Raw genomic sequence first — 57,671 nt, forward strand, 5'->3', positions numbered from 1 at the left:
GCTATCATCGATGTGTATAGTAGAAAGATCATGGGTTGGGGAGTTTCCAATACAATGAATGCAGAATGGTGCAGGGATATCATGCTTGAAACGATTGAAAAACACGGTAAACCAGATATTTTTAATACAGATCAAGGCTCTCAATTTACTTCCAGTATCTTTGTTCGTGCGCTGCAAGATGCAGAAGTTCAAATATCTATGGATGGCAAAGGTCGTGCGATCGATAACATTTACATAGAAAGATTTTGGGGTTCACTAAAGAGAGAGAAAATCTATTTGAATCCTCCTAACGCAGGGATGGATCTCTATCAGAAAGTTAACGCTTATGTTACCTTTTATAACACGATAAGACGGCACGATTCGCTTGATGATGAAACTCCAGACACTGTTTATTACGCAAAGAAAGCCTCATAATTGGTCGGTGCAATAAGGAAAGCTGGTGGTAGGTATAATATTTCCCTCTTTTTCAAACACCCTCAATCACTTTGGGGAGGGGATTTGAAAAAAGAAAAATATTAGCAAATACAGTCAAAAATTGAAGATTATATATTAAGTTTGAATTTAGTTGTCCAACAAACCGGCAGTATCATAGAGCTCCTGCCACAATGTGGTGATCAATATGCTCGGCTCTTCCCCCATACGCTTTTTTATATGCGTAAAAGAATTTTTCAAGCGGATTAATCTTGCATTGAGATTTCCGGAGCAAGGTTTCCATGTCCAAATAGTTTTTGACGGTTTGTCTGTGCATGCACAGATGCCGTGCCATGGCACGTATGGAATATCCTTTTTTCTGTAATTCCTTCAGTTGCTCAAACCGCTTTAAGCGGATCCCGCCATGAGCTGAATCCGGAGAGCTTCTGTTTTCAGATAGTGAGCTTTGATTTTCAGCTATTTGTTGATCGTCAACCCGCAACTGCTTATTGGCCAACAAAGCTGTGGCTTTGCTGTAATGCCTAATCAAAACTTTCTGTACAGCCTCACTTAAATTTTTCAACACCTTTTGCTGGTGAAAAATCGCTTTTTTCAATCAACCGTAGTATAGTCGTATCGCTAGTGGGTATAGACAATATGGTACAAATCCGCTGAGCAGGCCTTCCTCCGGCAAGAAGCCCAAGTTGTCTGATCTTACTTTCCAGACGCTCAGTCCTCCGTTTATATGGCCTGAAATGACTCTCGAGCCTCTCGGTGAATATTTTGAACGGACATTCGTCTTGATGACAATAAAATTTACGAGAGCGAAGAATAATTCTGGAAGTTTTACCAAAGACAGGAAGGTCTGCGATCTTGCGGGTGTAATAGCTGTGGATTCTTTTCGAAGTGATGCAGCAGTTTGGGCAGACAGCACTTTGGGTAGTACTCTGCACATAAACTACCAGTACATCTTGCTGGTTATCTACTGATATAATCCTGAAGTTATCACCATCGTCCGAAAAAACAAGTTTTGATGCATTCATTAAAATATGAACGCTAATTGAAGACAAATATAATGGTATTACCACCAAAAGTGGGGAAGAACCAACATCAGCCAGTATGGCAGTTGAATAACAGCTTTAAACGCACTACGCATCCCTAATTCTAATTCAATTTTGAGGGGTCAGCTTGTTCAAGTATATCCAGACTTCACATTTTTTATTTGCTCATGTTTGTTATTGCGATATTCGGAGATGTATACTTTGCAGAAATAAATTAAGCACGAAATTAAAGTAGCTCAAAATTTACCTTTTAACTGGATATGCTGCACCACAGTTTTCAACCGATTGTCTGTGATAGCTATCCTGTCAAATCCTGTTCCTGTCGATTTAAAAGTGTTGATACCGTTTTTAAATCCGCTTTTGATCTGGTTTCCGCTCACATTGATATCTGATGATCTGCGTACCGAAGAAGATTGAATATCGATACCGACCTCATTGGAATCATTCCCCTCAATAATATTTCCCTCTACGGAACAGTTGTCGACCGTATATAACGAGATGCCCGTTTTCCCAACACCCAAAACAACATTTCCGGCAGTTTGATCCAGGGCTAAAAATCCACTTTCAAAATATCTTGTTCAAAAAATTATCCTGTCTATCAGACTATCAACGAGATGTAATGCGATAGATATGCAATTCTATTTCTTATCCTATGCAAAGTCGATCGAAGAACAAATCTGTTAGATTTGTAAGACTGCAAATGATCAAAATCCAGATAGAATAGATAAATGTTCCTAATATGAAATCAATATTTGAGAAAAACATAAGAGAAGCGGTCATCGAAAGAATTAATTTATTACACGAGGACAGCGATGCTCTTTGGGGAAAAATGACAGTAACGCAATTATTAATCGAGCAATATGAAACATTTGAAAAAGCTACATTTGTACATTGGTTCTTTGGTAGAATGTCCAGAGCCCAATTAGGTCAGTTCATATACAAACATTGCAACCACCATTTAAAGCAGTTTGGAGCGTAACCCAAAAAGCCACGGAACCGCTACATGTGTCAGACGTTATAACGGGTTCGTTCGAGGGCAGGTATCTGAAAATGGAATAGGTCATTATTGGTGTAATGTTTCAACACGCAGGATTGTGTTTAATCTCGGATATGATCTATTATAAAAAAAGCGCCATTGAACAAACTCAAGTTATTTATTTATATTTGATCTGCTCAATTTCTTTAATTTGAATAGTATTCTACTAATATAAATGGGAAAACCTGTATTTTTATATCTGATTTTATTTTTTATAGCCACAATTTCCAAAACTAAAGCGATTGCTTTAAAAGACTCCTCAATTCTCAATCTTACTAATCTCATTCAAAATAAAGATACTTTTGTTGAGCAAAAAGAGCTTTATCTTTCCCTGATAAAAAAAAAGCTGGACAATAGCACCGAAAATCTGAATCTAAAATTTGAATTACAAAAACAGCTGAGTAGCTCATACGCATCCTATAAATCTGATTCCGCTATTTATTATGCTAAGAAAAATTTGGAACTGGCAAATAAACTCCAGAGTCCAAATTGGATACTAGAAACTGAATTAGACCTTTCTCTACATTATCTGGTCGCAGGTATGTACATTGATTCTAAAGATATTTTGGATAGAATACCCATCCAAAAATTAAACAATCACCTAAAAATAAAATATCTGGATGCTCAAAAGAACTTTTTCAAGTTTTATGCATACCATAATTATAACCAAAAAAATTATTTAGCAATTAGCCGTAATTATCGTGATTCTTTATTAACGCTGCTTGATGAATCTTCGAATCACTACAAAATGGTATATGCAGAAAAACTGATCGACCTGAACAAAATAAAAGAGGCTAAAGTAATCTTGAATTCAATATTCGCGACAATAAAGGAAGATAGCCATGAAAAAGCAATGCTTGCATTCTCACTTTCAGAAATATACCGAAAGGAAGGCAATGTAGGCAAACAGTGCGAACTGCTGATTATATCCGCAGCTTGCGATATTAAAAATGCGATAAAAGAAAATACTTCCATGCAAGCGTTAGCATTTTTACTGCACCAACAAGGTTACATCGATGAATCCTATATGTGTATAAAATCATCGCTTGAAGACGCAATCTTCTGCAATGCTAAATTTAGGACCTATGAAGTTTCTCAAATTTTCCCAATTATTGATACCTCTTATCAGGAACATCAAAAACAAAAAAAGGAGCAATTGTTTACGTTTTTAATTGTTGCTTCCGTCCTTTCCATATTATTGATACTAGCGATAATATATGTTTATAAACAGATGAGAAAAGTGAGTAGGTTCAGGCTCGAATTATTTAAAGCAAATCAGGATCTCAATAAACTAAATGACGAATTACAAACTAAAAATGAAGAGTATAAAATTGTAAACAACAAATTGTCCAAAACGAACAATTTGTTGTATGAATCCAATCACATCAAAGAGGTATACATCGGACATTTTCTTGATATCTGTTCAATGTACATCACGAAATTGGAGAAATTTCAGACCTTAATAAAGAAAATGATCATGGGAGACAAAATCTCGGAGCTCCTTAACTTGGTTAAATCTAACGAGAGAATAGACAAAGAAAAAAAGGAACTGTTTAATACCTTTGATCATATTTTTCTTCATCTCTTTCCCAGTTTTGTAGACGATATAAACTCGTTGCTGACCGAAGATGGAAAGATAATGCTTAAAACGAATGAGCTCTTGAATACCGAATTGCGCATCTTCGCCCTAATCAGACTCGGTGTAAATGATTCATCCAAAATTGCTGGATTTCTCCATTGTTCCTTAAACACAATTTATACTTATCGGGCAAAAATTAAAAGCAAAGCTATCATAGATAAGGATGAATTTGATAAAAACATCATGCAGATCGGAACGATTAAAAGTATTTAGAAACAAGACACCCGATACGTTTAAATACCCATCTATACAGCTCTGATTCGCTGTATTACATATCGTACTGCGTGTTAAATTTAGATTATTCGGTACGCTAAATGTTATTTCCCTACCTAATTTACTGCTGTTATATCTATATTTTTCNNGAAAAATATAGATATAACAGCTAATAATCAAATACTTAAACATTCACCAGACTTATATTTTGCGTTTACGATCTTTTTCCTGGGATTTGGTTTCTCTAGATTTGGAACTGTAACCAATGGCTGTTTTAGAAAATACCTAAGCAGCAAAAAAGGGATAATTTAAAAATTTTAAACAACCAATTTATGAGGGTAATCTATTTAAGACAGTGCTCGTCTTTAAAGTATCTATTAACTGTGTTTATGTGGATACTGATAATGACATGGGTACAAGCTCAAGAAAAAAACATTCAAGGGAAAATTCTTGATGTGACAGGTAAACCAATGGCCGGTGTTTCTATTACCGTATCCGGAAAACCAAAAGCTACTAAAACAGATGACGAAGGAAGATTTTCACTATCCGCAGTAAATGTCGGGGATAAATTACAGATAAGTTTTCTAGGCTATAAAAAATTGGAAAAGAATATTGATAACGCCACTGTCTATAATCTAACGCTTGAAACAAATGAAGAAAGATTAGCGGACGTTGTAGTAGTTGGCTACGGAACCCTAGATAAAAAAGAAGTAACCAGCGCCATTACACATCTAAACGGTAAGGATCTCAACGTATTTGGTGGAAATGGCGTACTTAATGCTCTTGCTGGCAAGGTAGCGGGACTCAGTGTAGTAAACACTGGCCAGTCAGATCCGAATTCCTCTCCCAGTCTGCAACTACGTGGTGTGTCTTCCCGCAACGCCGGACTTGGACCGCTTTATGTGGTTAATGGTGTTCCTGGGGGAAATGTTGACAACTTAAATCAAAACGATATTGAATCAATCGATATACTCAAAGGAGGTGCAGCTTCTGCTATCTATGGAACACGTGGGAGCAATGGCGTAATTATTATCACAACAAAAAAAGGCACATCTGAGCCTTACGCATTTTATGATGGATATGCGAGTTTTGACTTACCGAATAACCGTATCCAGGTTCTCAGTGCCGAAGATTTTTTAAAACACAACCGAGGAACGGATTTTGGAGGAAATACCAATTGGTTTAACGAAGTATCGCGCAAATTCGCCTTTAATCAAAAAAATACGCTTCAGTTAGCTGGTGGAAACAGACAAACCAATTATATCGTCTCATTTGACCTGCGCAATGCTCATGGATTGGACTTACGTTCAGACAAGAAAGAATACGGGGCGCGGTTGAATCTGTCCCATACCTCGGCCAATAACCTGTATACAGCCACTGTAACCATTGCGCCCAGGTTCCTTAAAGCAAATAATGCCAGTTATAATGCATTCAATCAAAGTTTGACACTAAATCCGACATTGCCGGTGATGGATGCAAAAAATCCAAACTTATTCAATTATATCAATACGGGTTTTTCTGGTGCTTATAATCCTGTTGAAGAACTTCGCACGGTATTGGATGGAACCGAGGGCAAGTACCTGGACTGGAATGCAGCTTTTAAACTTAACATTTTGGAAAACTTGTCTACACAGGTAACGTTGGCACAACAATCTTCTGATTTTTTTGATTTCAATTTTACACCGTCCTACAATACAGGCGCGATTAATGGAAATAGTGGTAGAAATTCAGCAGGAAGAAATTATAAAAAAAGTGACCAGTATGTATTTGAATGGACAGGAAACTACAAACAAAGTTTCGGAAGACATAATATTAACGTATTAGGAGGATATGCATATAATTATTTTCTGTATTCAGGAATGAATGCGGGTAACCAAAATTTCCCATCCGATGTACTGACGTATAACAATCTGGGCTCAGGTCAATATGACGTCCCTATTCCTACCAATCCACAGCCGGGTGATTACACATTCAGATCGGTTGGTTCATATAAAAATGATGCGAAACTGATCGCTTTTTTTGGAAGAGTAAATTATGATTTGGCAAATAAATATTATGCATCGGCAAGTTTGCGCTATGAAGGCTCTTCTAAATTTGGAAGACTGAACAAATGGGGTTATTTCCCCGCGCTCTCCTTAGGCTGGCGAATTATGGAAGAGGATTTCTTTCCGAAAGCTTCTTGGATCAATGACCTGAAACTTCGAGCAGATTACGGTGAGACGGGTAATCAGGACTTTGGCAGTTACCTTTCGTTAGATACTTATCAAGGTTATGGTTATTTTGCATTTAACGGGGCATCGTACCAAGTTTGGGGTCCCAGTCAGAATACCAACTATGACCTTCGTTGGGAAAAAGCACAGAACTTAAATTTCGGCGTCGATTTTGATCTTTTCCAACGAAAAATAAGTGGTAGTATCAATTATTATGTACGTACCAACAAAGATCTACTAGGCTCCTATAACGTTCCGGTTCCACCATTCGTGTTAACAACAACCTTTGCCAATGTAGGTACTATGAAAAATTCGGGCCTGGAAGTGCAATTGAATGCTAAAATCCTCACCCAGAAAGATTTTTCATATTCGGTAAGTTTCGCTGGAGCATCAAATAGCAATAAATTCGTTTCCTTTTCAAATGACATTTATAAGGGGCAAAACTTTCAATTCATGTCCTATATGCCTTCGCCGGGGTCTCCCGGACCAGCTCAACGTTTGGAAGAAGGACGGAGAATCGGCAGTTTCTATATGTACGAATCTGCCGGTATCGACGCCACTGGACGTTTGATGGTGTATGATAAGGACAACAATATTATACCCGGAAACACAGCAAAGGAAGAAGATAAACGTTTTGTAGGCAATGGATTACCATTGTTTACCGCCAGTTTGGGACAGAACTTTACCTACAAAAACTTCGATCTTTCGGTATTTTTACGAGGTTCATTTAAATACGACCTCTTTAACACGACCGCTTTTTATTTGGGAACCCCAGTTACGCAATCTGGTGCGAACGTGCTCAAATCGGCTTATGGAAATGGCAAATATGCTGCGTTGACCAATGCAGAGACCTATTCTACTCTTTCGGATTACTTCTTGGAGAAAGGTGATTTTGTAAAAATCGACAATATTACGATTGGTTATAATATCAAACCTCCTGTCAAGCAAATCAGTTCGATCCGGGTGTATGCCGTAGCACGCAATCTATATACTTTCACCAAGTTTACAACAGGTGATCCTGAAGCAATATCCGTTAATGGACTGACACCCGGTATAAATACTTCCTTGTCTTACTATCCATCGACGGCACAATTCCTAGCAGGCTTACAGGTTAAATTCTAACGATTAAACACAACAAAGAGATGAAATTTTCATTACGTTATATAATTCCCCTTTCCATTAGCACCCTAATTTTGGGAAGCGCAAGCTGTACCAAGCTTGACGAAACCTTATATGATAAAATTACTTCTGACAATTTCTTACAGAAAAGAGAAGATGTGATCCGTGATTTTTTGAGACCGTTTGAACATGCCTTTTGGTCGATTCAGGGTGGTGGTCTATTTTACGCGCAGGAACTCCCTGCCGACCAATTGATGACCCCAAATAGGGATGGCGACTGGTTTGATGGAGGCAAATACCAACGGGCTCATTACCATACCTGGACAGTTCAGGATGATTATACCAGTGATATGTGGAAAGCTCTTTTTCAGGGTATCAGTTTAGCTACAAACTCGCTTGAGGATATCGAAAAGGTGGATATCCAAAAAGTTCAGATCACTGAAGCGGAAAAGGCCGACTTTGTGGCTGAGCTGAAGACACTCCGGGCCTGGTTCAACCTACGGGCTTTTGATTTATACCGGAATATTCCACTGGTAACAAAAGTAAAGGGTGAAACTGCAACTCCGCCGCAAGCGACACCTGCTGAAACCTTCGCCTTTATTGAAAAAGAGCTGAAAGATGCTATTCCCGGATTGCCACTCCGTCAGGATCTCGGCACAACGGGTATTGGTAGATGGACAAAAGGCGGAGCCGCAGCCTTATTGGCCAGACTTTATCTGAATGCTGAAGTTTATACGGGTCAAAGCAAATATGCTGAATGTGCTGCGGTATGTCAGGATATCATAGACGGAAAATATGGCAATTACCAATTGGAAACGATATGGTCAAAACCTTTTGATTACGATAACGCAAATTCAAGTGAAGTTATCTACGGATTCCCTGCAACTTTGGCCCGCACACACTGGCATTATAGTTCGGATATGTATTGGTGGATGGCACCGCATCAGGCTCAAAATTTCTTCGGCTTTACCGATTTCGGAAATATGAATACCCGCTATGCCCTTCAGCCAGGACGGGATGTGGACAGTGTCGAGTATAATTTTGCCCTCGGTAAGCCCTTTATCAAATTTCAGCGCTATCCAGATGATCTTCGATTAAAGAAATATAAAAATCTTGGCAATAGTAAAAGAGAAGGTATGTTTTTGTTCGGTTACCTCCCCTATTATAGCGATCCGACAAAATTGGTCAAAAGCAACCGAGGATATACCATCTTTGCCCGTGATCAGGTGGGATGGTTTAAAGATACCCCTCCGGGAACAAAGATCGCAGATAAAGAATCCAATATGAACCATGCAGATGACAACTCTGGCTTATGGGTTGCGAAATATCCGATATATCCTTCTAAGGATCCAAATACCATTTCTTCGGCATTTGCAGAGATTAGACTTGCTGAAATTTATTATTCACTAGCTGAATGTAAATATAGAACCGGCGATAAAGGATCCGCCGCAAAATTGTTGAATGCGGTGCGTAAGCGTAACTATCCAACTGGCTCAAACAGCCTGTACCTGGAGTCGGGACAGCAATTGAGCGATCAGGAAATGATCGATGAATGGGGTCGTGAGTTCCTGGTCGAAGGAAGACGCCGAACCGATTTAATTCGTTGGGGTAAATTCAATTCTGGAAAATGGTGGGATAAAGAACCTGATAATAGTGATCATACTAAAATTTATCCTATTGGTCAGAGTGTTTTCACACTAACTCCGTCATTGCAACAGAATCCCGGATACTAATCAGTTTTAGTAAGTATAAAACCTTTTGAAAGTTATGAAATTTAATTGGAATATAAGATTGTCGGCTTCAAAGCAACTTGGAAATATCCTGCTATGGGGCGTATGTTTAATAATGGTGCAGTCCTGTTCGAAAGAACTGGATGCACCTACTCCACTGCCATTCGAAATTACGGATATTACAGCATCTGCTGATAAAGTGGTCATTAATCCGAGTAAGCCGTCTGAGGATGCGCTTACGGTTTCGTGGCCGGCATTTTCAAACTCAATGATCTCTTATAAAATAATCCTGGCTAACGGTGAGCAACGGGATAGTGTAGCAGTCGCCTCTGGAGCGATAAGCAAACGGTTTACCCAGGGTGAATTGAACGCTATACTAGTTGAAAAATTGAAGATGACGGTCAATATAGAGTCCAAACTGGATATTACGGTGCTCGGACTAATTCCGTCAAAAACGCTGTCAACTACATCGAAAACAATCAGCATACAGGTTGTTCCTGGTCCGGTCGGTGCGGCGTATGCATCCCTATGGGTGGTGGGCGATGCTACGCCAAATGGCTGGAATATTGAAAACCCAAATGCAATGAAGAAAGATCCGACCAACGCCTTTCAGTTTAAGTTTAATGAAGTATTGAATGCTGGTGACTTTAAAATCCCTGTAGCGACAGGAAATTGGGGGACAGATTTCTTTATGCCTTTAGCAAACCATCCAAAACTTTCCGAAACTGGTGTTCAGCTGGTTCCGGGTGGAAACCCTGATTATAAATGGAACATCGCAACTGCTGGCGCTTACAAGATTCTGCTTAATATCAGTGCAACCCCATTTATAACGATCAAACCTTTTACCCCGTACAAGCAGATATGGCTCGTAGGGGACGCTGTGCCTTCTGGCTGGACAATAGATAATCCAACACCAATGGTGCCTACAGCAGGAAACCCTTATGAGTTTACTTATACAGGCTCATTAAAAGTGGGCGAATTTAAGATCCCAACCGCAACCGGAAGCTGGGACGGAGATTTCTTCATGCCACCAACCAATGGAGAAGGAACAACAGGAAAAGATGCAATAATTATCGCTGAGGGTAAAATCGACAACAAATGGAAAATTACCGAAGCTGGAACGTATAAAATTACCTTCAACCAGCTTTACGAAACAATTTCAATTGTCAAAAATTAGGCCATATGAGACGATTTCATCAACTCGCTACACCACTTGTATTTTTGAACATGCTGTTTATGACAGCATGTTCAAAAACTCCTTCAAATGATATAACCACAAAGATAATTCATCCAGACAGTTTGCAAAATCCGTTCGTCGGCCCACTATATTGGAGCCCTTACGAATATAACTTCGAAACGGATGGTTATATTCCTGAAGATGAATGGGAAAAGAATATCAACTGGATTGACAACAACCTAAAATCTTTAGGTTACAAGATGGTCTGTATCGACGGCTGGGGCGACGACTTTAAATACAACGCCGATGGTTATCGTACAACCCACTCGTCCAAATGGAAGCACGACTACGCCTGGTGGTCCGATAACCTGAAAGGTAGAGGGATGACTTTGGGAATATACAACAACCCCCTATGGGTAATCAAATTGGCTGCTGATGCTGGTGTAAAAATTAAAGGAACGAATATTCCCCTTTCCAGCATCATGAAAGAAGATGAACAGGCCACCTGGTTTAAGTGGGTACAAGTTGACAAACCGGGAGCCGAAGAATATGTCAAAGGATATATTCAATACTATGCGGATATGGGTGTGCGCTATCTACGCGTAGATTTTCTTTCCTGGTTTGAAGATGGAAAAGATAGGAATATGGGGACAGTAGGTCCAGTACGTCCGGCGGCATACTACGAGAAAGCTCTTCGGTGGATGCGTGAAGCCTGCGATAAAAATGGAATTTTCTTAAGTCTGGTGATGCCACATCTCTATAATGATGCGCAGGTAGAGCAAAAATACGGACACATGATCCGCGTCAACGACGATGTTGGAGATGGCAAATGGTGGCGATGGAGCGACAATGAACGTGGAATCAAACGTGTTGGATGGTCACAATATGCAAATGGCATGGATGGTCTGACCTATTGGTCTAACATTTCAGGCAGAGGAAAGATGATACTGGATGCTGATTTTCTTCGGATTAATACTTTTTCCAATGATCATGAAAAGAAGAGTGTCATCTCAGCCTGCTTTATTTCTGGCGGCGCTGTCACAATTGGAGACCGTTATAATTCCATCGGTAAAAATCTTTGGCTTTACCAAAATAGGGAACTACTTGCTTTAAGAGAAGATGGATTTGTCGGAAAACCCTTAACCAACGATCCGAAAGATCCAAAAAGCCAGATCTGGAAAGGTCAGTTGACCAATGGTGATTGGGTCATAGCCCTTTTTAATAGAGAGAGTAACTATCAAACCAGAGGATTGAATTTTACAGATTTATCTGGCAGCCATTGGCGGGTAAGGGATTTATGGAAACATGAAGACCTGGGGACAATGAGTTCCTATCTTGAGAATATTCCACCACATGGTGTAACAGTTTTGCGATTAACGAAGTAATCCAAAGCTCATAACAATACTGAATTTTAATATATATGCTAAAATAGAAATGATGAAAAAATCAATTTTTCTTTTATTTGTCGTCTTTTGCTGTAACGGGATCGTAGCACGGGGGCAACAGATAAAATCGCCCAATGGAAGATTTGAACTGGCCTTTGGATTGACAAAAGAAGGTACGCCAACCTACGAATTAAAGTTTAAAAACAACGTGGTAATCAAGACCAGCAATCTGGGATTGGAACTCAAGCTCAAACCGGATGAAGAATTAAACTTAAAGGGACAAACGGATGGTGAAACCCAGATAAAAAAGAAGAGCTCGCTTTATAGCAATTTTGAAATCTCCGATTCAAAGACCAGCACTTTCGATGAAACATGGCAACCGGTATGGGGAGAAACTAAAAATGTAAGAAACCATTATAATGAACTCGCTGTCACATTAAACCAAAAACAAACAGAGCGCCAAATTATTATCCGTTTTCGTTTATTTGATGATGGTCTCGGTTTTCGGTATGAATTTCCACTGCAGAAAAACCTAAATTACTTCACTATTAAAGAGGAACGTAGCCAGTTTGCCATGACTGGTGACCATACCGCTTATTGGATTCCTGGCGATTATGACACCCAGGAATATAATTATACCACATCTAAACTATCTGAAATAAGGGGTTTGATGGGAAGCGCTTACGAAGGCGGCAACGTCTCTCAAACCTCCTTCTCGCCAACGGGGGTACAGACCTCGTTGATGCTAAAAACCAATGAAGGTGTTTACATCAATTTACATGAAGCAAGCTGTCTGAATTACTCGACGATGCACCTCAATTTGGATGACAAAAATTTTGTTTTTGAATCTTGGCTTACGCCAGATTCACATGGCGATAAGGGTAAAATGCAAGCACCCGCTACCTCACCTTGGAGAACAATTATCGTAAGTGATGATGCAAGAGATATATTGGCGTCTAAGATGACCTATAATTTGAATGAGCCAAGCAAAATACAAAATACTTCCTGGATAAAGCCTACAAAATATGTAGGCGTGTGGTGGGAAATGATTTCCGGTAAGAGTAGTTGGTCCTATACAAATGAATTTCCGTCTGTCCAGTTGGGAATAACAGATTTCAGTATGGCAAAACCAAATGGTACCCATGGCGCGACAACAGCAAACGTTAAAAAGTATATAGATTTTGCTGCGAAGCATGGTTTTGAGGGTGTTTTGGTTGAAGGATGGAATATCGGATGGGAAGATTGGTTTGGCAATGATAAAGATTATGTCTTTGATTTTGTCACGCCTTATCCTGATTTTGATCTCAAAGGATTAAACGATTATGCACACGCCAAAGGTGTGAAACTGATTATGCATCATGAGACATCCGGATCTATCCGCAACTATGAGCGACATATCGATACAGCCTATAGGCTGATGAACCAATTGGGTTATGATGCTGTAAAAAGTGGGTATGTAGGAAATATTCTTCCATTGGGTGAACACCACTATAGCCAATGGACAAATAACCATTTTCAGTATGCTGTAGAAAAAGCAGCTTCCTACCAAATTATGGTTAATCAGCACGAAGCTGTACGTCCGACGGGTGTAGCACGTACCTGGCCAAATTTGATAGGCAATGAATCTGCTAGAGGTACAGAATACCATGCATTTGGTGGCATAAAGCCCAATCATGTAACTATCTTGCCTTTCACAAGACTTATTGGCGGTCCAATGGATTATACCCCCGGTATTTTTGAAATGAACCTCGCCAATGGCGCCCATGTGAATAGTACGTTGGCCAACCAATTGGCGCTATATGTAACGATGTATAGCCCTTTGCAGATGGCAGCAGATTTTCCGGAAAATTATGATCGTTTTCCAGATGCTTTTCAATTTATTAAAGATGTCGGGCTGGATTGGGATGACAGTAAATATTTAGAGGCTGAACCTGGTCAATATATTACCGTTGCCCGTAAAGAAAAAAATACAGAAAAATGGTTTTTAGGAAGTGTAAATGGAAATTCCAGCAGAACATCGAAGATAAAATTTGATTTTCTGGATGAAGGAAAGACCTATTTGGCAACTATTTATGCTGATGCGTCAGACGCAAACTATAAGACAAAACCACAAGCGTATACAATAAAAACTACAAGAGTAACGAAAAAGGACACGATCGTTCAACATTGTGCCGCAGGCGGTGGTTATGCTGTTTCGATTGTCCCAATCAAAAAATAAAGGCAATTGATGAGATCATAGGGAGGATTTTTCGGATCCAAACGGAAATGAATCCCTAAATGTCTTATCCATTTCTATAATTAATAAGGCCTTCTTCCCAATCTCACTTATGATAGTTTAACGGATCGATATAACTAATGTTCATTAGCGAACTTTATATCGGACCACCAACGAGATGCAATGCGTGATATATGCGGTTCTATTTCTTACATCCTGTTTTGTAAATTCAAAAACCAGTAAAGCGATATCATGAAGCTAGTTGCGAAAATATTTTAATTAAAATAGCGCTGAATAAATATGGATCATTTAGAACCTATACCATTATCGACATTAGTAGCTAATATCAAACAGGAAATTAGTTATGGTGAAGGGAAAATGGAAACCCACAAAGGCTCTAAACAGTTTAGCCCGGGCACCAAAGTGTATATTATCGATTGGTATGCTGGGATGTGCCAAGCTATCACTGTAATCGGCTTGTCCAGAGACACAAAAAAAATTAATTACGATTGTTATACGGGCCGAATGGATCGAAAACTTCCGCGTCAAGTTATGCTACAACCCTAAAGTATGCTCAAAAATAAAGACCTACTTTGATAAGGAGGAAGCTGGAATGCAGCGGTATACAGAAAAATTTGTAAATGATATGTTTGTCGGTATACCTCAATGGAATGAACCTATTTAACTCTCACAACGATAATGTGAGTTACCTTTGCCACAATTGATTATGTATATGGTCAAATATTGTCCATTACAGTAAATTACTTTGTACTAAATTTTAGATAATGGTCTTTCATCGGTATCCCATCTGCAGTACGGAATGCATTTCCTGTAATGATAATTTCATAGGTTTTGTTTGGTTCTAACTCCCAATCAATGATAACAGATTTCTTATCTGAAGAATAACGATGTCCTTTTATCAGCGGAAAACCTTCTTTGGAAACTCCCCTAAATGACCGTCCCTGTCCCAATAAGGGCCTGTCGAAATTTATCTTCAGCTCCCTTAAGGTGTTGTTGACATTGGTTTGTCCATCCTGAATTCCCTCAAAAGAAATGATTTTTGGTCTTCTTTCTTCAAAAGCTGCATCTAAAGAAGAAATATCTGCAGCGTAAGATCGATAAGCTTTGGCAAGTACAGGCATATAGCTCTCTAAAGTAGGATATAAGTCTCGCTGACGATCAAAGTGTTCAAGTTCATCAACAAGTTTCTCAATCCAAAGAAATCCCCTATCTAGCTGTCCATTGGTTTCCTTTGAAATCTCTTCGAAGCTGAAATTATGATCTTTTTGATATTTGATAACCGCAGCTCGAACCAATGCCTCGTTCAACATCGTTTGCCAGCTACCGTATGCCTGCCGGTTCATTTTCTCCTTTACAAGGCTATATAATTTTTCGCCGCTGTCTCTAAAAATTGTCGTGTCTTTTTCCAATAAATAATTAACAAAGGAGTGGTTAAACTCGTGAAGTAATGTAGGGAAATAGCTCTGTAAAGGAAATTCAGCCATGCCAAGACTATCCATACTCCATGTCCCCATAATAGCGTAGACTTCCTTAAGACCCTGTGGATTTTTAATGGCTACCCCATAGTTACCGCCGCCATTTCCCAAACCATTCACAATCAAAAACTTTTCGGATGGTTTCTTACCATAGAATTTAGGGTACCAGTCCAATTCAATATGTTCATAAATTGGAAGAAAGCGCTTTTGTACCTCATTGTACAGTGCCTGGTTATCCTGAAAAAATCCTTTGCTATTACTGTCTTTGTAAAACTTCTTTAACAGTGTTGCGAATTGAAGAGCATTAGCTCTACTCCACCTTTTGTCCAGGGTTTCGTTGATATTTTTTTGCTTAAGATTGAACTTATCATCAAGATGTATGGCCATACTCATCACTGCATCGTAGCCTATGCCATTTTCATTTTTAATCTTATTGACAAAAGTGATCAATTCGTGTTCTTTAAAAGGACCATAGTGTTCATTGATTCGATCAACGTAGCGCTTAAAAATAGCTGAGCTATACTCTTGATTGCCAGCAAGTCTAAACACAATACTCAGAAGCTCGATACGCTCATCAACTTTTGGCTTATCCATAATTTCGTTACGCTGCCCATAGGTAAGCATAAATGATAAACTGAATAGGATAATCAATACATATTTAGAAGTTTTTTCGAACATATTGGAAATAGGCTTTACCATCTTTTATTTATTTTGTACTTGAATGGGGATTCCAAATAGTTTGCCAATAAATTTAACACGCTATTTGCCAATACACTACGAACGAATTTCTTTCTTAATACTGACCGTTATTGAACACTAGCCGTTCAATATTGAACAGGCTGCCAGCCATTTTCGATAATCTTATTCATTAATATTAAATTGATCACTTAAGTCTTATAACTGTTTGAAAGCATATTACATTTCTTGTGCAACGTTACCTAAGTTGACAGCTGTTAGAAAAGAATAAATTCTTAAATTAGTTCAAGAATTATTTAGATCTAATTAGTTGAATTTAAAACTGCTTTACACCAATAATATGACCACCCTAAGATTTATATTGCTTGCACTTATATCAGTTGTTTGGTCACTGCCCTCTGCTTCTGCTCAAAACTCCCTTCCTAGAAATCTGAAAGAAACAGCCTCATTCTTAAATCTTAACGTTTCGGATAGCCTAAAAAACGTAATCAAATATAGTGATGAGGTAGAGTTAAGTGAATTAACCGACAATGAACTTGAAAGTGAATTTGAATTGATTGACTCGCTCCTTTCGACTGGAAAATCTCCATTATTTACATATTTAAATAATAAAGGAATCCACAACTTTAAAAAAGATGTGATTTTGGAATACTATAAACAGCTACTCTCAGCAGGTTATGTAAAAGAAGATTCTCTCCTGAAGGCATTCAAACTGAAGGAAAACAAATTGAAAAAGGAAATCAGACAGCGGATGAATGCGGACACAATTGCCGGTATTTATATCCCGAAAAACCTTGACGATTGTTTTGTCCAAATAGACTCGTTCTGGGATGATAGCACCAAAAATAAAATAAGAGAAATGACAGAGTCAGAGTTTATGGCCGGCTCACATTTCGGATTTGGAATGTGGATGAGAAATAATTGGGGCCTCTGGGGAGGTTCAAGGCTCTCCGCATATTTGACTAAACGGGGAATAAGGCATCCTGACGACATGTCTGGCATCATATTAACAAGTTATTATAGGAAATTAAAGGGGAAAGATCCCGATGTAAAATCGCAGCTAGAGTATTATAAAAAGTACTGGACTCCATAAAACTTTTCAATAATACTAATCGTATTACCAATTTTATTTTTAACAGTTTTTGGGCTTTGTGTGAATTTTGATGGCCTAGTACCGTTTGTTTTTCCGGTTATTACAATTCTTTTTTTTCTCGCATTCGCTATCCTTATAATACTTCCAAAAAAAAGGATGATCATGCGGTCAGCTCCTTTATCATTTTATTCTATTCTTTTGGAATTTACCCAAAATTGATCGTCCGAAAAGAAATTTTTGAAACTTCATTAAGCTTGAATAGTATTACGTTATACCCCTTTGTTTCCGTCCAAAAATATTCTGTAAACATTCATCTGGAGCATCCTGTGCTATCGGACTTTATGTTTACTTCCTGTGGGCCATGCCTTAAAAATTAACATATTTACAGGCAATCATGATCCGCTTATCAGTAATAAAATACAAGACCATCTCTTTTCGCAGTGATTTCCTTTAATTGATCATAGTCCATATTCAAACATTGATATAGCGTAAAAATCACACCTGAGCGCATGGAATAAATTTCATCGGGAAGTCGACCCAAATTTGTACCGTTCAAAATAACGTTATTCACGGCCTTCAAAGCACAAATCTCTACAGGAAATTTCTTGAGCTTGCTATAATTGAAATCCAGTTTTAGCAGACCGTCCAATTGTCCAAAACTGCTTGGAAAATCAGTAATCGAAGATGCCCTTGCATTGATTTCCTTCAGGCTCTTAAGTTTTCCGAATGTTTCCGGTAGAGTTGTCAGTCTACTATTCTCCATATTCAGATAGGATAAACTACTTAATCCGCCGAACTCATCTGGAAGCTTCTCTACAGAAGGGGATAGCCAAAGATCTTCTAATTTTTTAAGGTTACCTATCGAAGCCGGTAAAGTTTTAAAATTACCGCCCACTAACCAGAATCTAAGATTAGACAAGTTCCCAATATTATCAGGAATAGATTGCAAGCTTTCTCCTTGAATCCAAAGTTGTTTTAAGCTCTTGAGGTTACCAAAAGATTGTGGCAGTTGCTGAAGCCTACTTTCTCCGTAAATTTCAAGCGTGTCCAACTTAGTCAAATTATCGATATCCGAAGGCAAGGTAACTGGTGATGATCCCGGATAAACAAAACTAAAACGTGCAAACCTCAAATTACGGCATTGACTCAAACTTGATGGGATATAAGCCTGTTGCGCGAGAACTTCCGTAGACACCAGTTTGGTCAAGTTTCCAAAATCTGAAGGAAGCTGGGTAACAAAGCAATCGAGGTGTTTTAAATTGACCAGTTTACCCAACGTGCCGTTGAAGTCTACATCGCCGACATACCGCATAATAAGGGTTTCGAGCGACTTTAAATTTCCAAAAGTTTTTGGCAATACCACGGTATATCCCAAATCGGGGGTTCGCATCGGTGTCAGGTGAAATGATTTCAGTTTGGTCAGATTGCCAAAATTATCAGGAATAGTAAGATAATAGCCAACTCTGTCTAGACTAAGTTCTTCAAGGGCAAGATAATGATCGCCAAAAATAGTCGGAACATCTTTCAATGAAGATCCACCTAAAATAAGCTTCCTTAGATATTTAAATGCCTTAAGCGCAGGAAAAGAGCCCGGGTCATTAAAACGATGTGCTATACCTGAAGCCTGCATATTCATTTCAATAATATGTCCATCCTTATCTTCAACAACACGCCCACCGCGCCCCATTTGCAATTCATTTAATGCCTCGTCTTCTTGATATTCGCCAGTCTGTACCTTTTTGGTAAACTGATAATTTTTCCCAGCATAAGTCATCGTATAGGTAACTTGATAGCTGGTATTGGAATAACCATGCAATTCAATGGTTGGATTTTCTTCTACCGGTCTGGCCCAACCATCGTGGTATGTGCTATGTAGATGACCATAAGCTTTATCGAAAGACCATTTACCTTTATATTTCGGATCCACGGCAAAGTGAAGTATCGTCTTAAAGGATGAAGGTGTGTTTTCTTTAATATCGATATGTAACTCGGGTATTTTAACATCGACTGTGGCCGTATTACTATTACCGCTACCTTTTACCGTCCAGGTAAGGATATATTCCTCTCCAGGCACTCCCCTAAAAAACGAATTAGGGTTATTAGGGTCGTCGATTTTCACATAATCTTCCACTACAGTTCCTTTTGTTATACTCCATGTACCTGTTTCCCCCTTTTTGTAAGGCGCTACCCTTTAGCTGGACGGTGAATTCGTCATATAGTTCAGTGGGCTCGGCCTTAGGTTCATATACTGTTTTCAGTACATCCTGGTATTCCTTCTTTGAACAGGCTACAAATAAAAAGCTTTCAAAAAAAACACAAAGAAATGAACACCAAAATAATGTAGACTTATTATACATGGATATTAAGGTTGAGTTGTAAAATTAAATATTGCTGAACGTACTGAATTCCCGTTGCTGTCGTTAACAATCAGTTGATAATAGTATTTTTTCGATTTTTCTAAAGGGGAAAAGAACACACTATACTTATTGTTATTTTGACTCACGGCATTGTAGATTTTTCCTCCGGTCTGTTTGTACATAACAGCAAGATCATCGTGTACATATACTTCAACTTTACTATATGGATACGAAGCAAGTGTAAAAGACAGTATGTACTGGCCTTTATCTAAAGTAACTTTATTTTGAATATCTGCAAAAGCATCTATTTCGTTATATACGGTTTCCTTTTTGCAGGAGCTCATAAGGACTAATAAAACTCCTATAAACCAGCATATACAGTTGTTATTGGATAGACATTTCATAAATTGAGCCTTCTAAAAAGTTAATATCAGCATTGAGGTAATACTTGTCTTTATAAGTGAACATTCCGCCAAAATACATATGATTTCCATTAATACTTAAATAGATAGGACTTAGCGTGTTTTTTACTATGTTGTACATCATAAAATTATTGACGTCCAATGCCAGTAATATATCACCATTAAAATTTATGGCACCTACTGGCGCATAAGGATAGGTTTGATTTGTTGTTCCGACACGATATAATTCTGTAAGTTTAAATGTGTTCGCGTCAACAGCATATATCGTTAAGGTATACCCGATATTGAAACCTTGGTCAAATACATTTGAAACTCCAAGTGCATATAATCTGCCTTTAACTGAGACAAAGCATTCACTGGAAAAATTAGTATCGAAAGTGGCGATCTCCTCAAATTTATCTTTTGTCGGGTTATATTTGGCGACAATATTCTTTATTCCACGAGAATTCACTGTAAGTGTATACGTTTGGTAGACCGCATTATTGTGCACAAAGATACTATGATTACTATAACCGTGCGATTCTTTAAGTTGGGGCCGGCTAAAATAGTACTTTGAAAATTCGCGTTTTTCAATGTCAAAAGCTTGACAAAACAACTCATAACCATTGAAAAGGTCCGGCTCTAGCGAAGGCAAAATATGGCTAACTGGAAGTGCAAGAAAAAATATTCGATTTCCAATGGATACGGACTTTGGCGGAATAACCCCCATCGTATCGGGAATATGAGCAATATTCTGCAACCGGCTCGTTTCAGGATCAAAATGTGAAACAGAATTGTTCCAAAAATAATAGATTTGGTCATTGCAGATCGAAGGATAATTAGTTCTCCAGTTCGTCTTTTTCAGTCCTATGGCCAATGTATTTCCCTTATAAATAAAATCAATAGCCTGACCAATGATCTCTTTCTCTTTATAAATCACGCGCAACATATAATTTCCGTCTCGATACGGATAATAACCCGTTAGACTGATCTGATAGGTTCCATTTTTCGTTGCAATGGGATAGTTCATGTGAAGCGTGTCCATTCCAAATAGAAATTTAATATCTCTCAGATTAATATTATTAAGATTCTTCCCTTCAACCACAGTCCTAAACTGGCCCCTTTCATCATACTCTGCCTCTGTATTTGGCCAAAAGAGCGTAAAATCTTCTGGGAATGGAGCAGTTGTGGTTATTTCAGTTTTACGCTCAGATTCTATTGTGTTGCCATTATACTCGATGTAAGGCACCAAAATATAAGTAGATTCGGAATCCAGTTCATTCAATGTGAGTCGAAACATATCGCCTTCACGAACAGCTTCAACACTTTTTCCTTGACTGGGATTATCTTTTTTATAGTACCTGACGCCCGATTTTGTATATCCTAGACTGGAAATCTGATAGGTCATTGAAATTTCTTTATCCCGGACACTAGTGATGGCCTCATTAATAATCCTTGGAAAAACCTCATTTTTTTCAGTTTTACAGGCCGACATAAGAAAAACAAGCCCCAGTAGACAAAGGTATTTGTTAAAGTTGCCCATTTGATTTTGTTTTAATATAAATGAAATTCAAATTTTCATAGGACCAGGTTTGTATATAATAGAAAAACAGGTTGTATGAATTATCGACATTCTGGGTCATATTTTTAAACATATGCATCTCCAAATTAGGATATTGTAAAGTCGATAAGAGCTTCAGATCACTGTCATACTTATTTATAGTACCATAAGTGGATATTCCACCACCTTCTTGCTGTCCATAGACCACAATATTGTTATCATTATCAAAAAAAGCTCCTGCTGGCTTTAAATTGACGTACTCACCCAATTTTGCCTTGACATTGCCATTCTTATCAAATTTGACATACCTTAACGAATAGGAATAGAAGTCAAAACCCCAGAGATAAAAAATATCATTTTTATCTTTCAGTAAAATAGGCATATGGTATTGACGTTCGTAATCGCCAGGAAGCTTTCCATCAAACTCAAAAGTAGCCAGCACATTACCGTCCCGATCTGTTTTTTGCACCTTAATTTTTGTTGCTTCAGAATCAAGCAAACTATAATAGATCTGTTGCGCATTGTCTAACTGAATTGAAGAAATGCCAACGGAGCTATTTTTACGTTTCCAAACAACTTTAAAGTCGCTGGTAGTAACCTTTAACAGCTCTCCCCCACCTGTACCCATGATCATGTTATGTGACGCGTCAAACTGAACTGATGAAACGTAATCATTCGGAGACAAATCTATCGAAACGGGCTTCTCCAGTTTCAGTTTACCATTCGTCTGATCAATGACATAAATATCGTGTTTAACAATAATGAAAGCTTCATCTTGCTTAGAAGGCAACACTACATGTGGTGGTAAATCATAATAATTTAGATCCTGGATCAAGCGATACCATATAATCTGGCCTTTATTATTTGTACGATATACAATCAGTTTAAAATTTGTTTCTCCCCCCTCATGCTGCAAAAATGTACAGATTAAATGTCCACCATCTTCCAGAAGACGGATGCTATTATTGCCCGTTATACGTGATTGCGTATGAATTTTGTATTCAACATAAGTACTTCCGTTAGTTGTGCTGCCTCCAACAGTTCTTGCATCTATGCTTTGTTCTTGTGTTATTCCCGTTTGGGAACTCGCAATTACACGGATCTTATAATTTGTATCGCCAAGCAAATTAATTAAGCTGTATTTTGTTATACTAAGATCCTTCGCTACAAGCTTATTATCGACATATATCGCATAGGATACTGGCTTAAAATGCGAACTGTTCACCTTATCCCAAGATAACTCTATTAAATCTTTGTTTGCAGCACTTACAACAAGATTCAAAGGATATAATATTTCTGCCTGATCAATATATTCATCGGTTTTGCTCGCAATATTCTCCTTCTTGGAACATCCTCCAATTAATAAAATTAGAATTAAGAAAAATAGCTGAGCACAATAGTAAAAAATAGCTCTTTTCATAAAATGAAGTTACTCACCAAAGATATTAAAAAGGTTGTATCAAAAGCATTTTTTTAAACATAATTAATTGATGCATTAATTAGGCCAAATAATTCTCTACAATATTTAATAGACCTTTATGAGATTATCGTGCCCCACAAGCAAATTCCATCTATACACACACCTATATTATCTAATTGTACAGCATTATAGGATGAAACATATCTTTTACTTCACCGTTAATTTGACGCTTGCTTTCTTCAATCCTTTTCCTTCTACTTCTGCTATAATTTCCCCAACAGAGTCTCTGCTTTCAACAAGAAAAACCAATTGACCATTAAAGCACTTCATGAAAGGCTTCTGAAATGATTCCAAACTTGTTGGATCTCCATTCGCCACAGCCTTAAATGCCCCCTGACCTTTTACCTTGAATTTTAATTCTCGGTCTTCGCCTGTCACTATATTCCCCTGTTTATCAACCAGCGTAGCTGTGATAAAAGCAATATCTTTTCCATTTGCTTTCAATTGTTTCCGATCAACGTCTAAACGTACAGTATATAACTTACCTGCCGTCTTTACACTATCTCTTGCAGCTATATTTCCTAAAGAATCATAGGCAACTACCGTAACCGTACCCGGTTCGTATTTAGTATCCATCCACATCAAACGATAGCGCTTTTGACGCATAAAATCATTTTGTGCCTTTTTATCGTTAGAATTTACCAAGGTAACATCAAAATCTTTCTTTTTTACTCCTTGACTTTTTCCATTGATAAAAATTTCCGCTGCAGGGTAATCTGTATAGACAAAAATTGGCGTTTTCTGTCCTTCGCGTCCCTTCCAGTTCCAATGAGGAAGAATATGAAGTGTATGCAATTCCTGGTTCCAATGGCTACGATAAAGATAATATCGATCTTTAGGGATACCGGCAAGATCTACAATACCGAACAAAGAACTATGACTTGGCCAATCTGTATAGTAGGGTGTCGGTTCGCCCAAATAATCGAACCCTGTCCAGACAAATTCACCTATTGCGTAAGGTAGATCGTCATGCTGAATAAAGTTATCTTCAGGCAAATCCGACCAGGAACAATGCTCTACATCATAACTCGAAGCCTGATGGTCGTCATATTTTGCCATCGATTTTCGTTCAACGGGAAATTTATAAACACCTCTAGAACTCAAAGTAGACGCAGTTTCAGTACCAAGAATTAACTGCTGTTGTAACTTTTTATAGGCTTCGGGGTATTTAAATGGACGATAATTAAAGCCTGCAACATCCATCGTTGAGGCAAAGCTACTATTTATAACCGCATCAGGGTTGTCCATCCCCTGGGTAACGGGGCGAGATGGATCCTCACGATGGCAAATATCTTGCAGATACCGCGCGACCTTAGATCCGTCAGGACTTCCTTGTTCGGGTACTTCATTTCCAATACACCACATCACAACGCTTGGATTATTGCGGTAATGCCGTATCAGATTTACAAGATCTTTTTCGGCCCAATCGTTAAAATATTGATTGTACCCATTCTTCATTTTGGGAATTTTCCATTCATCAAAACTTTCCGCCATTAGCATAATACCCATTTCGTCACAGGCTTGCACCAGCTCCGGAGCCGGCATATTATGGGAAGTGCGAATGGCATTAACGCCCATATCTTTCATTATTCGTAACTGCCGCCTAATAGCGGCATCATTCACAGCTGCTCCCAAAGGCCCCAAATCATGATGCAAACACACTCCTTTAAATACGGTCAGCTTTCCATTCAAATAAAACCCTTTATTGGGTACCATAGCAATGCTTCTGATTCCAAATACGGTTTGATATTTATCGATTAATTTGCCGTTCTGATAGAGCTTGCTGACAGCCTTATATAAATTGGGGGATTGCAATTCCCACAATTGTGGTTTCTCAACGAACAATTCCTGTTGCATCTGCTGGATCTGGTAGTTGCCTATCTGATCATTCTTCTTCGCCACGATGCGTCCATGGCTATCGATAAGAATAGTTTCTAAGGAAAGAGAATCTTTCGACAGATCTATACCGGCTAAATCAGTCCGAACCTGAATTCGAGCGAAATCCTTTGTGATCTCAGGCGTCGTAATATAGGTGCCCCAATGTGCAATACTTGTTTTTTCAGTGATCTCCAATCGAACATTTCGATACAATCCTGCGCCAGGGTACCAGCGGGATGACTCAGACTTATTTTCTAATCTTACCGCGACCAAATTTTGACCCGGACTCACATACTCGGAAACGTCAAAATAAAAACTATTATAGCCATAAGGCCAATTGCCGACCTTTTTCCCATTCACAAAAACGACAGCATTGCTCATAGCACCATCAAACTGTAAAACCGTGCGCTTATTTTGAACGTTTTGTGGCAATTCAAATTCTTTACGATACCAGCCAACGCCTACAAACGGAAGTCCACCAGTCCGACCTGCATGTTCCAATGCTTCCTTTTGTCCATCTTGAGCAATAGCCATATGCTGCTTATCATTGTTGGCACTAAATGGGCCATAAATTGCCCAATCATGCGGAACACGAACAGTCTGCCATTCGCTTGTAATCAATCCGATATCAGCGAAGTTTGGCTGATCATGTTTTGTAAATTTCCATCCATCCTCGAGCATGGTTACTATTCGTTCCTGAGCAAATAAAGTATTTGGTCCAATAGATATTATTGCACATAGTATAAATTTCAGTCCTCGGGTTGAAAAAATGGATAAATAAGATTTAGATTCTTTTTGCATCTATAGCATTTTAAGGTTGAGTTTGTTCATAAAAACAAATTGAAGATCCGAAAATACAACTTATGTATAACATAATAAAATTATTCAGATCTTTTGTGATTGGAATTAAAGCTGAAATCATGATGTGCTATTCAAATGCTCCTTTTTCATTGAAATAGAGTCCCAGCTGTTCTATTTGCGGGTTTAGGCGAGATTGTAAAATGTTGATTCTTAATCTCTGGGCACTAACTGTCGGAAAAGTCAATAAACGTTTGTTACCGATAGTAGTTCCTTTCGACACTTCTCTCCAGACTCCATCTTGCCAGATCTCCAAATTAAATCGCTCGACACGTTGCCCTAAAGCGATGGTTTCCTGTAAGGAAAGAACGTTGAACGCGGTTGCTTTAGGTAGGGTATATTCAAAAGTTGCTATGCTGTTTTTTTCATCTTTCGTCGTCCAAAATGGCATTTTTTTCCATTTTTTTAAAACGAGGCCTGCAGTATGGAGTTTAGCTTTGCTTAAAAGATTTTTCGAAAACAATGCTGTGCGCCAGTCATTCCACTTTTTTAAATTTGCAGCATCTACCGAATGAATCAAACCTGCAGTTGTTGGTGGAATATTAAGCAACAAGACACCATTTTTCCCTACCGAATTAAAATAAATATCCATCAACTTACCCGGGCTTTTGACTTTGTTATCCTCTTCCTCGTGATAGAACCATCCCGGGCGTATAGAAACATCAGTTTCCGCTGGGTACCATACCAGCCCTTTTGCCTCTTTGATCCTTTCTCTGCTCCCAAGATCTTTATTACGCATATCTCCGGCCGGTTTAATATTCATCTGCTGTTGCGATCCTGCAGCTATCTGATTTTGTGCTAGATTACTAGCCGGTACAACTGACCATTCTGTGTCCCGTCCATACCCCGTTTCTGTACCGACCCATCTTACATCGGGTCCCATAACTGCGATAACGGCCTCAGGTTGTTTTTCACGTATAACCTGATAATAACGATTCCAATCGTATTCCTGCTTTTTACCGTTAGGTCCCTCTCCGTTAGCACCATCAAACCAAACTTCATCAATCTGACCATATCGGGTCAGTAATTCGCTCAATTGGGCAACAAAAAAATCATTATAAGCTTCTGACCCATAAGAAGCTTCATGTCGATCCCAAGGGGAAAGATATACCCCCAACTTCATATCGTATTTTTTACAGGCCGCAGCAAGTTCGCCAAAAATATCTCCTTTTCCCTTTTTGTAAGGAGAATTTTTAACCGAATAGTCTGTTGTATTCGTTTGCCAGAGGCAGAAGCCATCGTGATGCTTCGCCGTAAGAATCAAAAGTTTGATTCCACCTTCCTTTGCTGTCCTAACCCATTGTTCTGCATCTAATTGCGTCGGATTAAATAATTTTGGATCGTCTTTCCCTTCACCCCATTCCTTATTTGTGAAGGTATTGATCCCAAAATGGAGAAATCCGGTCACTTCCAGCTTTTGCCAATCAAGCTGTCTTTGGGTCGGTATCACGTTGGCAGCTTTGGTTACAATAGCAGATTCTGATTCTCCGGGTTGTAATGCAATCATATTTTGAGCCGAAGCGTGAAAAACCGCTGCCAATAACAGTAATGTAATTGTATTAATTTTCTTCATTTGATATTTATCTGACAAAAATAAGATAGCCGGAATAATCTCCGAACTATCTTATCTTCAAAGTTTTCGTAAAGGTTCCGACCAATTATTGATTGGCTCCCTGATTGGCAACTAAAGGCCAATTCGGATTTTGATAAATAATTGAACCAGCTGGGCTACCATCTGTTGAAGTTATGCTCAAATGACTTATGGCTATAGGAGACAAATAGTGGGCACTGGTCCAGCTATAGCCTTTTAGAACAAGATTGTTAGCCGAAAGATTAATCCGATAGGGTCTTAAATATTGACTTTCCTGTGGTGAGGACACATTTGCGGTTTTTCCTGCTGTGCCGGGTACGATTAAAGTCGATACACCTTTATCTTTGTACCAGTCTTGCATAGGCCCCCACAGTCTCATCCCTTCAATAATGTATGGATTGCTTGCCAATTGATCCAACGCCCGCCAACGCCTAAGATCATTAAATCTAAATCCCTCAGCAACTAGTTCTAAACGGCGCTCCCTTCTAATATTATAAAGAAGTTTGTCGGATAGTAACTGCCCAGCAGAATATGCTGCAAAATCACCTTGAGCTTCCTTTTGCATGTCTGTCGCATTTACGGTTGCCATAAAATCTGTATTTACACCTGCTCTTTCTCTGATTTTTGTCCAGTAACTATTCGCTTTTGCATCGATCATTCCCTTTGCAAGATAACTTGCTTCAATATAGTTTAAATAAGCCTCAACAGCACGAAATATAATTGAGCCTGTGGTACCAGTCTGTCCCTCAGCTTGGGCAAAAAGATAACTCATTCCTTTTTTCACGGCATAACCTGTCACGTACCTTGTTTCGGCTAGTCCGATAATATCTGGTCTCGGCTCTGTCTGTACAGCACCTGTCGAAGAAATCTGGTTGGTATAACTCAATTCACCAGGTGCTTTCATAAAGAGCTGTAAGCGATTATCCCGATTTTTTTTGACGAGGCTGATGGAATCGTCGCCTGCATAACCGGAGTTCGAAACATAAATAGGCAGTCCGTTTTTCATCGTAAAATTTTCCACAAGGCCTCTTGAATATCCAGAATTTCCGCCATTACGGTTCATGTAGTGATTTACAGCATGCGTAATTCCTAAAGGCATTGAATAACTCCGCCATAAAAGTACTTCGCTGTAACCATTTAGATTCTCGTCGCCAAACATTTTGAAATAGGGGTTCGAAGATGAATTATAACCATCATCCTTTGTATTTCCGACAAGTTCGACTGCATCGGCTACCTGAGCAGCTGCAGTCATCGACTGTTCTAAGAAATAATTGATCTCATTATCGATATTGATCGAAAAATTTGGGTGCGATTTTGCGCCCGGCCAGCCAGTTCCGCCAGGGACGAAAGCAGTTCCTTTGTGGTATTTTAGCCAAGAGCCTTCAAATAACCCTACACGAGATTTAAAAAGTAAAGCGGCCTTTTTTGAAATACGGTTTTTTCCGTCAGGGGCTACATCGTTCAACAACGTAATTGCCGAATCCAAATCAGAAAGAATAAATCTAACCACCATATTTCTAGGTTGTCGAATGGAAGTAGCCGTCAGCTCCTCCATATTATCTTTGAGTGTATTTTTAACAATCGGAAAATCACCCAGCGCCTGTACTTTATTAAAATATTCATACGCTCTCAAAAAATACGCTTCACCCACATAATGAGTTATATTTGCTGAATTTCCTGTTAACTTACCGCTCTTCCATTTTGGAAGTACCTGTTCGAGAAAATAGTTCAACTGTCTAATCTGAGCAAAATCCCATTCGCCGCCCGAACTCGGCACACGCCATTCTCCCGGAACCCAACGAGTCGAATAACTTGAAGTCACCTGGTTATCGGTACCGTTATCGTTGGCAAATGTGCCAAGCCCCCAGCCAGAATGTGATGGAAAGGCATAACGTCCAACCGTATATGCGGCTAAATCAGCTTCGGTATTTAAATATTCCTGCGGCGTTACATTGGATAAGGGTTCCCTGTCCAGATACTTGTTACAGGAATGCAAAGTGAACAGCACGGTCATCGATAACAACCAAGAAATTGTAGAAAAATAATATGTCGTTTTCATATATATCTAATTAAAAATTCAAGTTAAGGCCAAAAGAATAAGTCGTCGAAAATGGATATGTTTTTCCATCGTTCCATCCTCCTAGTCCAACGGTTTCCGGATCAAAAACCTTAGCCATTTTGGTAAAAGTCAACAAATTCTCACCTGATGCATAAATACGAATTTTGGTAAATCCTATCTTGGCCAATAGCTGTGGAGAAAACGTATATCCAAATTGAGCATTCTTTAAACGTAAATAAGCAGCGCTCTGCAAATATTTAGTTTGTGTTTGCTGATTTTTTGAGGTGTTAAAATAAGGTCTTGGTAAATAGGAATCTTTATTAACACCTAAAACACCGTTCTGTACCATCGTGGAATTCTCATCGCGGTAGAAGTTCATATTCTCAACAAATCCAGCAGACTGCCACATCCCGCCATTCGCCCCCCAAAAATATGGGCCATTGGGCATATAATCGCGTTTTCCAACACCTTGCAAGAAAATCCCTAAATCGAATCCACTATAATTGAAATTTAAATCAAAACTATAACGATAGCGTGGGGCCGAATTTCCTATAATTGCCAGATCCCCTGGGTTCGCCAACGTATTGGCTCCATTATTAACCTGACCGTCTCCGTTGAGATCAGCATACATAATATCCCCAGCTTGCCAGTTTGTCCCGAAAGACTGTTTGGCATTAGCGAGGTGTGCAGCCATTTCTTCTGCGCTCTGTGCTATTCCTAAAGTTTGATATCCCCAGATCTCCCCATTCTTGCGGCCATCGTACCAGGTACTCAACGTACCTGTAGGATTAGGATATTTGGTGACTGTCTGACGGTCGTCGGAAAGGACAGCTCGCGCGCTATAATTCAATTTACCGATATGATCTTTCCAATTTAACTCAATTTCAAAGCCTCTGGAGTTCATCTCGGCATTGTTTAATCGCGGCACAGCTGTACCCAAAATAGCGGGAAGTTCTGGTGCTGGTCCTATCATATCGAATGTATTCCGACGATAGACTTCAAGAGATAAACCTAAACGATTGGAAAGTGCCCGCAGATCCAACCCCACATTCCAGCTTGATACACGCTCCCAGGTCAAAGTTGAGGCAATAAGCCCAGGTGCACTGGCTGTATTTGTTTTTTGTCCATTCAAAAGCCAGGTACCATTAGCTATACTTACTGGCATTGTTGCATAAAAAGGATACCAATTGTCCGTATATTGGTTTCCCAACTCGCCATAGGAACCACGTAACTTAAACATGGAAACATGCTCCTTAATAGGCCAAAATGACTCATTTGCTACATTCCATCCAGCGGAAACTGAGGGGAAGAGATTCCAGCGCAAATCTCTTGGAAAACGTGAAGAGCCGTCGTATCGTCCGTTAGCCTCAAAAAGATACCTATCTTTGTAGCTATAGTTTAATCGTCCAAAAAAACCAGCGGTAGCCCAATGTTGATAGCCCCCAGAAGCCCTTGGATTGGTGGTGGCAGTATTCAATGTCGGTATATTATCTGTGATCAGATCGCTCATGCTTCCATTGAGATCTCTATACTTATTGAGCTCTGAATTGAAACCAGCCAAAATTTTGAAATGATGATCATCGTTGAGGTCAAAGGAATAATCTGAAAAGAAATTTGTACTGAAATATTCGTCTTTGCGATTGTATTCAGACACATTGGTATACCCCGCAGCATTGTATCCTACTGCAAGGAGAAACGGGTTTCCTTTTGCATCATTTGAATAAGCTTTCAAAATTTCGGCATGGTCATTTTGAGTCGTAATGCGGTAATTGACATTTCCTGTTATATTCCAGTTTTTGATTGGCTGATAATGTAATTGTAGCTGCTGATAAAGAAAATCTTTCTGAAATTTTGAACGTCCTCCTTGCTGCAGCTGCAATATTTCACTTGGTTCGGAATAATTTCCATTTGGGTCGTACAAAGGTATCGTAGGCCATCTTCTCGCTATATTATGATAATATAAATCATTCATATGGCTTGCTTTTTCGTAGTCTTCACGTACAAAACGCGTATTGTACATGAGGTCCACCTTATCGCTAATCTTTGCATTGATTTTCGTAGCTATCGAATATCGTTGAAAATTATCATTGGCAAATCTGTTCAAACCATTTTGATCCATGTAATTTGCAGAACTATAAAAATTTAGCTTTTCAGTACCGCCATTCAAACTGAGCGTATGTTCATGGGAAGTTGTAAAGTCCCTATAAAACTCTTTAAACCAGTTTGTATTCCCATTAGATCCCGTATAGTATTGAAATCTGTCACTAGCATTTGGGGTAGTTGTCGTTTCTATTTCTCCTTTCTGATAAGCGTCAATCCGTTCCAATACCTCCTGCGAAAATTTTGCACCCTCACCATCGTTTGCTGCGACTTCATTAAAATAGTAAGCAAATGTTTTGGAATCTAACATCGTTGGTAGCCCTCTTGGCTTGCCCAGTCTTATATTATTGTTATAATTTGCTGTTATCTTCCCCGATTTTCCAGATTTTGTTGTAATGAGGATAACTCCAAAAGGTGCCCTGGAGCCGTAAATAGCAGAAGCTGCTGCATCTTTAAGCACGGTGATATTTTCAATATCCTGAGGATTCAGCGCATTCATATTACCTTCCATCCCATCAATTAAAACCAAAACTGATGAACTCGACCCTACGCCTATCGTCCCCGCACCACGGATATTGACGCTTAGATTTTGATTTAGCTCGCCGCCCAATCCAGTTGTCTGTAAATTCAACCCAGGAATCATGCCCTGCAGCGCCTGTCCAACATTCTGCACAGGTCTTGACTCTAACTCTTTACCATCAAGGGAAGAAACCGCACCAGTCAAATTTGCCTTCTTTTGAGTTCCGTACCCCACTACGACAACTTCTTCCAAGGCTCTATCCTGACTGGCCATTGTCAACAGCATTGGGTTGCGACTAGCGTTTTCACTTAAAGAAGCATACCCCACATAGGAAAAATCCAAAATAGATTTTTCATTTGCTACTTTTAAAGTAAATGTTCCGTCTTCTGCTGTCAATACAGTATTTGAGGTACCTCTTTCTGTCACAGTCACACCCGCAATTGGTTTTCCCGATGCATTCAAAACTGTACCTTTAATCTCTATCTTTTCTAATTTTTGATTTGGGATATTTTTGAAACTATTCCTTTCCTGTGGTTTAACAATAATAGTTTTACCTTCAATCACAAAATCTAGATCCTGCTCCGTGAGCGCTTTTTTCAACACTAACCTCAAATCCAATTTGGAACCAGAATAAGAGATTAATTTTTTGTTTTGCAAAATATCCGAATCATAAATAATCTGATATCCCGTTTGTTTACGTATCTCTTTTAGGACCTCTGATAAGGTTGCATTTTTTAGATTGAGGTTTAATTCTTGTGCCTTGGCTAAGGGAAGGCTTTGAAGAGCTATTAAACCAAGGATAGTACCTATTCTTGACGATCGCTTTAGAAAAGTTAAAGCAGATTGGTCCCGAACAAACCAAAATTTGTTTTTTCTCAGGTGAAATTTTTTATTCATATTTTTAGGCTTTATTGTAAAAGGGGCATTATTCCCATTCTTACAATAAAGAGTCTCCCAAACGCGATTACCCTAAAAAATTTTTTTAAAAAATTAATTCATGACCTTTTAACGTGATGTTCAAATTGCCTGATCTTTTTATGAGATCCAAAATCTCAGAAAACGAGCGATCTCTTTTAAGAAAAAGTGTAAAATTTCGATTGGGAACTTTATTGGGATCAAAATGAATCGGATAAATATTAGCGAGATCTGAGAGAATATAGCGCAAGCTTTTATTTTCGTAATACAAATTACCATCTTTCCACGATGTATAATCTTCGGTTATAGCAGTTGTTTTATCAATAGATCCTTGATCATCCAGCATGGCTCTCTCTCCAGGAACAAGAAACTCATTTTTTCCTGATTTCATACTTCTCAAAGCTATACTTCCTTCTGTTAATACAGTCTGCTCGATCTTTTCACGAGACAAAACATTAAACTTAGTACCTAATACAGCTATCCGCTGTTTCCCTGTCAGAACAGTAAATTCCTGTTTAATACCAGCCTGTTGTCTCTTTGCAACCTCAAAAAAGGCTTCCCCTTTTAAACTTAAAATCCGATTTTTTAAAAAATCACCTTTGTAGCTTAGCTCGGAATTGGAATTAAGAAATACTATAGTTCCATCTTTTAACAAAACCTTATACAATCCACCAACCCCAACGCGCAGAACAACATCATCAAATTCGGAGGTTGATGATTCTGTCGGTTCAATAATCAACATATCTTTCTTTTTACTGACTTTGAAAGGTTTGTTTTTATTATTCTCCCATTCAACAAGGGAAATGGGCCTTGACCCTGAAATTGTGATATCTCCAGCTGTAATATCCGCATAAATATGCTCAGATTTTTGGGGGGAGATATTAATGGAACGAGAATAAAAAAAGTATAAGCTAGCAGAACAAATAGATAAAACAAAAAATAGGATAGCCCCATTCAACAAACGCTTTTTACGTTTCTTTCGACTAATCGTTGTTAGAATACGATCAAAAGTATGTTTTTTTATATCTTCGCTATCGTTTAGGGGCATATGCTTAGAATACAGATGAATTTGAAAGATTTTAATTTGTTAATACGACAAGTTAACGAAAAGGCGGATATAATTATAAGGCTTTTCGTAATTTATTCAAGACTTTTGATATATGATATTCGACAGATTTAATACTAAGATTCATTTTTTTTGCGATTTGTTTGTAGGATAAATCATCTTCTCGACTCATAATAAATATTGCCCTTGTTTTGATTGGAAGTCTTGCTAGTAAGCCATCAAGCTGATCAGAAAGCTCTTTATACGAAAACTCATCATGCTCAATCGCTATGTCTAATAACAGGTGATCCTCTACTTCATTTAACCTACGTAATTTCCTCAGCAGCTTAAAACATCTGTTTTTTGTACAAATGAATAAATAATCTTTTAACGATGACTGGATGTTTAATCGTTTATGACGGGCCCACAACTCGGTAAAGACATCATGCAAAACATCTTGTGCTAGCGCTTCTTCCTTCATTAATCGTAAAGCAAAGTCATAGAGGCCATCCCAGTAAAAATTATAAACTAAGGAAAATGCTTGCATATCTCCGTCTTTTAAACAGCGCAAAATTTTATGCTCTATTCGACTTTCCACTTGATTCGATTCCATATCGTAATTAAAAATGTTCTTTCAAAGGTTAGCAGATGTTTAAGATTAATTGGTTAGATTAAGAAAAAATGCCAACAATATTATGTATTACATAAATACAATATTAATATTTTTTTATAAATGTATAAAACGATATATAAAATTTTTAAATAAAAAATTAGTCCAAATTTTGCTTTGGACTCGAAATCATAGTATCACGTTGGTATAGTTATATGTTTATTTCATTGAAAGATCTAAAACTGGATAAGAAGCAGCAAAGTTGGGGATCAATCGACACACTAGAGTAGCTGTACTCCCCAGCAGCGATATATTTTGTCTCTACATTATAAAATAAAGCCCATAATATCGTAGGAACACAAACTTGGTTGACTGTAAGAATATCAATTGTTTAAACAAAAAAAATCCACATTAATTCTTAAATTAGAGGATAAACCTATTTCAGCATATTTTAACATCCTCGTGTCTGCCTTGTTATGCTCATTTCCGGAAATGAAAGCCGCACAAGCGTACTTCGCTAAGGATAAAAAAAAACTGCCTCAACAGTTGAGCAGTTTTTTTATAGGGTATTAATCCAACTTTTGATTATTGTGCGAGAAATCATCTACTTGCTTTTCGCCGATGACTACATCACCGCGGATGGATCTTAAGTAGCCTTCAAAAGCGATATTCAATCCTTCAATAATCACTTTATCATGTGCATCAATGTCGCCCAGTATTTTCTTGTCGTCATAGCTATCGCCAACGATTGCCAAAACGCAGTTCGAGCTTTGTTTTGGAAAAAGTCCAACACCTATTATTTCCTCGCCAAATTTCACAAACCAGGTTTCTTCGTGATGGTCGTCCGTCGTGTTTGGTATATGTATGGCCTGGCCGAGGTCCTCACATTTAATCATATCAAAATTCATTGTGCTCTGTTTATGTTACATAGCTAAGACAGCACTAAAAAGGAATATTGTTTTTAGAAACTTCGTCACGATTTCGCCTTTTCCGGTGCAAACGCAGGGACTATAAATCGAAGTTCTTCTGAGCTCCGGAAGATGCTTGCTAAATTTCGGCTACCTTGGTAAATAACCCCGGATAATTGACCACTAAACCCAAATGATCTACATCAAGGTCGGCCTCAAAATCTTTCGGAACATTCTTGTATTGAAAGGTTAACATGTTCGTTTTCGAATAGTTCTGATGAACTGGTTTTATGCCGTCGTTTAGAATATCAAAATAGAGCACTTTGATATCCGTACTCTCACCGACTTCGAGATTCAAACTATTGATCGGAAGTGTATTGGTAAATGGTGTGAGGGAGATATCAATATAATCAATACCCTGAAAATCGATTATAATCGATCCATTTATTTCCCAGTCATTTTTAACTTTATTTCCTTTTATTCTTTTATTAACGCCATTCACTTCATATTCTAAATCAAGACCTTGAACATTCCAATGCTCGTCAATCTTCAAATGATATTTGAGGGTATAGATTTTATCTTCATAATACCCAATAATGTTGGAATCGACCATAAAAAAGCCTCCCTGTTGTGTCAGTTTAAAATATTCGAGGGAATTGTAGATAATGCCCTTCCAAATTAATATTTTCATCTTTAAAATTTATTTATCGCTCATTTTTGCAGAGACTTTAATCAAAATTGTGGCGCATTAAGGCATTTTAAAAAAACTTTTTATTTGGCAAAGTATCAAAGAGCTTTTCAGCAATAACAACATAGCCATTTTCTTTGAAAGATCGCACCAGAATTTCATGAGCCGCGGATCTGGCGTAACTATAATGAGCCGAGTTTTTTATTGCAATTTTTTTTTAAGATTTTATTCAATTCAATTATGTTTTCTTTATATCTTGGATATTTTCGAATATTTCGAACACTATGATTTTGATTGTTTACTGTACCCACTTCATCAAGCTCAAAAAAGACCTCGTCAATTAAAAGTCCGTTTAAAATACATTTAGAAATATATTCCGCACTTTGCTCAAACTGTGGTACTGTCTTTAAATGGTTATATATAATCTGCTTCGCATGGTCTCTTTGCTCTCTTTCAATTGCTGTCATTGGTAACATAAGCAGAAATAATTGTTCAAACTGTTGAAGTGATAACAGTTCATCCCAAGTTAGAAACCAAGCTTCAAAATGCCCACCTAACTTCCCAAAGTAAATGTCGTTAAGAAAAAATCTAATTTCATGATCTTGAAATTCAATTAAGAAGGTCGTATCTCCATCTAATTTTCCTTCGATAAATTTTGAAACTTCTCCAAAGTCATCTAGCGAAAAAAATCGTTCTTCCCATTCCGCTAATTTTTCTTTGTCAATGCCGATAACTTCTAATGCTTCGTCAATGTTGATCTCGTTTATTTCGTCGTATCCATTGAACCATTTAATATAGCTATACCAAAAGAATGTATTGTCTTTTATGTTGTATTGTCTTTTATGTTGTTTTGTGTAATTTGTCTATTCATATTTAGATACTGTTATTCAAATTCGATACGGCAAGCCAATTTATTTAAGGTACGATTCTAAATGCTATGCTTTTGGTACGGGAGCATTTGCCGCAATTAATTTTTCATGTTTTAATTCTTCCCAAAAATCGGCGGAAATTTTAGTCTTGAAAGATTCCGCATTTTGAATGGCCTGCTTTACGGTATGTGCTCCGGGTATCACTCCTGAAACCTCGTCTGGTGCTGCAGCGAATTGCAATGCAGCTGTCCGCAGGTCTACAGCATGATCGTCAGCCACCCTTTGTAAAGCATTCAACTTTTCTTTAACCCCAGCAGGAAACGTTCCATCATATAGGTAGCGGTCCCTGCCTGACAGAAATCCAGCACACAGTGGTGCGCCTACAACAATCGACAACCCTCTCTCAGCGATCTTTGGGAAAACCTTATTCAAATCGTCATCATGTTTAATCAACGAATATTGGCAGGCTGAAAGAAAAATATCGGGATCTGCCATGTCTAATGTTTGCAAAATTGGTTCGATGGTATTGACACCTAGCCCCCATCCTTTTATTATACCTTCTTCTCTCATTTTAGTCAGCTCGGGCATCGCTCCTTTCGCCGCTTGCTCAAAGTAACTTCCATAGCTGTCTTTCATATCACCATTGTCGGGTGAAAGATCATGAATATATACGATATCTATAGATGATAAGCCCATGCGCTGTAAGCTATCCTCTACGCTTTTTCTCACACCGGCAGCACTGTAATCGTATTGATAACGAAAATTCATTTTACCCTTCCATAACAACTGTTCCATGGTAAAGTCCTCTTTAGGTTCTAAGAGTCGTCCTACTTTAGTGGAAAGGGTAAAGCTGTCGCGTGGCTGATCTTTTAAAAACAAGCCCATTCTGCGTTCGCTGATGCCCAATCCGTACCATGGGGAAGTATCAAATAATCGTATCCCAGCATTCCAAGCTGCTTCTACTGCTTGGAGACATTCTAGATCTGCGTTTTGCTGAAAGCCATTCCCTAATGCCACGCCACCAAACCCGGCTTTATTATTGGAGCGAAAACGTCTGTGTTTGCTTAAATTATCAGGTTTTACCATACTATGTTCTTTAATTGTTCTTACCAAAATATTAGGTGCCGCTGCGCTAAAGATTAAGCCCGATCCTGCAAGGCCTGTTTGCACTATAAATTTTCTTCTTTTCATACGCGGCACCTTATCTAAATTCCCTTGACTGTGCTATTTATTTGCAATGGCCAAATTCAATATGCATATAGCAATCAGGATTCTGCTAAAAAAACCATTCTCAGGCCTGCTTTGTTTTAGAAGATCATCACTATAGCAGATCATCGCTATCGCATGAAGGACGATGGCATACTATTAGTGACCACACCAAGAAATAGATTGGTAGATCCAGCACAATTAAAAAAATTAGAAATAGTTGATCCCCGGCAATACGTTTTAGACCTTTTCCAATAATTGTACTCCCGAATTGACAAAACAGAAATCAAAATTAAGAATTTTTAAAAACGATCTTCTCCCCACTCGTGTCCATCTCTAAAAAGAATTATGGCAAAATCGAATCAAAATCAGCAACAAATGCCAAACGAGCATTTACATGAGTTATTTGTAGACGAATTAAAAGATATTTTAGGCGCGGAGAAACAGCTCTTAAAAGGTTTAAAGAAAATGAGCAAAGCCGCAGAAGACGAACAATTAAAACAAGCATTTGAGGAGCACCACAGCCAAACTGAAGGACAAATCGAGCGGCTTAAAGAAGTATTTGGAGCGTTGGGCATTGCTGCCCGCGGGAAAAAATGTAAAGCTATGGAAGGTCTGCTGGAGGAAGCTGATGAAATCATTGAAAATTTTGAAGGCGATCCAGCACTAGATGCGGCACTCATTTCTGCAGCCCAAAAAGTTGAACATTATGAAATCGCCAGCTATGGTTGCCTTGTCACATTTGCAAAATTAATGAACCATACTGAAGCCGAGCAATTGCTTCAACAAACACTAGATGAGGAAAAGCAAACCGATACATTACTCACAGAAATAGCCGTCTCGTCAGTAAACGAGTCTGCGTCATAAGTTAATAAATGCCCGGTAATCCGGGCATTTATTATACCTGTGCAATCGTCCATTGAGGTATCTTTAGCAAAACACATCCTATCCCTAGCCACAATCACTTTATTTTCTTCAAAGCTTAGTTATTCCTTTCATCAGCCTAATTGAAAAACAGGACAAACACGTTTTCACCGTAGTTGTACCATAAACATCAATTGTTAAAACGATTGTTACCTTGCTTCTCTTCCTATAAGGAGACAAGCACATTATACAGTTAAGAAATTAGCATGATGATAAATCCCGTCACTCCTTGGACAGCAACGGTCCAGGCTGATATAGCAGATTCTACGTCTATTTTTGAAATAGACCTAAAAACATACAGACTCAAAATTCATAATCCAGGCGATTCGATTTGGCTCGTGGTTATCTGGCCAACGGGCGCTAGCATAGCCTTTAGACTGGCCTTTGGGATGAATAGCAGGTTTGAAAAGGTGACGATCTCCGAAGCTCCCGATGAGATCCTTATCACTGCTTCTACTAGGTTAGCCTATTATCGAATCATTGTCTTCTTTCCCGAAAGTCTGCGCGCCACCTTTCGTTATACCACGACCTTGCGAACGAAATTACCGCTTCTTATCCCGTTTTGGCCCCGCGATATTGTTCCCTTGACTAAAGATGGAAATACTGAAAATACAGTGGGAAAAATACATGCCAAACAGGTAGGGTCCCGGTCAGGACAGCTTTATTTTAGTATGACAAAGCCAAAAGCCGGTTCGGTGTTCTATTTTCAGAATCTCACAGCCATGTCTCCCTATTGCCAGGAAACAGAAGTATCACTCCGGGAAACTGTCGGCGGTGAATGGCCAGAACTGGGGTTCCAGTTTCCTGTAAACGCTGAAAAACCATTGCCGGCCAATAAAGAATATATCATTTCGGATGCTTTTGTACAGCTCGATGAAAAGATTCCCGAAAGTGACGTCGAGGTCGTTGAAAGTTACCTCGATTCACTGGCATCAATATACCTCCTCCTTCCTAAGCCTGAAGCCAGCCAACATAATTGGCTGCAGTCGGCTGAAAAGATCCTGGATAATATTTCGAACAACAAAGGTTGCTGGACACAAACAGACGGCAGTCCTTATCTGAATGCTTATGTGGGCGACTACAAAACGCCTGCAGAAATCATGGTGCAGCTTGCCGTCATACTCCCATTGCATGAGTATCTTACCTGGACCGGAGAGCAGCACCCTTTGTTGCAGGAGCTCTCCGATGGACTCACCTCATTTTATGATAAGTCTATAAAGAGTTTAGTCAGGTGGCACCCTTCGTTAAAAGATGACTTGGATCATTCCGAAGAGCAAAAGAGTGAGATGGTAATGGACTCCTGGTATCTACATCACCCCTTGTTAAACCTCGCCAGGCTTGCATTGCGGGGCGACAAGATGGCTGAAAAACTATTTCTGGATTCGATAGATTATGCGATAAAGGTTGCCAAACATTTTGACTATCAATGGCCTGTCTTTTATAAGATGACCACTTTGGAGGTATTAAAAGCCGAAACGACTCCAGGTAAAGGTGGTGAAAAAGACGTCCCGGGATCATATGCACACGTTATGCTCCTGGCCTGGCAGCTGACCAAAGAAAAACGATTTTTTCTGGAAGCAAGCAGAGCACTTAAAAGTTTAGACGGTCTGGCCTTTGATATATTTTATCAGGCCAACAATACGGCATTTGCTGCGGGGGCCTTTTTGGAGATGTATAAGGTGACCGACGATGAGCATTACCTAAAACTAAGCTATTGCTGCCTCGCCGGCATATTTAAAAACTGTCAATTGTGGGAATGCAATTATGGTTACGGCAAAAACTTTCCTTATTTTTTTTCTGTTTTTCCCTTGAAAGATGCCCCCTATACCGCGGCATACGAAGAGCTGGAAGTATTTGCTGCCCTGCATCATTATCTTGAGGTGGCAGCAGGAATGGCTATTCTTCCATCGCTAAAAATATTGATCCCGGAATTTATCAAGTATGCTGCGGGCCGACTCGCCTACTATTACCCTCCGCTACTTCCGACAGAAATGATTGTCGAAAAAACCAAAACGGGTGAAATACAAAAAGATCTATGGATTCCACTTCAAGACATACATGATGGCTGGGAGAAAAGCGGTGAAGTCGGCCAGGAAGTATATGGCGCCGGACTGGCCTTTGGTATCATACCACGACAGTATTTTAAAGTGGCCAATTGGGGTGGAATAGTTTTTATAAATTACCCAATTTCAAACTTTCGAGTCGGCAAAGATTCAGTCACTTTCCGATTGGAGGGCAGTGATCTGCTCCGGGCACAAATGAGGCTTTTAGGCTTTTCCAGAGAAGTATTAACCAAAATAAGCGTAGAACAAAAAGTTAAATCATCATATAAACGTGTGCATTCAAGTCGTACTGGTTTTTACGAATTAGCCGGAGCTGGGATGGTTAGAATAACAAGAAAATAGATGAACAAAAAAGTTGATAGCATATCCGATCAAGATCACCTCCGTCCTCCCAAGAAGTTAATATAGCTGAAATTAACTTCTTGGTAAAAGGACTTTATCGAACCAAGGAATAAGCATCAACGATTTCCATTTTCCATTCATCTATCGTTTCTGCTGCTGCACGGTCGGCACGGTCAAAGAATAAATGGCACTTCACATCGAAGCCACAATAGGTATAGATACCTCTGTCGGAGGTCAGTATCAGCGCCCTATCCATTCCTATTTCCTGATATTCAGCCTTTGATTTTCCATGTGAATTGATAATGTAGGCGGTCTTACCGGCCAACAGTCCTTTTTGTACTCCGTTATCGTACCTATAGGCAAATCCGTAGCTGAATACCCTATCGATATACCCTTTCATCATAGCCGGCATACCTGTCCACCATATCGGATAAATAAAGGTAACAGCTTCAGCCCAGGCAATATGTTGCTGTTCCTTTCTAATTGCTTCGCTTACGATGCCCCTGCGTTGTCCGTCCATATCTTCAAGGGACAGCACAGGGTCGAAATTAAGCTGATACAGATCCCTGACTACAACTTCGTTCTTTTGTTGCAGGAGTGTTTCTTCAATTGTTTGCTTGAATAAATGATTTAAACTTGCCGTATTTGGATGGGCATAAATAATAAGATGTTTCATTTTTTTTTTTTTAAGTAATTGAATAAAACAAAAATAGCCTGAAAGTAAACGGAAAAATTGTAAGAAAACGAAAAGGCTATTCTCCTGAAGCCCGGCAGATATCTTGCTGAAATCGAACAAAATTTCTTGGGGAAAGATTGATAAAATGCTTAAAATCCCGGATAAGCTGGCTTTGGTCGTAATATCCACATTCAGCTATAATTTCAAACCAGTCCACTTTTTTCGATGATAAAAGAACATGTTGTATCAGTTCAATTGCTTTTACAAAACGCTGGTATCTACTAAGCTCTTTGGAGCTATAGCCAAAATGCTTTTTTTGCGTCAATTGCACATTTCTTTCAGTTTGCCCGGTTTCTTCGGCAATGGTCTTGACTGGATTGCGTGTACTGTCTTTAAAATTAGCCAATAAAGCCGCGGTGCTGTGCTGTGATTTTAAGTAAGTCTGCAAAAATCGAGAATGCAGTTTACTCGGTCTGATACACTTGTCATACCGTTCAACTGATGCCACAGGTAGCTAAAACAATTTTCACTTATAACTTCATCTGGGTTTATTGGCAAATGCTGTGAAAGAAATGCCTTTCCAAAAAAACGATAAAATGCATCGCCCTTGAAATTAACCACTAAAATTTGTGATCCGGGGAGAAGTGTATATTCAAAGGCAGATTTTAAGGGACCTAGTACGATGCATTTGTCCACCTCGATTTCATTTTTGGCATCAGAAACCAATCGGACTATTGTACCAAAGTTGAACACCATAATAGTCTGAAAAGACGGCAACAATGTTTTCGTTAGGGCAGTTGCTGAATTGTTCTCTGCAAAATAAAAATGAGAAAACACCGTTTCAAATTCGCTTGCAATGGAAAGCCTGTAACTACGGTATGTCTGTTCGTCTGCTTTCATGATTTGTGGCATCCATATTAAAACTGTTGATCTTTTGCTACTGCTATTTTGGTGTTTCTCCTCTAATCTACGAACAAATTCAACATGATCAATTAAATCAATCATTTCCGAAGTTCAAACCTAATCTTGCTTCAAAAAGATCTTTATTTCTGTTCCATGCCCAGGCTCACTTATTAAGTCGATCTTTCCACCAGCTTGTGTCACAATCGTATTGACCAAATATAGACCTACGCCAGATCCATCGACCATTTTGGTTGCGCGTTTAAATTTCTCAAAAATCGTCTGCTGCACTTCTGGCCCCATGCCTATCCCATTATCCTTTACAGAAATAACGACATAGCCATCTTCCTTGAAAGATTGCACTAGAATTTCTGGAGACTGTGACTCTGGTGTATATTTAATCGCATTATTCATCAGATTATAGAGCACACTACGCAGCTTACGTCGTACAAAAGTAAATTCCGAAACTTTTAAATCCTGTCGGATGATTGCATCGGTTTCTATCAGCTGCGGTGCTAAACTCAACCGCACGTCCTCTAGAATATTTGGAAGATCGATCAGTTCAGTTGATGCCTGATACTTCTGCTTTTCCCAACGACTTTCGGTCAGATCATCTATTATTTTTTTTATTTCTACCAAACTTTTCTCATGATTTTGCATTAAGGGCAAGAATTTCGCTGAATTTTTATCCTTAAATTCCTTCATTAACCCAAATGTTAGTTTAAGTACCAATAATGGATTTTTAATATCATGGGCTATTGTATCGAGCAGCAACTCATGTTCTAGAACAAGCCGTTCTTGTTCTTTAAGATCCTTTACTCTTGGCGTAATATCTACAAATGTAATAATGACTCCATTCGTCCGGTTCTCATTACGGACATGATAAGGGAGTATATTCATCTGGTACCACTTTAAATCTGTAGTCTGTATTTCTTTCTCCAAGATTTTACCTGTCGCTATCACCGTGTTTATATTACTGATAAAGGTCGGAAATCTAAAATTTTCTCTTATATCCTCTAGCGGCATTCCTATGAATTCAGATTTAAGATCAAACTGCTTCATTGCTGGTGGAGTGAACTTTCTTAAAATTAAGTTAGCATCAACGAATAACTGCGGGATAATGGTATTGCTAAAATAGTTTTCCAGGTCTTCGTTGAGTTGAGTTAAGTCACTAATTTTCTTGTTTTTATTCATTAAATACCCTATATATTATGAATAAAAACAAGAAAAAAACAGATATTGTTTTGCGGTATTAAAGCTCAAAACCGTAATTTGGGTCCATCTAAAAATTTTTAAATTCATTTTAAACAGCAATAGGGCTGAATTGATTACTGACATCAATCGTTACAGGATTGCTACAAAATAGAAAGCTTGGTAAGGGCTGAAATATCATTTCTTATACCAGATACTATCTCCTACTTAAAGCAACTTGCTGCACAATCCATTAGGTATTAAAAAATTCAATCTTGGGCATACATTTCACACTCTTTTGCCAACGGTGAAATTAATCCATTTATTGCCTGATGGACTTGGAGAATATTCAAATAAATTTGGAGAGGAATTATGGGCAGCCTGTTGCATTTTTCTATATTTGAAGTAAATGGAACTCTTATCTTATCTACTTAGAAACATAAAATTGAACAGCGCCGAATGTGATGCTATCGGCAGAGCCTTTAGTAAACAAATATTTGCGAAAGGTACTGTACTGGCACATCCTGACAATCACCACCAAAATGTTTATTTTATTGAAAAAGGATTATTACGCGCTTTTTATAATTTAGATGGAAAGGATATCACTCATTATTTTTTCGACGAGAATAATTTCCTGATATCTTTTGAAAGTTTTTTTTTGACCGCCCCCACCCCTATGGTAAACAGGTATTGGAAGAAGCTTGTTTGCGTGCTATCCCCTATAGCAAACTCGACGAACTCTGTAATAGCATCCCTGCTTTTAAGAACTTCCGGCTGCAGGTATCGCTGCAAGTGATTAGTATGCTATCCGAAAAAACTCTTGCATTACAATTTCAAACTGCCGAGCAACGCTATAAAAATATGCTCGACAAATTTCCTGGCATATTGCTAAGAGCCTCCTTGGGACATATTGCCTCCTATCTGGGTATTACCCAACAAACACTAAGCGTGATACGCGCGTGCAGGTAGTCGATTTCATTTTTAAGATATATTAAAAACACTGCAGATTATTTTAATTTGCTTTGCAGTATGAAATCATTACATATGAAAAAAATACTGTCATCCCTTGTCATCATCTTCATGGCAATAATGAGTGTTGCTCAATCCTCCAATGATAATTTTTGCAGGTAAATGGAAAACCGAGGAAGGCTTCATTATCACCATCACTTACAGCAACGGAAAATTTTCTGGTCTTGATCCCAAAGGACGTCCAACCCTCTACAATGTGCGTTTTGAAAAAAATGAATGGAAGGGGACTGTGGAAAACCATGATACTGGCCAAAAAGGCAATTGCGAAATGTACCTGCAGGGAAAAAAGTTGAAAATTGTGGCCCATAAAGGCATCTTTTCAAAAACTTTTTACTGGGTAAAACAATAAGCAAAAAAATTAATTAAGGTATTTTTAATTCAAAGTGAGAGTCGATAAAGTAAATCCATTACAAACATGGATTTACTTTCCAAAAAATCAAGCAGCGGATTTCTGAGCTTATTTGAGCTGTCCAAATGCATCCACTTTATAGATTGGATTTTAGGGGCATACTTTGAAACTTTTTGAAAAAGTAAAGAACCCACAAAAACTGAGTGTATCCGTACACTGCATCTTCAACCGGAATCGTAAGTACCCTAATCCCCATAAATTCCATTGGATTGTAATTGACAATAGGGGACTCCAATCCTGTTCCGGTAAGTATGCCGTTGACAGGTAAAAAGCCCAGCATCAGCAAAGTGAAGACTAAAGAGGCCTGCGTAATCCATTGTATCCGAAATACAAAGTGAAAAAGCACCAATGTCACCATAGTCACAGCAGCGGTAACTACGGTATAGATTCTGTCAGCATATCGAAGGGCAACAACAGCACATATAATGAAACTTACAAAGACAACAACATTATTAAAAGCCGATAGCGATTGTAATCTAAAAAATTTATCGATGCAGAAATAGGTAAAAATACATGAAAAAGGGATGAAGATAAAGAATAGCCATTCTTCCAATGGTAGTCCTGCTATAGCCAGTCCCAAGGTATATCTTGTGTCAAACCACCACACTCCCTTACTGGTAAACCAGACATCCCAAGCTATAAAAAATACAGCAACAAGCGCTGATGCCTTTAAAAATGGGATGAACTCACGATCGAATCGAAGCCGCTTGTCGAAGGATGCGACAAAACAGATTATGACCGTAAAAAATAAGATAAGCGAATAAGTATATTGCATCATATTTTTTCATTGTTAGTATACATTTTAAAGTATTTCATTGGAACATATAAAAAGCCAAAACACTCGCCCTCCTCTTTGCCTAAATGTTTATGGTGTTGTTTATGGGCGCGACGAAGCGCTAAAAAGTAAGGGTTATTCGTTTTACTCAACCATTTGAAACGTTGATGGATAAATATATCATGCACAAAGAAATATGCCATACCATAGAGCATAATTCCCAATCCAATATAAAACAGATAATTGTACGCCTTTAACGACCCAAAATACATCAACGCGATCGTGGGAAGGGCAAAAATGATAAAAAAGTAATCATTCTTTTCCAGAAACCCCACATTGCTGTGATCATGGTGATCGCGATGTAATATCCAGAGAAAGCCGTGCATAATGTATTTATGGATAAGCCAGGTGGCGCCCTCCATAGCAATAAAAGTGACCAATACTGTAATAAAATTCATAACTCTATTTTATAAGTAAGCAGCTTTGTAACGTAGATAACTTTTAAAAGCAACGTAGGCTTTTTGTGCATTAGGTATCCTAATCCTGCTTTCCAAAATTTCTTTGGAGGATTTTTTCCGAATCTTCGCAAATAGTGAAAGATAATATTTATAAGCCAGATAAACGCCAAATTTTGCCGATGCAGGCAATTTTTTGATTCCCAAAAGCGCTTCCTTAAATTCGCTGTGTATCTCATCCTCAATCTGGCTTTTGAGTGCATTGTCAAACACCGCCATATCCAGGTTTGGAAAATAGGTACGTCCAAGCACCTGATAATCTTCCTTGAGGTCACGCAAGAAGTTTATTTTTTGAAATGCAGAACCCAGTTTCATGGCGTAAGGTTTTAATTCCTCATAGCGCTGTCTATTACCTTCTGTAAAAACCTGTAAACACATCAGCCCCACCACTTCAGCCGAACCATAAATATATTCTTTATAACGTTCGGAATTATAGTCGACCTTATTCAGATCCATTTCCATGCTATGCAGAAATTGTCGGATCAGCTCGATGTCGATAGCATACTTATGCACCGTCTCCTGAAAAGACTGTAATATCGGATTTAATGAGATACCTTCCTCTAAAGCACAGTTAGTCTCGAGGTATAACCGCGCCAAAAGTCGCTGCTTATCATAACCATGAAAACTATCGACTATTTCATCAGCCAACCTTACGTAGCCATAGATTGCATAAATACTAGCCCTAATGCTTGGCTTGAGGGCCAATATACCAAGCGAGAAACTTGTACTATACTTTTCAGTTGTTTTTTTGCTTACTTCATAAGCGAGTTCATCAAATAGCTTTTTCATGGTCTTATGTTTTACGATATAATTCAATGGCTTCTTTGGCAACAATTTTCCCCGATAAGATGGATGGAGGTACTCCGGGACCAGGAACTGTCAGCTGACCTGAATAAAAAAGATTATGGACTTTCTTATTTCTAATCTTGGGTTTCCATACCGCTGTCTGTTTTAATGTATTTGCTAGCCCATAAGCATTTCCAGCGTAAGCATTGTAATCGCTGATAAAGTCGCTTACGCAGTAACTTCTCTTGTATGTAATCTGCTCGTATAGGTTTTTTGTACCAGTATGCTTTTCCAAACGCTCTAACATCTTAATTAGGTATTTTTCACGTGTTTCATCATCGTCTGAGATAGCTGTCGCCAACGGCATCAACAAGAAGAGGTTCTCACTGCCTGGGGGAGCCACATGAGGATCCGTTTTGGATGGACAACATACATAGAACAGTGGATTTTGGGGCCATTTTTTTTCACCATATATACAGTCAATATGATCGTCCAACGGATGCTCAAAGAACAGTGTATGGTGTGTTAGATTTGGAATGGACGATTTCATCCCCAGATAATATATCAAACTCGAAGGGGCAAAGGTCCTACTCTTCCAATAATCTTCATCATAGTTTCTCAAATCCTTGGTAAGTAGTGTTTCGATATGATGATAATCAGCGGATGCAACCACAAGATCAAATGCGTAATCTACGCCATTAACACCTAATGAAGTGATCTTATTCTTTTCAATTTTTAATGTATCAACATTATGATCGAAATGAAAAGTGACACCTTGCCTCTCCGCTACTTGCTGCATCGCCAGTACTAATTGAAAAAAACCTCCTTTCGGATAATGAGTGCCAAGTGCGTAACCGCCGTAGTTCATCAGGCTATATAATGCCGGAATATCCTTGGGTGAGGCGCCCAGAAATATGACCGGAAATTCCATTAATGTCCGCAATCGTTGGTCCTTAAAATATTTGGCAACATAGGATCGGAAATTGGAAAGCAAATCTAGCTTAAAAGCGCTAAGTGCAATCTTTGGAGAGAGAAATTCGCCCCAATTGTGACAGGGTTTATTGACGAAATCCCGCATCCCCACTTCATACTTAAATTTTGCAGCTTCCATAAATCGATCTAACTGCGTACCAGCCCCAGGTTCGATCTGTTCAAATAATAGTTTTAATTGCTGATAGGATTCCGGAACACGAACTTGTCCGGAGTCAAATATCATTTCAAATTGAGGATTGAGCGATACAAGCTCAAAAAAATCAGCTGTGCTGCATCCAAAATCCGAAAAAAAGGACTCAATGATATCGGGCATCCAGTACCAGCTCGGTCCCATATCAAATTTAAATCCTTCTTTCGTACTGAATTGTCTCGCCCTTCCACCGGGCTGCGTATGTTTCTCAAAAACATGCACATCGTACCCTGCTTTAGCAAGATACGCTGCCGCTGAAAGACCCGAAAAACCTGCGCCAATAACGGCTACCTTCTTTTTCATTTGTTTTTTTAGCTAAACTACTTGGGCAATTCCCAATACTTATTGGCACCGCAACTAGTAATGTACACATCCTATTGATTTTTGTCATTTCTATCGCATCCCGATGTGGATTATAACTTCACTTGCTCCAGCAATTTTTCCGGTGCAATATTTCTATCATAGATTAATTGATGAAATTTGCTCAGTTTATCCAATAAACTTATCAATGTTATTTTTTCGTGGTAGGTCAAATCGCCTGAAACAATCTGCGTCGCATGACGTATTTTTCCCATTTGCCGGTCCAATGCCGACAAGCCATTTTCCGTGATGTACAGCAACTTACTGCGGCGGTCCAGTTTTGAATCGTGTTGACGTATCCAACCTTGTTTGATCAAACGGTTTATAATGGCCATGCCGGCTGGTTTTTCATGAATATTCCTTCTGATCAATTCCATTTTTGTCATCTCACCAAAGGACCGTAGTGTAATAAGATAGATAAACTCCTCTTGTGTGGAAAAATCAGATTCCCAAATAGCAGCCTTTGAATAACTTTTTGCGAACCTATTCATATGCACTATTAACGTGCTGATGACACTTTCCGGACTACGCCCATTTTCCTTACCGTCCCAATTGGGTTCTTCGAGAACATCGGTTGCCTTTGTTACTATCCAACGTTTAAATCCATTTGCGTCAGTGCTATAGATTCCGTCTACGTTTTCCTGTTCAAACTCTTCAACTAATCCAATGATTTCTTTTAAAAGCTGATATTTCATACACTTTATTTAGAACATAAATATACCATATTTGTTTTAATTATTTTAAAAATAATATTTTTTAGAATAAAAATAAACCAACATCATAGCCTTAATAGTGGCAAACTGTAACCCATCGAGGATAGAGACTTGCTTTAACTATAACAAGACCAAGGTTCTAAAGTTATGTTCGTTTTTATTATTACACGTGCAACATTTTTTCCGTGAGCTCGACTAACCTATAGTCACTAACTGCAAACAATTGTCATCAAGCTTTGCACAAGAACCTTAAATACATGAAAGAGTTAAAAAAAATTGCCCTAGTTCTCCCATACCTGTTGTTTTTCGCTATATCTCATGCTTCGTCTAACACGACGATCATTTCATTCATCGATTCAACCTTTACTGTTACGGGAAAAGTAGTTGATTCTATTACTAACGAACCTGTTCATTTAGTTTCCATATCCTTACTGGATCATCAAAGTGGCAGCAATCCTGTCAGAACAGTGGTGACAAATGAAAGTGGGGACTTCCAATTGACCCATAGTCAGCGTTCATTTTACCTAAAAATCAATCATATGGGCTTTCAGTTTCAGATAAAAAGAATTGTAATACCCAACGGGAGCAATATAGATATGGGTACTATAAAGCTTCATAAGATTGACAATAAGCTTGAGGAGGTTGCAGTTTCTTCCAGAAAACCTCCCCTAGAACTTATTACCGGTGGGTATAGATTTAATGCGGAAAACAATATACTAGGCAATAGTACAAATATAGCAGAACTGCTCAAGCAGGTTCCGGGATTAACAGTTGATGAAATGGAAGGCAAATTACAATTGCTTGGAAAAGGAGCTACTGTATTGATCAATGGTCGGAAAGTCAATTTGGGTGGTCAAGATTTATTTAACTACCTGAAATCTCTACCGAGCAATGAGGTCTCGTCCGTTAACGTGCTTACAAGTCCGGGTGCGGCATATGATTCCGCCGGAGATGGAGGTGTGCTCGATATCAGACTTAAGAAAAATTCCAATTTGGGCTTCTTTGGGTCGGCAATTACAAGTGTTTCCACCCTTTGGGGGACGGACCAATCGCTCAATTTAAATCTTAAAAAAAGTAAGTTTGAAATTTCAGTGGGCTATAATTTTTCATATAGTGAAAACCCTACATAAACGAAACGATCTAATAAAAAACTATTACTTACCCGATTCTAGTTATCTCTATAGACAAGAACAGGCCAGCCAAAGATCCCAAAGAACACATTCCATGAAAACCAATACACTTTATAATATTGATTCGACGAGCACACTCTCTTTTAATTATTGGTACGCCAGCTTTTATGGCAAATTTCCTAATGAAAGAGACGCTACGATCTATAATCGGGAAGATCAATTTCAAAGGCAGCTTAAACAGCAGGACTTCATGTTTTTGGACAATAATTTTCATATCGCCGACTTCATTTATGATAAAGATTTTAAAACGAAAAGCAAGCTTTCGATCGGTATGAATTACGCGAAATACTCGAATGAGAATAACACTTCATTCTGGAGAAAGGCATATGATTTTTCTAACACGGAAATAAATTCCTCAGAAAATGATAGCAGAAATTTTATTACTTCCAGACCATATGAAATCTGGACATTCAATACAGATTACAAAACAAACATTGGAAAGGGTATTGATCTAAAATTCGGTGCAAAATATGCCCGTGCAAATACAGAAAGCTTCTTTAAGAATCTAGCCACAGATGGAATTATCGATGCAGGAGAATTAAATAATGAAAATAAGGTTTAATATAACGAAAATATACTTGCAGCCTATTCTTCTCTGAATGGTAAATTGAAACACTTCTCCTTCGATTTAGGCTTGCGATTAGAATCATTCGACTATAAATTACGAGCCGTTTCAACTGACGAACAAATTAAAAACAACTATCTTAATTTATTTCCGAACTTTAATATACGTTATGATTTCGAAGACCTTAAAAACAGCATTGCTTTATCAGGGAACAGAAGAATCGAACGTCCCGGGTATAGTATGCTCAATCCTTTTGCGGTGAACAATAATCCTATCTATTTCACCAATGGTAACACGCATTTGAAGCCATATTTTGCGAATAGGCTAGATCTGCAATATTCACATAAGTGGAATAGCAACCATTCACTGATATTTTCTTTATATGGAAACTCCTCGAAGAATATGTTTACATATATCTCCAGATATAATGAGGAAGTTGGGAGTCCAGAGTTTAACTATTATAATGATTACAATCTAAATCAAATTGGAGGTTATGTCATGTCGCAAAACAAGTTTGGAAGCAGCGTGAATGTCAGTACATATTTATCAGCACAACGCCCAACTTTCAGATCGAACAATACAGAAGATATTTTGTTACCTGGGATTGTCAACTTTAGTGGGTCGATCAATACTTTCATCTATATTCTGCCAAAGACTACTGTTCAAATACTCGGCTTTTATGCATCGAAAAGAAATAGTTTTCAAATGCAATATGGCGCAACGGGATATATCACGACGGGTTTACAGCAAAAAGTGCTTCAGGACAAGTTAAATATATCCCTCACGATTGAGGATATTTTCAACTTACAAAAAGGACCTATTTCCAGTTTAGGCAATGTGATTAGCATTGAAACAGTGAATAAATTGAAGTCACGCTATGCAAAATTGAGTTTCAGCTACAATTTTGGAAAAACCTTTTCAGCAAAACAGACCAAAAAGCTCGAAAAGGATTCGAGGATAGATTAACCCATCAATACTTTGATCATCACAGATGATTCGTGGAGGCATAGCGCTGGATATAATTGAGTTTAGAAAATAGTTTAAATACAGATAGACATTAAAATACCGCGAATTTAAAACGATTCACCACGAATTGGAATTCCCTTGAAAATTTGAGGAAAGTTATTCTAATTTAGTCCTATAAATACATAGAAGAAAAAGTGAATTATGAATGAGACTATCATAGAATTTGATAATAAAAAGCGCCTGAAATTAGCGCTGTTTGGTTTGCTGATGACGATAGCGGCTTTGGCATTTGCCTACTATATCTTCTTTGTCGCCGAAAAAATAAGAATTTTCCCTGGGTCACTGATGTTGACCTTAGGAGGCTTAGGGTGTTATTGTCTGATTGGTGGTATAAAGGCCCTATTTAATAAAAATCGAACCGGCCTCCTATTAAACGCAGATGGTATTCGATATAACGGTACACCAGTAGGAATAAAGGTTGGGACAGTAAAATGGACTGCGATTCAATCCGTCTCAACAGGGATGGCCCATGGTGTCCATTTTGTTTTTTTGAAGCTACACAATCCCGAAAATTATATACAGCAGTTCGCTCCACAAGTACAACAACATCTGCTCGAAAATGGAATAGCCATTTCATCCGATCAGTTGTCGCTTGACTTCAATGAGCTCAAAAACCTCATTGAATCATATTATCAGCGGTATCAGCAATAGTAAAAAGAAAAAGATTAGAACCCCCAAAATCGTTCAAAACCTGTACAAATCAATTGAATGAGTTGTTCGCCTAATATTTTTCATTGATCTTTTAAACAAAGTAAGTTAGGACGTCTAAACAAAACCCTGCGTCAAAATCCCTCCTACCTTTGTCTTAACAAAATCAAATTTTTAAAAATGAAAGCAAACAATTATCAAGGGGCATTACAGAAACCAATCGGTTCTGGCTTCACAGCAAAATCTACTTCCGAGGACGTCATTAAAGGAATTGATCTAAGCAATAAAATCGCAATTGTAACGGGAGGTAATACGGGAATCGGACTTGAAACTACCAAAACGCTCGCTTCTGCCGGTGCAACTGTTATCGTTCTTGCAAGAAACGTTGAAAAAGCAAAAGTAAATTTAGCAGGTATAGTAAATATCGAAATCGAAGAAGTGGATATGATTGAACCATCTTCTATTGACAGATTTGCTAGAAAATTCATTTTATCAGGCAGACCACTTCATTTACTAATCAACAATGCCGGTATTATGTGGGTCCCTTTGCAGCGTGACCAACGTGGAATTGAATCGCAACTAGCGACAAATTATTTAGGGCAATTTCATCTTACAGCTAGACTGTGGCCCGCATTAAAACAGGCGGGTGCTGCACGAGTTGTCAATGTATCTTCTCTTGGACACCATAATTCTTCCTTCAATTTTGAAGATCCAAATTTTGAAAATCGCGAATATGAAACTCTTCAGGCTTATGGTCAATCAAAAACGGCAAGCAATCTTTTCACTTTAGAGCTAGATAACCGAGCCAAAGATTTTAATATAAGGGCGTATTCTTTACATCCCGGCTCGATCGGAGGTACAGAATTGGGGCGGGATGCAGACCCGGAACAATGGAGGAAGTTAGGATTTTTAGATGAAAATGGAAATATACACCCAGCGATGATGGCTGCATTGAAGACCATTCCACAAGGTGCTGCGACTACGGTTTTTGCAGCGACCAGTCCGTTATTAGATGAAATAGGCGGTGTATATCTGGAAGATAACGATATCGCAGAGTTGCTACCAACAGATCCTTTAATCCCAACCCATACAAAACTGCATCAGAACGGTGTCCAACAATATTCATTGGATAAAGATTCAGCAAAACGCCTTTGGCACCTTAGTGAAGAAATGATCGGAGTAAAGTTCAATATAGACTAATATCCAAACGGCTTACGATAAAAGATTTAGCTATTAATTTTTTATATTTATGTCATCACAATGCCTTTAAAGCCGAACAGAAAATTCGAATCATGGAGTATAAAGCAAAATATATAACAGATGATATTAAGCTATCCTGTTATGAGGATAAGTTTTTCAAATCGGATATCAGTTTCGAGTGCCATATGTTAATCTGGTTTATTTCCGGCGAAACAAAAATTGTACAAGCCGATGCTACTTACGTGTTTAAAAAAGGTGATATTTTTCTAATTCCAAGAAATCAGTTAGCAACAATTATCAACTACCCAAAAGATGGACAGCCTCACAAAACGGTCGTGATGCACTTAACGAGTGAGAAGCTAAAAAATTTCTATGCAAATCTGACCATAGAGCCTTCTGCTCGAAAATCGGAAAAGATATACAGCTTTAACAATCATCCTTTACTGGAAAGCTGTCTTTCCTCATTGATTCCTGATTTTGAACTACAGAAACTGCCCGAGAACATTGCCTCCCTGAAAATCACGGAAGCAATCAGTATCCTCCGGGCGATAGATAAAGAAATAGATCCTATTTTGGCTAACTTTGAAGAACCCGGCAAAATTGACCTGGCAGGCTATATGGAAAAGAACTTTATGTTCAATTTATCGCTGGAAAAATTCGGTTATCTGACAGGACGAAGTTTCACCACCTTCAAAAGGGATTTTAGCAAGATTTTCAACCTCACACCGCAGCGATGGTTAACAAAAAAACGATTGGAGCTAGCACACTATCAATTTGTTGAAAAAAGAATGAAACCAATCGAAGTTTGTTACGCGGTAGGATTCGAAAATCTTTCACATTTCTCCTATGCGTTTAAAAAGCATTTTGGTTACACGCCTACCGATCTGCTAGCATCGGGACTTTGAAAAAATGTTGAATAGGTCTAATAGCGAATTTCATTCCGGATACATATTAAGCATTTGAAAACGTTGAATACAAATCATAGCGAGCGCAAGCTTATCTCAAAGGCCACCTATCATCGTGCAGACTGAAAACTCATATATATCAGCTAGCACAGATGAATCCAACTCTTATACGTCTAATGGGAGCAGCTTATAATACCTTCGAATCAATTCTATTTTATGAATTTTATTCCAGTTGCAATATAGAAATTACGATAAATAATTACAGATCCAATTGAATACCTAAATTTGCTATTGTCCCGCTTCCTTTTACATAATAACGGCCTTCATTGGTGGCTCCTCTCACCTCCGCGTGCAGCGGGAAGTAATCATTATTTAGGATATTATTAACTGAAAAAATGAAAGCTAGATTCTTTAATTTATAGCGCGTTTGGAAATCCATCAGCCCATAGCCCGAAATCGGGTATTTGCCATAATTATATTCAGAAGGTTGAAAAACATCGCGTTTACCCAAATGTAAATATTGGAGATAGACGTTCCACCGATCTGTCAATTTGAAATCGGCATTAATATTTATTTTAAAAGGCGAAATAATGGAGTTGTCCAATTTATCCTTATACTTTCCCTCATTTTTCAAATCTTGCCTACCATCCATGTACCCGAGTATAGTACCAAACTTGAACCAGTCAACAGGAGTTATATCGACAACAAATTCCAAACCGTAAATACGTTGCGGCACTTGAATCAATTCATAATTACCAGGTGTTGACGTTTCTGCGAACGTACTGCCTTTTTTGGAGGAGCTATAATACCCTGTCAATTGGTAGCTCAACATAGAATAGGTCCCATTTAGACCCAACTCAACGTTATTGACGACTACTGGCTTCGGATCGATTTGACTCAAAGGTACTCCATTTCGCAATACAAGCCCCACATCGCCAATAGAATATCCTTGCGAAAATGAAGCAAAGGGCTGTAGGTATTTCAATTTATTATACCTTCCTGCCAAATTGAATACAAATGCATTTGAATTGCTCTTGTCTCCCGGAGTGACTTTCCCTGCTTTTGTCAGATCCCCTACCTTAAAATCCAAGTTTTCGTACCGCACACCACCTTTCACTATCCAGTAATCGGCGAGATTAAATTTACTTTGAAGATATAAAGCCCCACTTTTCATGTTCATATCGGGTGTCACTAATTCATCGCTCAACGTTTTTTGAACCGTGTGATCTTTTAAAAGATCTACTCCATAAATTAAGGTTACTTTATTGTTGTTGGATAGATCAAAGGGCGTACTGAAATTTAGTCTAGCTCCCTTATGATCAGAATAGTTTTGGTTGTAGGTTTCAAATACCGTGTTCATATCTTCATAATAAAGACTCATATTTGCTGAAGTCCGACCAAAGTTGCCATCATACTTTACATGAAAAGCTTTATTGTAAGGTGTTCCGCCATTAATCACTGTATCTGAAGGGATCCCAATAGCGGGTTTACTTCCAAACTCCCCCTTAGTGCCGACGTATTTACTATCCTGAACACTTCTATAATAGTTCCCCATCAATTCAATGCGATGATTATTGTTAATCTGATAACCAATCTTCGCCAAGGTATTATAACTTTTTGTCTCGCCCAGACCATAAAATGGACTTACAATGGTGCCATCAGAGCTGCGGACCACGCCGGTTCGCGCAATCTTTCCTTGCACGACATAATCAAACTTGTTTTGCGATCCCGAAAATACTTGTGC

At 38.5% G+C, this 57,671-nt stretch carries 45 protein-coding genes and 2 pseudogenes (2 of these 47 cut by a window edge); 19 read left to right on the top strand and 28 right to left on the bottom strand.

Going from position 1 to position 57,671, the window contains the following annotated elements; all coding sequences use genetic code 11:
- A pseudogene (locus B3H30_RS04705) lies at nucleotides 1-414 on the top strand (IS3 family transposase) (its annotated part extends 441 nt beyond the left edge of the window); the annotation flags it as partial.
- Nucleotides 415-586: 172 nt separating this feature from the next.
- Here the strand turns inward: B3H30_RS04705 and B3H30_RS04710 are convergent.
- The 3 genes from B3H30_RS04710 to B3H30_RS04720 all read right to left on the bottom strand — a co-directional run bounded on the left by B3H30_RS04710 (nucleotide 587) and on the right by B3H30_RS04720 (nucleotide 1,993).
- On the bottom strand, nucleotides 587-1,027 hold the full coding sequence (locus tag B3H30_RS04710) for a hypothetical protein (RefSeq protein WP_139145007.1): 441 nt from the start codon (nucleotides 1,025-1,027) through the stop codon (nucleotides 587-589).
- Nucleotides 978-1,454: a transposase family protein gene (locus B3H30_RS04715; RefSeq protein ID WP_088162440.1), complete on the bottom strand. Its 477-nt coding sequence runs from the start codon at nucleotides 1,452-1,454 to the stop codon at nucleotides 978-980. The genes B3H30_RS04710 and B3H30_RS04715 overlap by 50 nt, the downstream gene beginning before the upstream one ends.
- 254 nt (nucleotides 1,455-1,708) lie before the next feature.
- On the bottom strand, nucleotides 1,709-1,993 hold the full coding sequence (locus B3H30_RS04720) for a right-handed parallel beta-helix repeat-containing protein (RefSeq protein ID WP_070566755.1): 285 nt from the start codon (nucleotides 1,991-1,993) through the stop codon (nucleotides 1,709-1,711).
- Between the two features lie 218 nt (nucleotides 1,994-2,211).
- On the opposite strand from B3H30_RS04720, the gene B3H30_RS04725 reads away from it, so the two are divergent.
- The 8 genes from B3H30_RS04725 (at nucleotide 2,212) to B3H30_RS04760 (ending at nucleotide 14,763) form a co-directional block, all read left to right on the top strand.
- Nucleotides 2,212-2,451, top strand: a complete 240-nt coding sequence (locus tag B3H30_RS04725) for a DUF1569 domain-containing protein (protein ID WP_070566757.1) — start codon at nucleotides 2,212-2,214, stop codon at nucleotides 2,449-2,451.
- A 232-nt stretch (nucleotides 2,452-2,683) separates the two neighbouring features.
- Nucleotides 2,684-4,360, top strand: a complete 1,677-nt coding sequence (locus B3H30_RS04730; RefSeq protein ID WP_070566759.1) for a DUF6377 domain-containing protein — start codon at nucleotides 2,684-2,686, stop codon at nucleotides 4,358-4,360.
- 389 nt (nucleotides 4,361-4,749) lie between these two features.
- Nucleotides 4,750-7,692, top strand: coding sequence for a SusC/RagA family TonB-linked outer membrane protein (locus B3H30_RS04735; protein ID WP_070566761.1), 2,943 nt, complete (start codon nucleotides 4,750-4,752; stop codon nucleotides 7,690-7,692).
- A gap of 20 nt (nucleotides 7,693-7,712) precedes the next feature.
- A complete protein-coding gene (locus B3H30_RS04740; RefSeq protein ID WP_070566764.1) occupies nucleotides 7,713-9,422 on the top strand; it encodes a RagB/SusD family nutrient uptake outer membrane protein in 1,710 nt (569 codons plus the stop codon).
- A gap of 34 nt (nucleotides 9,423-9,456) precedes the next feature.
- On the top strand, nucleotides 9,457-10,596 hold the full coding sequence (locus tag B3H30_RS04745; RefSeq protein ID WP_070566766.1) for a SusF/SusE family outer membrane protein: 1,140 nt from the start codon (nucleotides 9,457-9,459) through the stop codon (nucleotides 10,594-10,596).
- Between the two features lie 5 nt (nucleotides 10,597-10,601).
- Nucleotides 10,602-11,981: an alpha-galactosidase gene (locus B3H30_RS04750; RefSeq protein WP_139145008.1), complete on the top strand. Its 1,380-nt coding sequence runs from the start codon at nucleotides 10,602-10,604 to the stop codon at nucleotides 11,979-11,981.
- A 49-nt stretch (nucleotides 11,982-12,030) separates the two neighbouring features.
- Entirely contained in the window at nucleotides 12,031-14,199 is a 2,169-nt protein-coding gene (locus B3H30_RS04755; protein ID WP_254667718.1) for a glycoside hydrolase family 97 protein, read from the top strand.
- 297 nt (nucleotides 14,200-14,496) lie between these two features.
- Nucleotides 14,497-14,763: a hypothetical protein gene (locus tag B3H30_RS04760; protein ID WP_070566772.1), complete on the top strand. Its 267-nt coding sequence runs from the start codon at nucleotides 14,497-14,499 to the stop codon at nucleotides 14,761-14,763.
- A gap of 194 nt (nucleotides 14,764-14,957) precedes the next feature.
- On the opposite strand, the gene B3H30_RS04765 is transcribed toward B3H30_RS04760, so the two are convergent.
- Nucleotides 14,958-16,391 carry a DUF4932 domain-containing protein gene (locus B3H30_RS04765; protein WP_286801653.1) on the bottom strand — a complete coding sequence of 478 codons (1,434 nt, stop codon included), beginning with the start codon at nucleotides 16,389-16,391 and terminating at the stop codon, nucleotides 14,958-14,960.
- A gap of 307 nt (nucleotides 16,392-16,698) precedes the next feature.
- Between B3H30_RS04765 and B3H30_RS04770 the strand changes: the two genes are divergently transcribed.
- Nucleotides 16,699-17,481, top strand: a complete 783-nt coding sequence (locus tag B3H30_RS04770; RefSeq protein WP_139145009.1) for a DUF6794 domain-containing protein — start codon at nucleotides 16,699-16,701, stop codon at nucleotides 17,479-17,481.
- A gap of 406 nt (nucleotides 17,482-17,887) precedes the next feature.
- Here B3H30_RS04770 and B3H30_RS04775 read toward each other — a convergent pair whose 3' ends face one another.
- From B3H30_RS04775 to B3H30_RS04840, 14 genes are all read right to left on the bottom strand, one after another.
- On the bottom strand, nucleotides 17,888-19,612 hold the full coding sequence (locus B3H30_RS04775; protein WP_286833510.1) for a leucine-rich repeat domain-containing protein: 1,725 nt from the start codon (nucleotides 19,610-19,612) through the stop codon (nucleotides 17,888-17,890).
- A gap of 231 nt (nucleotides 19,613-19,843) precedes the next feature.
- On the bottom strand, nucleotides 19,844-20,182 hold the full coding sequence (locus B3H30_RS04780; RefSeq protein ID WP_070566777.1) for a hypothetical protein: 339 nt from the start codon (nucleotides 20,180-20,182) through the stop codon (nucleotides 19,844-19,846).
- Between the two features lie 40 nt (nucleotides 20,183-20,222).
- Nucleotides 20,223-21,782 (bottom strand): hypothetical protein, encoded by a 1,560-nt coding sequence (locus B3H30_RS04785; RefSeq protein WP_139145010.1) that lies wholly within the window; start codon nucleotides 21,780-21,782, stop codon nucleotides 20,223-20,225.
- Entirely contained in the window at nucleotides 21,769-23,220 is a 1,452-nt protein-coding gene (locus B3H30_RS04790) for a hypothetical protein (protein ID WP_204991002.1), read from the bottom strand. The genes B3H30_RS04785 and B3H30_RS04790 overlap by 14 nt, the downstream gene beginning before the upstream one ends.
- Before the next feature lie 207 nt (nucleotides 23,221-23,427).
- Nucleotides 23,428-25,959 (bottom strand): glycoside hydrolase family 2 TIM barrel-domain containing protein, encoded by a 2,532-nt coding sequence (locus tag B3H30_RS04795; protein WP_083295985.1) that lies wholly within the window; start codon nucleotides 25,957-25,959, stop codon nucleotides 23,428-23,430.
- A gap of 127 nt (nucleotides 25,960-26,086) precedes the next feature.
- On the bottom strand, nucleotides 26,087-27,589 hold the full coding sequence (locus tag B3H30_RS04800) for an alpha-L-fucosidase (protein ID WP_070566783.1): 1,503 nt from the start codon (nucleotides 27,587-27,589) through the stop codon (nucleotides 26,087-26,089).
- Nucleotides 27,590-27,674: 85 nt separating this feature from the next.
- A complete protein-coding gene (locus B3H30_RS04805; RefSeq protein ID WP_083295986.1) occupies nucleotides 27,675-29,666 on the bottom strand; it encodes a RagB/SusD family nutrient uptake outer membrane protein in 1,992 nt (663 codons plus the stop codon).
- A gap of 10 nt (nucleotides 29,667-29,676) precedes the next feature.
- On the bottom strand, nucleotides 29,677-33,183 hold the full coding sequence (locus tag B3H30_RS04810; RefSeq protein WP_070566785.1) for a TonB-dependent receptor: 3,507 nt from the start codon (nucleotides 33,181-33,183) through the stop codon (nucleotides 29,677-29,679).
- Between the two features lie 85 nt (nucleotides 33,184-33,268).
- Nucleotides 33,269-34,249, bottom strand: coding sequence for a FecR family protein (locus B3H30_RS04815; protein ID WP_112375907.1), 981 nt, complete (start codon nucleotides 34,247-34,249; stop codon nucleotides 33,269-33,271).
- Nucleotides 34,250-34,322: 73 nt separating this feature from the next.
- On the bottom strand, nucleotides 34,323-34,859 hold the full coding sequence (locus B3H30_RS04820) for an RNA polymerase sigma-70 factor (protein ID WP_112375906.1): 537 nt from the start codon (nucleotides 34,857-34,859) through the stop codon (nucleotides 34,323-34,325).
- A gap of 566 nt (nucleotides 34,860-35,425) precedes the next feature.
- Complete coding sequence (locus tag B3H30_RS04825) at nucleotides 35,426-35,764, bottom strand: hypothetical protein (protein WP_070566791.1); 339 nt, start codon at nucleotides 35,762-35,764, stop codon at nucleotides 35,426-35,428.
- A 139-nt stretch (nucleotides 35,765-35,903) separates the two neighbouring features.
- A complete protein-coding gene (locus B3H30_RS04830; protein WP_286833519.1) occupies nucleotides 35,904-36,455 on the bottom strand; it encodes a putative glycolipid-binding domain-containing protein in 552 nt (183 codons plus the stop codon).
- Between the two features lie 179 nt (nucleotides 36,456-36,634).
- Complete coding sequence (locus B3H30_RS04835; RefSeq protein WP_083295987.1) at nucleotides 36,635-37,279, bottom strand: Imm19 family immunity protein; 645 nt, start codon at nucleotides 37,277-37,279, stop codon at nucleotides 36,635-36,637.
- A 108-nt stretch (nucleotides 37,280-37,387) separates the two neighbouring features.
- A complete protein-coding gene (locus B3H30_RS04840; protein WP_112375904.1) occupies nucleotides 37,388-38,512 on the bottom strand; it encodes an aldo/keto reductase in 1,125 nt (374 codons plus the stop codon).
- A gap of 363 nt (nucleotides 38,513-38,875) precedes the next feature.
- On the opposite strand from B3H30_RS04840, the gene B3H30_RS04845 reads away from it, so the two are divergent.
- Together B3H30_RS04845 and B3H30_RS04850 are read left to right on the top strand one after the other, a co-directional pair.
- Nucleotides 38,876-39,394 (top strand): ferritin-like domain-containing protein, encoded by a 519-nt coding sequence (locus tag B3H30_RS04845; RefSeq protein WP_112375903.1) that lies wholly within the window; start codon nucleotides 38,876-38,878, stop codon nucleotides 39,392-39,394.
- Nucleotides 39,395-39,657: 263 nt separating this feature from the next.
- Entirely contained in the window at nucleotides 39,658-41,856 is a 2,199-nt protein-coding gene (locus B3H30_RS04850; protein WP_217493540.1) for a hypothetical protein, read from the top strand.
- Nucleotides 41,857-41,950: 94 nt separating this feature from the next.
- Here B3H30_RS04850 and B3H30_RS04855 read toward each other — a convergent pair whose 3' ends face one another.
- The 4 genes from B3H30_RS04855 to B3H30_RS04870 all read right to left on the bottom strand — a co-directional run bounded on the left by B3H30_RS04855 (nucleotide 41,951) and on the right by B3H30_RS04870 (nucleotide 44,626).
- Nucleotides 41,951-42,532 carry an NAD(P)H-dependent oxidoreductase gene (locus tag B3H30_RS04855; protein ID WP_286833521.1) on the bottom strand — a complete coding sequence of 194 codons (582 nt, stop codon included), beginning with the start codon at nucleotides 42,530-42,532 and terminating at the stop codon, nucleotides 41,951-41,953.
- A 76-nt stretch (nucleotides 42,533-42,608) separates the two neighbouring features.
- A complete protein-coding gene (locus B3H30_RS04860) occupies nucleotides 42,609-42,980 on the bottom strand; it encodes a helix-turn-helix domain-containing protein (RefSeq protein WP_217493541.1) in 372 nt (123 codons plus the stop codon).
- The gene (locus tag B3H30_RS04865) at nucleotides 42,965-43,537 is read right to left on the bottom strand and encodes a hypothetical protein (RefSeq protein WP_217493542.1); all 573 of its coding nucleotides are present in this window, start codon (nucleotides 43,535-43,537) and stop codon (nucleotides 42,965-42,967) included. Before B3H30_RS04865 ends, B3H30_RS04860 begins: the two co-directional genes overlap by 16 nt.
- A gap of 15 nt (nucleotides 43,538-43,552) precedes the next feature.
- The gene (locus tag B3H30_RS04870; protein WP_070566801.1) at nucleotides 43,553-44,626 is read right to left on the bottom strand and encodes an ATP-binding protein; all 1,074 of its coding nucleotides are present in this window, start codon (nucleotides 44,624-44,626) and stop codon (nucleotides 43,553-43,555) included.
- Nucleotides 44,627-45,313: 687 nt separating this feature from the next.
- Here B3H30_RS04870 and B3H30_RS04875 point away from each other — a divergent pair.
- Nucleotides 45,314-45,592 carry a Crp/Fnr family transcriptional regulator gene (locus B3H30_RS04875; protein WP_139145012.1) on the top strand — a complete coding sequence of 93 codons (279 nt, stop codon included), beginning with the start codon at nucleotides 45,314-45,316 and terminating at the stop codon, nucleotides 45,590-45,592.
- Between the two features lie 142 nt (nucleotides 45,593-45,734).
- Nucleotides 45,735-46,001, top strand: coding sequence for a hypothetical protein (locus B3H30_RS04880; RefSeq protein WP_139145013.1), 267 nt, complete (start codon nucleotides 45,735-45,737; stop codon nucleotides 45,999-46,001).
- 136 nt (nucleotides 46,002-46,137) lie between these two features.
- Here the strand turns inward: B3H30_RS04880 and B3H30_RS04885 are convergent, their stop codons facing one another.
- The 5 genes from B3H30_RS04885 to B3H30_RS04905 all read right to left on the bottom strand — a co-directional run bounded on the left by B3H30_RS04885 (nucleotide 46,138) and on the right by B3H30_RS04905 (nucleotide 50,375).
- Entirely contained in the window at nucleotides 46,138-46,839 is a 702-nt protein-coding gene (locus B3H30_RS04885; RefSeq protein ID WP_070566807.1) for a lycopene cyclase domain-containing protein, read from the bottom strand.
- Nucleotides 46,836-47,294, bottom strand: a complete 459-nt coding sequence (locus B3H30_RS04890; RefSeq protein ID WP_070566810.1) for a sterol desaturase family protein — start codon at nucleotides 47,292-47,294, stop codon at nucleotides 46,836-46,838. The genes B3H30_RS04885 and B3H30_RS04890 overlap by 4 nt, the downstream gene beginning before the upstream one ends.
- 9 nt (nucleotides 47,295-47,303) lie before the next feature.
- Nucleotides 47,304-48,140: a phytoene/squalene synthase family protein gene (locus B3H30_RS04895; protein ID WP_070567139.1), complete on the bottom strand. Its 837-nt coding sequence runs from the start codon at nucleotides 48,138-48,140 to the stop codon at nucleotides 47,304-47,306.
- Nucleotides 48,141-48,144: 4 nt separating this feature from the next.
- The gene (locus B3H30_RS04900; protein WP_070566812.1) at nucleotides 48,145-49,623 is read right to left on the bottom strand and encodes a phytoene desaturase family protein; all 1,479 of its coding nucleotides are present in this window, start codon (nucleotides 49,621-49,623) and stop codon (nucleotides 48,145-48,147) included.
- A gap of 110 nt (nucleotides 49,624-49,733) precedes the next feature.
- Nucleotides 49,734-50,375, bottom strand: coding sequence for a MarR family winged helix-turn-helix transcriptional regulator (locus B3H30_RS04905; RefSeq protein WP_070566814.1), 642 nt, complete (start codon nucleotides 50,373-50,375; stop codon nucleotides 49,734-49,736).
- A gap of 275 nt (nucleotides 50,376-50,650) precedes the next feature.
- Here B3H30_RS04905 and B3H30_RS04910 point away from each other — a divergent pair, with 275 nt between their 5' ends.
- The 5 genes and pseudogenes from B3H30_RS04910 (at nucleotide 50,651) to B3H30_RS04930 (ending at nucleotide 55,927) form a co-directional block, all read left to right on the top strand.
- Nucleotides 50,651-51,523 (top strand): carboxypeptidase-like regulatory domain-containing protein, encoded by an 873-nt coding sequence (locus tag B3H30_RS04910; RefSeq protein ID WP_070566816.1) that lies wholly within the window; start codon nucleotides 50,651-50,653, stop codon nucleotides 51,521-51,523.
- A 250-nt stretch (nucleotides 51,524-51,773) separates the two neighbouring features.
- Nucleotides 51,774-53,114 (top strand): annotated as a pseudogene (locus tag B3H30_RS04915) (outer membrane beta-barrel family protein).
- A gap of 201 nt (nucleotides 53,115-53,315) precedes the next feature.
- On the top strand, nucleotides 53,316-53,825 hold the full coding sequence (locus B3H30_RS04920) for an STM3941 family protein (RefSeq protein ID WP_070566822.1): 510 nt from the start codon (nucleotides 53,316-53,318) through the stop codon (nucleotides 53,823-53,825).
- 177 nt (nucleotides 53,826-54,002) lie between these two features.
- A complete protein-coding gene (locus tag B3H30_RS04925) occupies nucleotides 54,003-55,022 on the top strand; it encodes an SDR family NAD(P)-dependent oxidoreductase (RefSeq protein ID WP_070566824.1) in 1,020 nt (339 codons plus the stop codon).
- 92 nt (nucleotides 55,023-55,114) lie between these two features.
- Nucleotides 55,115-55,927, top strand: coding sequence for a helix-turn-helix domain-containing protein (locus B3H30_RS04930; protein ID WP_070566826.1), 813 nt, complete (start codon nucleotides 55,115-55,117; stop codon nucleotides 55,925-55,927).
- A gap of 259 nt (nucleotides 55,928-56,186) precedes the next feature.
- On the opposite strand, the gene B3H30_RS04935 is transcribed toward B3H30_RS04930, so the two are convergent.
- On the bottom strand, nucleotides 56,187-57,671 hold the 3' portion of the coding sequence (locus tag B3H30_RS04935) for a TonB-dependent receptor (RefSeq protein WP_286833528.1). 750 nt of this gene lie beyond the right edge of the window; the window shows 1,485 of its 2,235 coding nt (coding positions 751-2,235); its start codon lies beyond the right edge, outside the window; it ends in the stop codon at nucleotides 56,187-56,189.

Source organism: Sphingobacterium sp. UBA7038 (genome assembly GCF_002494055.1).
Lineage (GTDB): Bacteria > Bacteroidota > Bacteroidia > Sphingobacteriales > Sphingobacteriaceae > Sphingobacterium > Sphingobacterium multivorum.

What these genes read in the sequence shown, in the direction of transcription:
- B3H30_RS04715 (WP_088162440.1), bottom strand. Translation starts at nt 1,454, where the DNA reads ATGAATGCATCAAAACTTGTTTTTTCGGACGATGGTGATAACTTCAGG.
- B3H30_RS04725 (WP_070566757.1), top strand. Translation starts at nt 2,212, where the DNA reads ATGAAATCAATATTTGAGAAAAACATAAGAGAAGCGGTCATCGAAAGA.
- B3H30_RS04730 (WP_070566759.1), top strand. Translation starts at nt 2,684, where the DNA reads ATGGGAAAACCTGTATTTTTATATCTGATTTTATTTTTTATAGCCACA.
- B3H30_RS04735 (WP_070566761.1), top strand. Translation starts at nt 4,750, where the DNA reads ATGTGGATACTGATAATGACATGGGTACAAGCTCAAGAAAAAAACATT.
- B3H30_RS04740 (WP_070566764.1), top strand. Translation starts at nt 7,713, where the DNA reads ATGAAATTTTCATTACGTTATATAATTCCCCTTTCCATTAGCACCCTA.
- B3H30_RS04745 (WP_070566766.1), top strand. Translation starts at nt 9,457, where the DNA reads ATGAAATTTAATTGGAATATAAGATTGTCGGCTTCAAAGCAACTTGGA.
- B3H30_RS04750 (WP_139145008.1), top strand. Translation starts at nt 10,602, where the DNA reads ATGAGACGATTTCATCAACTCGCTACACCACTTGTATTTTTGAACATG.
- B3H30_RS04755 (WP_254667718.1), top strand. Translation starts at nt 12,031, where the DNA reads ATGATGAAAAAATCAATTTTTCTTTTATTTGTCGTCTTTTGCTGTAAC.
- B3H30_RS04760 (WP_070566772.1), top strand. Translation starts at nt 14,497, where the DNA reads ATGGATCATTTAGAACCTATACCATTATCGACATTAGTAGCTAATATC.
- B3H30_RS04765 (WP_286801653.1), bottom strand. Translation starts at nt 16,391, where the DNA reads ATGGTAAAGCCTATTTCCAATATGTTCGAAAAAACTTCTAAATATGTA.
- B3H30_RS04780 (WP_070566777.1), bottom strand. Translation starts at nt 20,182, where the DNA reads ATGAGCTCCTGCAAAAAGGAAACCGTATATAACGAAATAGATGCTTTT.
- B3H30_RS04785 (WP_139145010.1), bottom strand. Translation starts at nt 21,782, where the DNA reads ATGGGCAACTTTAACAAATACCTTTGTCTACTGGGGCTTGTTTTTCTT.
- B3H30_RS04790 (WP_204991002.1), bottom strand. Translation starts at nt 23,220, where the DNA reads ATGAAAAGAGCTATTTTTTACTATTGTGCTCAGCTATTTTTCTTAATT.
- B3H30_RS04795 (WP_083295985.1), bottom strand. Translation starts at nt 25,959, where the DNA reads ATGCAAAAAGAATCTAAATCTTATTTATCCATTTTTTCAACCCGAGGA.
- B3H30_RS04800 (WP_070566783.1), bottom strand. Translation starts at nt 27,589, where the DNA reads ATGAAGAAAATTAATACAATTACATTACTGTTATTGGCAGCGGTTTTT.
- B3H30_RS04805 (WP_083295986.1), bottom strand. Translation starts at nt 29,666, where the DNA reads ATGAAAACGACATATTATTTTTCTACAATTTCTTGGTTGTTATCGATG.
- B3H30_RS04810 (WP_070566785.1), bottom strand. Translation starts at nt 33,183, where the DNA reads ATGAATAAAAAATTTCACCTGAGAAAAAACAAATTTTGGTTTGTTCGG.
- B3H30_RS04815 (WP_112375907.1), bottom strand. Translation starts at nt 34,249, where the DNA reads ATGCCCCTAAACGATAGCGAAGATATAAAAAAACATACTTTTGATCGT.
- B3H30_RS04820 (WP_112375906.1), bottom strand. Translation starts at nt 34,859, where the DNA reads ATGGAATCGAATCAAGTGGAAAGTCGAATAGAGCATAAAATTTTGCGC.
- B3H30_RS04825 (WP_070566791.1), bottom strand. Translation starts at nt 35,764, where the DNA reads ATGAATTTTGATATGATTAAATGTGAGGACCTCGGCCAGGCCATACAT.
- B3H30_RS04830 (WP_286833519.1), bottom strand. Translation starts at nt 36,455, where the DNA reads ATGAAAATATTAATTTGGAAGGGCATTATCTACAATTCCCTCGAATAT.
- B3H30_RS04840 (WP_112375904.1), bottom strand. Translation starts at nt 38,512, where the DNA reads ATGAAAAGAAGAAAATTTATAGTGCAAACAGGCCTTGCAGGATCGGGC.
- B3H30_RS04845 (WP_112375903.1), top strand. Translation starts at nt 38,876, where the DNA reads ATGGCAAAATCGAATCAAAATCAGCAACAAATGCCAAACGAGCATTTA.
- B3H30_RS04850 (WP_217493540.1), top strand. Translation starts at nt 39,658, where the DNA reads ATGATGATAAATCCCGTCACTCCTTGGACAGCAACGGTCCAGGCTGAT.
- B3H30_RS04855 (WP_286833521.1), bottom strand. Translation starts at nt 42,532, where the DNA reads ATGAAACATCTTATTATTTATGCCCATCCAAATACGGCAAGTTTAAAT.
- B3H30_RS04865 (WP_217493542.1), bottom strand. Translation starts at nt 43,537, where the DNA reads ATGATTGATTTAATTGATCATGTTGAATTTGTTCGTAGATTAGAGGAG.
- B3H30_RS04870 (WP_070566801.1), bottom strand. Translation starts at nt 44,626, where the DNA reads ATGAATAAAAACAAGAAAATTAGTGACTTAACTCAACTCAACGAAGAC.
- B3H30_RS04880 (WP_139145013.1), top strand. Translation starts at nt 45,735, where the DNA reads ATGATAATTTTTGCAGGTAAATGGAAAACCGAGGAAGGCTTCATTATC.
- B3H30_RS04885 (WP_070566807.1), bottom strand. Translation starts at nt 46,839, where the DNA reads ATGATGCAATATACTTATTCGCTTATCTTATTTTTTACGGTCATAATC.
- B3H30_RS04890 (WP_070566810.1), bottom strand. Translation starts at nt 47,294, where the DNA reads ATGAATTTTATTACAGTATTGGTCACTTTTATTGCTATGGAGGGCGCC.
- B3H30_RS04895 (WP_070567139.1), bottom strand. Translation starts at nt 48,140, where the DNA reads ATGAAAAAGCTATTTGATGAACTCGCTTATGAAGTAAGCAAAAAAACA.
- B3H30_RS04900 (WP_070566812.1), bottom strand. Translation starts at nt 49,623, where the DNA reads ATGAAAAAGAAGGTAGCCGTTATTGGCGCAGGTTTTTCGGGTCTTTCA.
- B3H30_RS04905 (WP_070566814.1), bottom strand. Translation starts at nt 50,375, where the DNA reads ATGAAATATCAGCTTTTAAAAGAAATCATTGGATTAGTTGAAGAGTTT.
- B3H30_RS04910 (WP_070566816.1), top strand. Translation starts at nt 50,651, where the DNA reads ATGAAAGAGTTAAAAAAAATTGCCCTAGTTCTCCCATACCTGTTGTTT.
- B3H30_RS04920 (WP_070566822.1), top strand. Translation starts at nt 53,316, where the DNA reads ATGAATGAGACTATCATAGAATTTGATAATAAAAAGCGCCTGAAATTA.
- B3H30_RS04925 (WP_070566824.1), top strand. Translation starts at nt 54,003, where the DNA reads ATGAAAGCAAACAATTATCAAGGGGCATTACAGAAACCAATCGGTTCT.
- B3H30_RS04930 (WP_070566826.1), top strand. Translation starts at nt 55,115, where the DNA reads ATGGAGTATAAAGCAAAATATATAACAGATGATATTAAGCTATCCTGT.